Annotated in this window: 51 protein-coding genes and 1 pseudogene (2 of these 52 cut by a window edge); 29 read left to right on the forward strand and 23 right to left on the reverse strand. The window is 69.5% G+C overall.

The genetic code is table 11. The features are described from left to right. From ABGB08_RS00740 to ABGB08_RS00775, 8 genes and pseudogenes are all read left to right on the forward strand, one after another. Positions 1-622, forward strand: partial view of a serine/threonine-protein kinase gene (locus ABGB08_RS00740; protein ID WP_347584475.1) — the final stretch only. Its footprint begins 1,616 nt before the window's first position; the window shows 622 of its 2,238 coding nt (coding positions 1,617-2,238); its start codon lies off the left edge, out of view; its stop codon occupies positions 620-622. Positions 623-810: 188 nt separating this feature from the next. Then, complete coding sequence (locus ABGB08_RS00745; protein ID WP_347584477.1) at positions 811-2,019, forward strand: CHAP domain-containing protein; 1,209 nt, start codon at positions 811-813, stop codon at positions 2,017-2,019. A gap of 122 nt (positions 2,020-2,141) precedes the next feature. Continuing rightward, positions 2,142-3,872, forward strand: coding sequence for an LPXTG cell wall anchor domain-containing protein (locus ABGB08_RS00750; RefSeq protein WP_347584479.1), 1,731 nt, complete (start codon positions 2,142-2,144; stop codon positions 3,870-3,872). Positions 3,873-4,071: 199 nt separating this feature from the next. Beyond that, positions 4,072-4,491 (forward strand): annotated as a pseudogene (locus ABGB08_RS00755) (ATP-binding protein); the annotation flags it as partial. A 1,983-nt stretch (positions 4,492-6,474) separates the two neighbouring features. After that, complete coding sequence (locus ABGB08_RS00760; protein ID WP_281356342.1) at positions 6,475-6,690, forward strand: helix-turn-helix transcriptional regulator; 216 nt, start codon at positions 6,475-6,477, stop codon at positions 6,688-6,690. 282 nt (positions 6,691-6,972) lie between these two features. After that, complete coding sequence (locus tag ABGB08_RS00765; protein WP_347584481.1) at positions 6,973-8,298, forward strand: alkyl sulfatase dimerization domain-containing protein; 1,326 nt, start codon at positions 6,973-6,975, stop codon at positions 8,296-8,298. A 39-nt stretch (positions 8,299-8,337) separates the two neighbouring features. Next, complete coding sequence (locus ABGB08_RS00770) at positions 8,338-8,595, forward strand: type II toxin-antitoxin system prevent-host-death family antitoxin (RefSeq protein ID WP_155356988.1); 258 nt, start codon at positions 8,338-8,340, stop codon at positions 8,593-8,595. Then, entirely contained in the window at positions 8,580-8,978 is a 399-nt protein-coding gene (locus ABGB08_RS00775) for a PIN domain-containing protein (protein WP_347584484.1), read from the forward strand. Before ABGB08_RS00770 ends, ABGB08_RS00775 begins: the two co-directional genes overlap by 16 nt. Here the strand turns inward: ABGB08_RS00775 and ABGB08_RS00780 are convergent. From ABGB08_RS00780 to ABGB08_RS00795, 4 genes are all read right to left on the reverse strand, one after another. After that, on the reverse strand, positions 8,975-9,280 hold the full coding sequence (locus ABGB08_RS00780) for a transcriptional regulator (protein WP_347584486.1): 306 nt from the start codon (positions 9,278-9,280) through the stop codon (positions 8,975-8,977). The two genes, ABGB08_RS00775 and ABGB08_RS00780, sit on opposite strands and share 4 nt — an antisense overlap. Continuing rightward, a complete protein-coding gene (locus ABGB08_RS00785) occupies positions 9,277-9,927 on the reverse strand; it encodes a hypothetical protein (protein WP_347584488.1) in 651 nt (216 codons plus the stop codon). Before ABGB08_RS00785 ends, ABGB08_RS00780 begins: the two co-directional genes overlap by 4 nt. Before the next feature lie 240 nt (positions 9,928-10,167). Next, the gene (locus ABGB08_RS00790; RefSeq protein WP_155357055.1) at positions 10,168-11,010 is read right to left on the reverse strand and encodes a GNAT family N-acetyltransferase; all 843 of its coding nucleotides are present in this window, start codon (positions 11,008-11,010) and stop codon (positions 10,168-10,170) included. Positions 11,011-11,049: 39 nt separating this feature from the next. Beyond that, positions 11,050-12,639: an alpha/beta hydrolase gene (locus ABGB08_RS00795; RefSeq protein ID WP_347584490.1), complete on the reverse strand. Its 1,590-nt coding sequence runs from the start codon at positions 12,637-12,639 to the stop codon at positions 11,050-11,052. 437 nt (positions 12,640-13,076) lie between these two features. On the opposite strand from ABGB08_RS00795, the gene ABGB08_RS00800 reads away from it, so the two are divergent. Together ABGB08_RS00800 and ABGB08_RS00805 are read left to right on the forward strand one after the other, a co-directional pair. Next, the gene (locus tag ABGB08_RS00800) at positions 13,077-14,234 is read left to right on the forward strand and encodes a lytic polysaccharide monooxygenase (protein WP_347584492.1); all 1,158 of its coding nucleotides are present in this window, start codon (positions 13,077-13,079) and stop codon (positions 14,232-14,234) included. A 79-nt stretch (positions 14,235-14,313) separates the two neighbouring features. Further along, entirely contained in the window at positions 14,314-15,003 is a 690-nt protein-coding gene (locus ABGB08_RS00805) for a hypothetical protein (RefSeq protein WP_347584494.1), read from the forward strand. On the opposite strand, the gene ispG is transcribed toward ABGB08_RS00805, so the two are convergent. Then, positions 14,996-16,162, reverse strand: coding sequence for a flavodoxin-dependent (E)-4-hydroxy-3-methylbut-2-enyl-diphosphate synthase (gene ispG, locus ABGB08_RS00810; protein ID WP_347584496.1), 1,167 nt, complete (start codon positions 16,160-16,162; stop codon positions 14,996-14,998). The genes ABGB08_RS00805 and ispG overlap by 8 nt on opposite strands. 106 nt (positions 16,163-16,268) lie before the next feature. Next, positions 16,269-17,441 carry a 1-deoxy-D-xylulose-5-phosphate reductoisomerase gene (gene dxr, locus ABGB08_RS00815; protein ID WP_347584498.1) on the reverse strand — a complete coding sequence of 391 codons (1,173 nt, stop codon included), beginning with the start codon at positions 17,439-17,441 and terminating at the stop codon, positions 16,269-16,271. A gap of 219 nt (positions 17,442-17,660) precedes the next feature. Here dxr and ABGB08_RS00820 point away from each other — a divergent pair, with 219 nt between their 5' ends. Continuing rightward, entirely contained in the window at positions 17,661-18,710 is a 1,050-nt protein-coding gene (locus ABGB08_RS00820; protein WP_218041281.1) for a peptidase, read from the forward strand. Between the two features lie 51 nt (positions 18,711-18,761). Continuing rightward, positions 18,762-19,655 carry a hypothetical protein gene (locus ABGB08_RS00825; protein ID WP_347584504.1) on the forward strand — a complete coding sequence of 298 codons (894 nt, stop codon included), beginning with the start codon at positions 18,762-18,764 and terminating at the stop codon, positions 19,653-19,655. 42 nt (positions 19,656-19,697) lie between these two features. On the opposite strand, the gene ppk2 is transcribed toward ABGB08_RS00825, so the two are convergent. Beyond that, a complete protein-coding gene (ppk2, locus tag ABGB08_RS00830; protein WP_155356981.1) occupies positions 19,698-20,618 on the reverse strand; it encodes a polyphosphate kinase 2 in 921 nt (306 codons plus the stop codon). Between the two features lie 36 nt (positions 20,619-20,654). Continuing rightward, complete coding sequence (locus ABGB08_RS00835; RefSeq protein ID WP_347584517.1) at positions 20,655-22,118, reverse strand: aldehyde dehydrogenase family protein; 1,464 nt, start codon at positions 22,116-22,118, stop codon at positions 20,655-20,657. 228 nt (positions 22,119-22,346) lie between these two features. Between ABGB08_RS00835 and ABGB08_RS00840 the strand changes: the two genes are divergently transcribed. Further along, complete coding sequence (locus ABGB08_RS00840; RefSeq protein ID WP_155356980.1) at positions 22,347-22,973, forward strand: TetR/AcrR family transcriptional regulator; 627 nt, start codon at positions 22,347-22,349, stop codon at positions 22,971-22,973. On the opposite strand, the gene ABGB08_RS00845 is transcribed toward ABGB08_RS00840, so the two are convergent. Next, positions 22,957-24,426 (reverse strand): PucR family transcriptional regulator, encoded by a 1,470-nt coding sequence (locus ABGB08_RS00845; RefSeq protein WP_347584531.1) that lies wholly within the window; start codon positions 24,424-24,426, stop codon positions 22,957-22,959. The two genes, ABGB08_RS00840 and ABGB08_RS00845, sit on opposite strands and share 17 nt — an antisense overlap. A 220-nt stretch (positions 24,427-24,646) precedes the next feature. On the opposite strand from ABGB08_RS00845, the gene gabT reads away from it, so the two are divergent. Beyond that, entirely contained in the window at positions 24,647-25,999 is a 1,353-nt protein-coding gene (gene gabT / locus ABGB08_RS00850) for a 4-aminobutyrate--2-oxoglutarate transaminase (protein WP_347584551.1), read from the forward strand. A 177-nt stretch (positions 26,000-26,176) separates the two neighbouring features. Then, entirely contained in the window at positions 26,177-26,389 is a 213-nt protein-coding gene (locus tag ABGB08_RS00855) for a hypothetical protein (protein ID WP_155347677.1), read from the forward strand. A gap of 4 nt (positions 26,390-26,393) precedes the next feature. Here the strand turns inward: ABGB08_RS00855 and ABGB08_RS00860 are convergent, their stop codons facing one another. Further along, complete coding sequence (locus tag ABGB08_RS00860) at positions 26,394-27,596, reverse strand: saccharopine dehydrogenase C-terminal domain-containing protein (protein ID WP_347584563.1); 1,203 nt, start codon at positions 27,594-27,596, stop codon at positions 26,394-26,396. A gap of 291 nt (positions 27,597-27,887) precedes the next feature. Continuing rightward, positions 27,888-28,886 (reverse strand): extracellular solute-binding protein, encoded by a 999-nt coding sequence (locus ABGB08_RS00865; RefSeq protein ID WP_347584570.1) that lies wholly within the window; start codon positions 28,884-28,886, stop codon positions 27,888-27,890. Between the two features lie 439 nt (positions 28,887-29,325). Between ABGB08_RS00865 and ABGB08_RS00870 the strand changes: the two genes are divergently transcribed. Further along, positions 29,326-30,753 carry a DHA2 family efflux MFS transporter permease subunit gene (locus ABGB08_RS00870; protein ID WP_347584587.1) on the forward strand — a complete coding sequence of 476 codons (1,428 nt, stop codon included), beginning with the start codon at positions 29,326-29,328 and terminating at the stop codon, positions 30,751-30,753. 91 nt (positions 30,754-30,844) lie between these two features. Next, a complete protein-coding gene (locus ABGB08_RS00875; RefSeq protein ID WP_347584594.1) occupies positions 30,845-31,015 on the forward strand; it encodes a hypothetical protein in 171 nt (56 codons plus the stop codon). Here the strand turns inward: ABGB08_RS00875 and ABGB08_RS00880 are convergent. From ABGB08_RS00880 to ABGB08_RS00890, 3 genes are read right to left on the reverse strand one after another with little or no spacing between them, the layout of a single operon-like run. Further along, a complete protein-coding gene (locus tag ABGB08_RS00880; RefSeq protein WP_347584601.1) occupies positions 30,987-32,462 on the reverse strand; it encodes a CoA-acylating methylmalonate-semialdehyde dehydrogenase in 1,476 nt (491 codons plus the stop codon). The genes ABGB08_RS00875 and ABGB08_RS00880 overlap by 29 nt on opposite strands. Then, positions 32,459-33,742: an aspartate aminotransferase family protein gene (locus ABGB08_RS00885; protein WP_347584607.1), complete on the reverse strand. Its 1,284-nt coding sequence runs from the start codon at positions 33,740-33,742 to the stop codon at positions 32,459-32,461. The genes ABGB08_RS00880 and ABGB08_RS00885 overlap by 4 nt, the downstream gene beginning before the upstream one ends. Positions 33,743-33,781: 39 nt before the next feature. Beyond that, positions 33,782-35,257, reverse strand: coding sequence for an MFS transporter (locus tag ABGB08_RS00890; protein ID WP_347584614.1), 1,476 nt, complete (start codon positions 35,255-35,257; stop codon positions 33,782-33,784). Between the two features lie 53 nt (positions 35,258-35,310). Here ABGB08_RS00890 and ABGB08_RS00895 point away from each other — a divergent pair, with 53 nt between their 5' ends. Further along, a complete protein-coding gene (locus ABGB08_RS00895) occupies positions 35,311-36,090 on the forward strand; it encodes a TetR family transcriptional regulator (protein ID WP_347584621.1) in 780 nt (259 codons plus the stop codon). On the opposite strand, the gene ABGB08_RS00900 is transcribed toward ABGB08_RS00895, so the two are convergent. The 5 genes from ABGB08_RS00900 to ABGB08_RS00920 are packed head-to-tail and all read right to left on the reverse strand — an operon-like array spanning position 35,973 to position 39,589. Further along, complete coding sequence (locus tag ABGB08_RS00900) at positions 35,973-36,599, reverse strand: hypothetical protein (protein WP_347584628.1); 627 nt, start codon at positions 36,597-36,599, stop codon at positions 35,973-35,975. The two genes, ABGB08_RS00895 and ABGB08_RS00900, sit on opposite strands and share 118 nt — an antisense overlap. Before the next feature lie 11 nt (positions 36,600-36,610). Continuing rightward, a complete protein-coding gene (locus tag ABGB08_RS00905; RefSeq protein ID WP_347584635.1) occupies positions 36,611-37,408 on the reverse strand; it encodes a hypothetical protein in 798 nt (265 codons plus the stop codon). Further along, positions 37,405-38,250 (reverse strand): ABC transporter ATP-binding protein, encoded by an 846-nt coding sequence (locus ABGB08_RS00910; protein WP_347584643.1) that lies wholly within the window; start codon positions 38,248-38,250, stop codon positions 37,405-37,407. Before ABGB08_RS00910 ends, ABGB08_RS00905 begins: the two co-directional genes overlap by 4 nt. Then, positions 38,247-39,065 carry a zf-HC2 domain-containing protein gene (locus tag ABGB08_RS00915; protein ID WP_347584651.1) on the reverse strand — a complete coding sequence of 273 codons (819 nt, stop codon included), beginning with the start codon at positions 39,063-39,065 and terminating at the stop codon, positions 38,247-38,249. Before ABGB08_RS00915 ends, ABGB08_RS00910 begins: the two co-directional genes overlap by 4 nt. Next, the gene (locus ABGB08_RS00920) at positions 39,062-39,589 is read right to left on the reverse strand and encodes an RNA polymerase sigma factor (RefSeq protein WP_347584658.1); all 528 of its coding nucleotides are present in this window, start codon (positions 39,587-39,589) and stop codon (positions 39,062-39,064) included. Before ABGB08_RS00920 ends, ABGB08_RS00915 begins: the two co-directional genes overlap by 4 nt. Positions 39,590-39,648: 59 nt before the next feature. Between ABGB08_RS00920 and ABGB08_RS00925 the strand changes: the two genes are divergently transcribed. The 5 genes from ABGB08_RS00925 to ABGB08_RS00945 all read left to right on the forward strand — a co-directional run bounded on the left by ABGB08_RS00925 (position 39,649) and on the right by ABGB08_RS00945 (position 45,183). Beyond that, a complete protein-coding gene (locus ABGB08_RS00925; protein WP_347584665.1) occupies positions 39,649-40,497 on the forward strand; it encodes a nucleoside hydrolase in 849 nt (282 codons plus the stop codon). Positions 40,498-40,535: 38 nt separating this feature from the next. After that, the gene (locus tag ABGB08_RS00930; protein WP_347584673.1) at positions 40,536-42,146 is read left to right on the forward strand and encodes a PucR family transcriptional regulator; all 1,611 of its coding nucleotides are present in this window, start codon (positions 40,536-40,538) and stop codon (positions 42,144-42,146) included. Next, positions 42,143-43,207 (forward strand): P1 family peptidase, encoded by a 1,065-nt coding sequence (locus ABGB08_RS00935; RefSeq protein WP_347584680.1) that lies wholly within the window; start codon positions 42,143-42,145, stop codon positions 43,205-43,207. The genes ABGB08_RS00930 and ABGB08_RS00935 overlap by 4 nt, the downstream gene beginning before the upstream one ends. A gap of 138 nt (positions 43,208-43,345) precedes the next feature. Continuing rightward, on the forward strand, positions 43,346-43,591 hold the full coding sequence (locus ABGB08_RS00940) for a hypothetical protein (protein WP_155356962.1): 246 nt from the start codon (positions 43,346-43,348) through the stop codon (positions 43,589-43,591). Between the two features lie 107 nt (positions 43,592-43,698). Further along, positions 43,699-45,183 carry a phosphodiester glycosidase family protein gene (locus tag ABGB08_RS00945; protein WP_347584691.1) on the forward strand — a complete coding sequence of 495 codons (1,485 nt, stop codon included), beginning with the start codon at positions 43,699-43,701 and terminating at the stop codon, positions 45,181-45,183. Here ABGB08_RS00945 and ABGB08_RS00950 read toward each other — a convergent pair. Continuing rightward, positions 45,173-46,051 carry a phenylalanine 4-monooxygenase gene (locus tag ABGB08_RS00950; RefSeq protein ID WP_347584699.1) on the reverse strand — a complete coding sequence of 293 codons (879 nt, stop codon included), beginning with the start codon at positions 46,049-46,051 and terminating at the stop codon, positions 45,173-45,175. The genes ABGB08_RS00945 and ABGB08_RS00950 overlap by 11 nt on opposite strands. Before the next feature lie 256 nt (positions 46,052-46,307). Here ABGB08_RS00950 and ABGB08_RS00955 point away from each other — a divergent pair, with 256 nt between their 5' ends. Beyond that, positions 46,308-46,661: a VOC family protein gene (locus ABGB08_RS00955; protein ID WP_347584706.1), complete on the forward strand. Its 354-nt coding sequence runs from the start codon at positions 46,308-46,310 to the stop codon at positions 46,659-46,661. Positions 46,662-46,743: 82 nt separating this feature from the next. Beyond that, entirely contained in the window at positions 46,744-49,140 is a 2,397-nt protein-coding gene (locus tag ABGB08_RS00960; RefSeq protein ID WP_347584713.1) for an excinuclease ABC subunit UvrA, read from the forward strand. A 269-nt stretch (positions 49,141-49,409) separates the two neighbouring features. Here the strand turns inward: ABGB08_RS00960 and serB are convergent, their stop codons facing one another. After that, a complete protein-coding gene (gene serB, locus ABGB08_RS00965) occupies positions 49,410-50,627 on the reverse strand; it encodes a phosphoserine phosphatase SerB (RefSeq protein WP_347584720.1) in 1,218 nt (405 codons plus the stop codon). A gap of 378 nt (positions 50,628-51,005) precedes the next feature. Between serB and ABGB08_RS00970 the strand changes: the two genes are divergently transcribed. From ABGB08_RS00970 to ABGB08_RS00985, 4 genes are read left to right on the forward strand one after another with little or no spacing between them, the layout of a single operon-like run. Next, positions 51,006-51,785 carry a GNAT family N-acyltransferase gene (locus tag ABGB08_RS00970; protein ID WP_347584727.1) on the forward strand — a complete coding sequence of 260 codons (780 nt, stop codon included), beginning with the start codon at positions 51,006-51,008 and terminating at the stop codon, positions 51,783-51,785. Then, complete coding sequence (locus tag ABGB08_RS00975; RefSeq protein WP_347584734.1) at positions 51,782-52,696, forward strand: lysophospholipid acyltransferase family protein; 915 nt, start codon at positions 51,782-51,784, stop codon at positions 52,694-52,696. The genes ABGB08_RS00970 and ABGB08_RS00975 overlap by 4 nt, the downstream gene beginning before the upstream one ends. 10 nt (positions 52,697-52,706) lie before the next feature. After that, positions 52,707-53,612, forward strand: coding sequence for an ABC transporter ATP-binding protein (locus tag ABGB08_RS00980; protein WP_347584741.1), 906 nt, complete (start codon positions 52,707-52,709; stop codon positions 53,610-53,612). Continuing rightward, complete coding sequence (locus ABGB08_RS00985; RefSeq protein ID WP_347584760.1) at positions 53,609-54,652, forward strand: ABC transporter permease; 1,044 nt, start codon at positions 53,609-53,611, stop codon at positions 54,650-54,652. Before ABGB08_RS00980 ends, ABGB08_RS00985 begins: the two co-directional genes overlap by 4 nt. 53 nt (positions 54,653-54,705) lie before the next feature. On the opposite strand, the gene ABGB08_RS00990 is transcribed toward ABGB08_RS00985, so the two are convergent. Then, entirely contained in the window at positions 54,706-55,242 is a 537-nt protein-coding gene (locus ABGB08_RS00990) for a hypothetical protein (protein ID WP_347584767.1), read from the reverse strand. Positions 55,243-55,392: 150 nt separating this feature from the next. Further along, positions 55,393-56,047, reverse strand: partial view of an S-adenosylmethionine:tRNA ribosyltransferase-isomerase gene (locus tag ABGB08_RS00995; RefSeq protein WP_347584774.1) — the 3' portion only. The gene runs 344 nt beyond the window's last position; only the last 655 of its 999 coding nucleotides appear in the window; its start codon lies beyond the right edge, outside the window — the gene reads right to left on this strand; it ends in the stop codon at positions 55,393-55,395.

The following is a 56,047-nucleotide window of genomic DNA, read 5'->3' on the forward strand; positions in this document are numbered from 1 at the left end:
GACCGCGGGCGTCGAGGTCAAGACCGACGGCCCGGGCCCGGCGAAGGTGACGGCCGTGTTCGCCCGGGACGGCAAACCGGCGCAGACGAAGTCGACGAACATCTCCGGCAAGACCACCTACCCGCTGAGCGTCAAGGGGGACCTGGGCGAGGTGGCCTGCGAGAAGGTGGCCGTCTTCAGCATCACGGTCACCACAGAACCGGCCGCCGCGAACGGCCCGCAGACCAAGCAGGTGCGGGTGCCGGGGCCGCAGTGCGCGCCGCCGACGGTGCGGATCGCCTCGTGGAACGGCCGGACGGCCAGCGTGCTGGTGACGTCCGGCTCGACCGCCCCGGTCAAGCTGACCGTGTCCATCGTGCAGCACCTCCGGTACGGCGAGCGGGACCTGGAGTTCAAGGACGCGCAAAGCGCCACGCTGGAAGGCGACACGCAGTACGCCAAGGAGTTCTCGGCCTCCTTCAAGCAGCCGCAGTGTGGTTTCACCGACGAGCGAGTGATCACGGTCAGCGCCTCCCCCGGCGGCGCCACCGCGACGTCCACGTCCAGGATCGTGGGCCCGGCCTGCCCGGATCCGGAAACCGAGGAATCGCCCAGCCAGGGCACCGACGGACCCATCCTCTGAGGACCCCCGTTCGGCACTGAGGGAGGCACGCAACGCCGTGCCTCCTATTCCTGTTTGTTCATGTTTGGGTAAAGTGCGTTGACTCTATGCATAGATGTCACTGAATATCCCTTTTGCGAGGGATTGCCTCCTTCGTGACTCATGTCCCCGAAGGGAACGGGAGGCCCCCCACTCTCATGAGCCCCGAGATGGCGAAGTTGATCGCCCTGCTGCGGCAGGAGATCGGTTACACCGAACGACCGAACGGACACACGAAGTTCGGCAAGTGGTACAACAACGTCGAACAGGATGCCGACTACTCCACGCAGGCATGGTGCGACATGTTCCTGTCGTGGGGCGCGCACAAACTCGGATACCAGGAGTGGTTCGGGCAGTTCGCCTGGACCGTCGGGCACGCCCGCTGGTTCCGCGAGCAGGGCGCCTGGGGTGACAAGCCGGTGCCGGGCGCGGTCGTCTTCTACGACTGGGACGGCTCGGGCAGCCTCGACGGCATCGACCACATCGGCCTGGTCACCGGGGTGGACGGCAGAGAGATCACCACGATCGAAGGCAACGTCGACGGCAGCCGCGTCCGCGAGAAGTCGCGGGACCAGAGCGCCGTCGTCGGGTACGGCTACCCGGACAAGATCAAAGAACGACTGCAACCGGCCCAGGTCAAAACAGACCCCGAGCCCGAAGCGGTCAAACCGCCCGATGTCATCTCCGGGGACGCGCCCGAGGACACCTCCGAAGATCCAGCCGCCAAGGTGGCCACGCGGGAGGCGCGCCCGAATTCCCACGCCCACCGCGACCAGCAGAACCGGCAGGACCACCAAGGCCAGCAGGACCACCAAGGCCAGCAAGGCCAGCGGGACCAGCAGGACCAGCAAGGTCAGCGGGACCAGCAAGGCCGGCAGGACCGCACCGCCCAACGGCCCGAACCCGAGAAGCACGCGAACAAGAGGACGCCCGAGAAACCGTCCGCCAAGACCGCGCACCCGAAATCCCAGCAGAACAACGAGGGGATCGCAGGGCACCTGACCGCGTTCCCCGTCTCGGCCGTGCAGCACGTCCCCGCAGGCGGCATCGAGGCCCTCAACGCCCAAGCCCTGATCGCGCCCCTCCTGCTCGCGGTCATCGCCCTCGGCTACGCCAGAACCCGCAGAACCCGCGTCAACGCCGTCGCCGCCACCGAACCCCCCAGCTGGTTCGACCCCGCCGAATCAACAGCGGAGTTGCCCAGATACCCCCACCACCCCACCCCACCTCAACCGCAATATCGCGGTAAACGCCGCAAACCTGAAACGTCCGACATCTACCGGAGCGGCGCCCTCCCCGACGCCCTCAAGGCCGCCTGGGCCGAGCACTCCGACGAACCGGCCCGCGGACGCCACCGGAAGAGCGGAGATCCGGGCTAACGAAGATCGACCCCGGCAATAACTTCTCCTGATCGCCACGGTACGGCTCTTCGACTTGACACCTGAGCCGTTGTTACGCTCCGTAGTCGTGCGAGTGTGCACCGAGATCGGGAGATTTCTAGATGATCAATACTCGGAGGGGTCGGCGTTCATTTTTGCCGGTATTGCTGGGGTGCCTGCTCGTAGGGCTGGCCGTCGGCCTGGTGCTACCGGCGTCAGCGTCCCGCGAGGCGCAGTTGACGGTACGAGTCACTGACAACCGGACATACGTGGCGCCATCCGCCACCGTGAGCTACACGGTTACCGTGATCAACGAAGGAGGCGAGAAAGCCAATGCGATCGACACCCGGCTTGACCTGGGCGCTGGACTGATTGTCTCGTCGGCCTCGGACGGCGGCTCCGCCGGCGGCGGCTCCGCGAGCTGGCCCAAGTACTCGCTCGCCGGTGGGGCGGAGCGGGTCTTCCAGGTGGTCGCCCGGGTGCCGGACCAGGCCGTCGCGGGCTTCCGCTACGAGTCCAGGGCCATGGCCACCGCCCAGGGCACCATCGCCGACGCGACCGACGAGAGCTTCGTGGGCGCGGCCCAGCTGGCGGTGAGCCAGACCGACCGCGCGCAGGAGGCGGTGCGCGGCGAAACCCTGACCTACACGATCACGGTGAGCAACCCGGGAACGCTGCCGCTCGGCCAGGTCAACCTGGTGGAATCGGCCGGCAGCGGGCTCCAGTTCGAGTCCGCCACCCGGGGCGGCGCCTGGAACGAGACCCACCGCCAGGTGACCTGGCCGGGCTTCGAGCTCGCGGCGGGCGCCGAGGAGAAGTTCATCATGACCGCCAAGGTGCCGGCCGACGCGAAATCCGGCCAGGTGCTGCGCACCACGGCCAGCGCGACCGCGGTCGGCCTGAGCGATCAGGCCGTGGACGAGACGCTGGTGACCGTGGCCACCGGTCTGGCGCTGAGTAAGAGCGACGACCGCGCCGACGCCAAGCCCGGCGAGGAGCTCACCTACACCATCACGGTGCGCAACACCGGCGAGGTGAACGAGCCTTCGGTCGCGCTGGTGGACCGGTTCGGCGATCGGCTGGAGTTCGTCTCCCTGTCCGGCGACGGCACGTACGCCGATGGAGAGGTGCGCTGGCCCGAATTCCCGCTCAAGGCCGGGGAGCGCCGGGTGTTCTCGGTGGTGGCCCGGGTGCTCAAGAAGGGCGAGCGCGATCTGGTACGGAACGAGGTGATCGCCACCACGCCCAACGGCCGGCGGAGCATGGCCGAGGACACCACGGTGATCATCACGCCGCCGCCCCCGCCGCCGCCGAAGCCCACCCCCACTCCGAAGCCCGGACCCCCGGCGCTGAAGATCGCCATCGACGATGACATCGACGAGGCACCGGAGCGGGTGCGGGTGCATGTGAAGGAGGACACGCCCACCGAGATCAACTGGTGTGACGACGAGGGGAGGCCCGTAGCTCAGGCAGACCACGGGACACATGAGGGACGGTTCAATGAAGCACCGTTCAACCGTGACACCTGCGTGCCCCGCGAGCATCCCGTCCACATTCCAGATCAAATCGACAACGCCATCCCGGTGGATGTCGACCGCTTCGACCATCCCGGCCGTGGCGATCACTTCGACCACCCGGACCATGGCGACCACCCGGACCATGGCGACGACTTCGACCGTCCCGACCACGGTCCCACCTGCTGCGATACCGGCCCCACCTGCTGCGATACCCCCGGGCCCCTGCTGCCGCAGACCGGCACGATCATGATTCCCGTCCTCGGCGCGGGCGTGATCCTGCTCACCCTGGGCGGCGTCATCCTGCTGATCACCCGCCGCCGCCGGCGCAACATCTAACGGCCGCGACGGCACGACCGCGACGAGCTCCCGGAGACCCCGGGAGCTCTTCGTTTGAGACCCTGGTCACCGCCGCTCCGGCCATTTACGATTCCTACGCCCGCTGGGTGAACGTTCAACCGGATCACGGCGTCACTTCTGTGACACACGTGAAAGGGGGTGACGTCAGGTCGACAGGGTCACCAGTCGTGCCCGGCTCGTCGGCGAGCTGGAGTCCGCCCTCCGCGACACGCCGAAGACCGTCCTCATCGTCGGTGCTGCCGGCCTCGGCAAGACCCATCTGCTCGGCGAGCTGACCGCCAGGGCGACGGGTTTCCGCGTGCTGCGCGGCCGCGCCCGTGAGCTGGACGAAGGTCTCGCGTACGCGCCGCTGGTGGACGCGATCGAGTCGCTGGGCCGCGACAAACGTTCCCAGCCCGGCCTGTGGGAGCTCTACGACGCGATCGACCGCGCCGCGCTCGGCCACCCCGCCAACCAGACCCCCGGCCACCCGGTGGCCGCCCCCGCCGTCCTGGCCGCCCAGCTGCTGGAGTCGCTGCCGGGCCGCACCCTGCTGGCCATCGACGACATCCACCACGCCGACGCCGACACCCTGCGCCTGCTCGCGGCCCTGCCCCGCAGCGCCCCCAGCCTGGCCATCCTGTGTACGGCCCGGCACGTCCCGGCCCTCGACGTGGACCAGACCGTACGGCTGGAGCCGCTCACCCGCCAGGAGGTCAGCGCGCTGATCACCAGCCTCCTGGACCGCACGCCCAGCGACAACATGATCGACCGGGTGCACAACGAGAGCGGCGGCAACCCCTGGTTCGTCCGGGAGTCGGTGCTGGCCCTGGTGCAGGGCGGCGCGGTCCGCTCCCCCGACCCGGACGCCCGGCGCGGCGCGATCCTGTCCCGGGTCTTCCAGCGCGACCGGCCTGGCCGCGACCTGGCCCGGGTGCTGGCCACGCTGGGCCGTACCCGCGACACCACCGCGATCGACACGCCCGGCACCCTCGAAGCCGTGGCCGAGCTGGCCGGTCTGGACGCCCGGGCGGGGGAACGCGCCCTGGTCGGCCTGGTCCGCGACGGCGTGCTCGTCTACACCGGCGACGGGTACGGCTTCGCCCACCCGCTGGTCGCCGAGGCGCTCTACGACGACCTGAACGCGGGCGAGCGCCGCCGCCTGCACGCGCGCATCGCCGAACTGCTGCACCGCCAGGGCCTGACCGGCGCCCGCCGGGTGCTGGAGTGGGCCACCCACCTGGCCGAGGGCGGCCCGCCCGCCGCCGCGCTGGCCGCGATGCTGCGCGCCGCCGACCTGACCCGCTGGACCGCGCCGCTGTCGGCCGCGCACTGGTACGGCCGGGCCGCCGAAGTCGCCGACGACGCGGGCCAGCGCGGCGACCTGCTGGCCCGCCAGTCGATGTCCTACTGGAAGGGCTCCCGCCCGGCGCTGGCGCTCAACTCCGGGCAGCGGGCGCTGGCGCTGCTGCCCGCGGGGCGGCGGCGCACCAGGACCTCCTACACGGTCGTGGGGGCGGCGCACGCGATGGGCTGGTACGACGTGGCCCTGACCATCGCGGCCCAGCAGGTCCCGCGCGCCGACGACCCGACCGCGCTGCTCGCCCAGCGCGCCCTGCTGCTGGCCGAACTCGGCCGCCCGCTCGGCGACCACGTCAAGCAGGCCTGGGACGGCCTGGCGAGCTGCCCGCCGGAGGACCGGATCATCACCGCGGGCTGCCTGGCCCTGCGCGCCCTGCTGGACGGCGACTGGCCCGAAGCGCAGCGCGCCGTCGACGAGTTGCTCGGTTTCGCCGCCGCGCTCCCGCCGGGGGCCCGGCTGGCGGCGCTGGAATCGGCCGCCCACGTGACGAGCACCGCCGGGCTGCGGGCCCGCTCGACCGCCCTGCTGGAGCAGGCCGAGCAGATCCACCGCGGCCTGGGCTGGCACGACATCGCCGGGCAGAACGTCCGGGTGCAGGCGTTGATCCGGCGGCTGGCCGGGGAGTGGGACCGCGCGCTCACCGACATCCAGGCCGGCGCGGGCCCGCTCGCGGAGACCGGGCTGCTGGAGAACCACGGCCTGCTGCGCAACATCGAGCTGGACATCCTGCTCGACCAGGGGCGATACGAGGAGGCCGCGATCGTCCTGGACGATCCGCCGCCGGTGTGCGCGACCCATGCCGGGCTGCGGCACACCATGCGCGCCCGGCTGGCGCTCGGCCTGGGGGACCTGGTCGCGGCCCGCGACTGGGCGGACCGGGCGCTGGCGGAGGGGATCGCCGACGTGGCCCACCGCGCGCTGGCGGTGCGGGTGCTGATCCACGCCGCCGCCGGGGATCGTGAGGGCGGGCGGCGGGCCGCGGCCCGGCTGGACGAGGAGAGCGCCAACGGCACGCCCCGGGCCAGGATGGCCGCCGACCTGGCCATGGGCTGGGCCTTCGAGGACACCGACAGGGCCGGAGTCGCGCTGGAGCGGGCCAGAGCCGACGGGCTGCCGTTCGAGGAGGCCAGAGCCCGGCTCGTGCTGGGCACGATCGGCGACCACGCCCAGCTGACCCGCGCGCACACCGCCTTCAACGCGCTCGGCGCGATCCCGTGGCGGGACCGCGCCGCCCGCCTGATGCGCGGCGCGGGCCTGGCTCCCGCCGGAGCGCTGACTCCGACCGAACGGCGGGTGATCGAGCTGGTGGCGGGCGGCCTGAGCAACCCCCAGATCGCCGACGAGCTGCACTACAGCCGCAAAACCGTCGAGGTCTACCTGACCCGGGTCTACGCCAAAACCGGCTTCAAATCCCGGGTAGAACTGGCCTTAGCGGTGGAGCGAGGCGAGCTGTGACATGGCCGCGCCTCCGGCACGGCGAGCTCGGCCGCCCTCAGCCTGCGTCTTCCCTCGTCACTCCGGCCGCTCCGCGACCTGCGTTCCTCAGTCCAGACACAGGCGCGACTGTCTTCATTGCCGCGCCTCCGGCACGGCGGGCTCGGCCGCCCTCAGCCTGCGTCTTCCCTCGTCACTCCGGCCGCTCCGCGACCTGCGTTCCTCAGTCCAGACACAGGCGCGGCCGAGCTTTAGGGATCTCCCTACTGGGCCTGGCGGGCAGCCGGGCGACAGGATTCTCGCATGGGGATCCTGGAATATGCGGACAAGGTGTGGCGGGGCTCGGTGCAGGCCTACGAAGTGCCGCTCGCCGAGTTACGCGCCAGTGGCGCCCAGGAGGTCGCCGAAGGTGTGGCCATGTGGCCCGCGTTCGGCAACGTGTACGCCATCCGGGGGGAAGCCGGTCTAGCACTTTTCGACACAGGTAACGCGATGGACGCCCCGGCCATGCACCGGGCCGTGCGTTCCTGGTCGGCCGAGCCGGTCCGGTACGCGATTTTCTCGCACGGACACTTCGACCACGTGGGGGGAATGGAGTGTTTCGACGAGGAGGAGGGCTCCCGGCCAGTCGTCGTCGCACACGAGGGGGTGGCGAACAGGTTCGCCCGATATGCCAGGACCGCCGGGTACAACTCGGTGATCAATCAGCGGCAGTTCGGGTTCGCCCAGATGCACTGGCCGGCCACTCATCGCGTACCGGACCTGACCTACCAGGAGCGGCTGACCCTCTCGCTCGGCGACGTCACCTTCGAGCTGCGCCACGCGCGCGGCGAGACCGATGACGCCACCTGGGCGTTCGTTCCCGAGCACGGCATCCTGCTGACCGGCGACCTGTTCGTCTGGGTGACGCCCAGCGCCGGTAACCCGCAGCGGGTGCAGCGGTACCCCGACGAGTGGGCGGTGGCGCTGCGCACGATGGCGACCCTGGACGCGGAGCTGCTGCTGCCCGGCCACGGGCTGCCCATCTCCGGCTCCATCCGGGTCCGCCGCGCCCTGGTCGACACGGCCGACTACCTGGACAGCCTGGTCGAGCAGACCCTCGACCTGATGAACGCGGGCGCTCGCCTCGACGAGATCCTGCACACCGTCAAACCACCCCTGGAGCTGTCGCAGCGGCCGTACCTGCAGCCGTACTACGACGAGCCCGAGTTCATCGTGCGTAACATCTGGCGGCTTCACGGGGGCTGGCACGATGGCAACCCGGCCAACCTGAAACCCGCGCCAGACGCGGTTTTCGCCCGCGCCATCGCCGAACTGTCGGCGGGCGCGGGCACGGTGGCCGGGCGGGCGGTGGTCGCGGCGGCGGAGGGTGATCTCCGGCTCGCCTGCCAGCTCGCCGAACTGGCGGTCCAGGCCGAGCCGGACGACCACAAGATCCACGAAATCCGGGCCCGCGTCTACGCCCTCCGCGTCCAGGAGGAGCCCGGCGCGATGGCCCGCGGCGTCTACGCCTGGGCCGCCGCCGAATCCCGCAGCAAGGTCACCGGCAGCGACCTCCTCGACGTCTACCACGAGGTGACCGACGGCCGCATGTGGTGGATCCCCGCCGGCACCGCCGACCGAAACTGATCTCACCAGGGGAATCTGATTATCAGATAGACTTGGGTCATGCGTACGATGACCGCCACCGAGGCATCCCGCAACTTCTCCGACTTGCTGGACGCGATCGAGCGCGGGGAGACCGTCACGATCACCCGGGGCCATCACCCGGTCGCGGAGATCCGCCCGGCCAGCCGGCGCACAGGCGCGGATCTGCGTGCGGCCCTGGCCGACATTCCGCCGCCTGACGAGCGTTTCACCGAGGACATCGCGGCGGCGCTGGAGCTGGTCGTCACCGAGGAGGCGGACCCGTGGGCCGGCGCCTGATCCTGGACACCAATGTCCTGATCGCGTACGAACGCGGCACGATCGACCGAGCCGCGCTGGATTCCGACGAGCTCGCGGTGGCCGCAGTGTCGATCGCCGAATACCGGGTCGGGATCGAACTCGCTGACACGCCTCAGCGAACCGCCGACCGGTCCCGGGCCCTGGCGGCGATCACCTCGGTGGTGGACGTCCTCGACTACACCGAGACGACCGCGGCCATGCACGCGAGCTTGCTCGCGCACGTGCGCCGGTCGGGCACGCCGCGAGGCGCCCGTGACCTGATCATCGCGGCGCATGCTCTGCAATCCGGGCGCATGGTGATGAGTCGTGATTCAAAGGCCCGATTCGGAGATCTGCCGGGTGTTATCGCCGTGGAGCCCTAGTCGCCCCGATGGCGGCGAATCAGCTGCTCAAGCGCGTCGATCTCGGCCGCCAGCGCGGTACGCCCCGGCTTGGTGATCACGATCCACGTCTTCGGCCGGGTGCCGTCGTACCCCTTCTCCAGGGTGACCAGCCCGGCCTCCGCCAGCACGGCGAGATGCCGGTTGAGGTTCCCCCTGGTCAGTTCGAGCGCTTCACACAGGTAGGTGAACTCGACCCGGGACGCCTCGCTGGCGATGGTGAGGATGCCGAGCCGGTGGCGCTGGTGGACGGTGTCGTTCAGCTGTCCCGTTGGGTGGGTCATGCGGTCCTACGGGTCGTCAGTCCGCCGATGAGGAGAATCAGGGCGGGGAGCAGGACGGGGCTGCCCTGGATGAGACTGTAGGGCATGTCCTCGGCGGAGACGCCGAACAGGTGGAACAGGCGGTAGTACTGGTTCTCCATGTTGTAGACGACGGCGGGGATCGCCGCCGCCGTGTACAGCCCTGTGGTGATCCACAACCGGCGGCTGCGTTCGGCGCGGGCCAGCGCGATCAGGCCGAGGGCTATGGCCAGCAGGCCGAAGTTGCCGCGCACGAAGAACGGCCAGAGGAAGAAGAACACCGGGACCACGAGAATCCACAAGAGCGGGGCCGCTCCCGCGCCGGTCCAGACGAGTACGGATTTCCTGGCCGACGTCTGGATTCCGGAGCGGTCGCCGTGGCGGCGATACCACCAGATGGTCAGCACCGCGCCGATGATCAGTCCGGCCAGCCAGACCAGGTCGATCCATCCGCCCGGGAGGAACCGGGCGTAGTCGAGGAAGACGTAGAGCGGAGCGGTGGCCAGGGTGAAGGTCCCGAAGTACAGGAGCGGGAACCGGAAGGCGTGCCGGTCCGCGCGGGCGCGGTTTCGCAGGGCGTGCGCGTCACCGAGTAGCTGGCTGGCCTCACCAGCCGGGTCGTTGGCCATGTCCGGACCTCCTTCAATGTTTGTGATGCAAACATGTTTGCATCACAAACATCATTGAGGCAAGAACGTGGTCGAAATGAGATGTGGATCTCGATTTAACCATGCAAAGAGTCCGTTACGTCGTCCGTGTTTGGTCCTTGATCGGGCCTCACCTGCTCCTGGGCGAGCGACGGCGAGTTCCCGGGCGGCGGGTCCGGGGACGGCCGGGACGCCCTGAACTCCGCACAGGCCCTAGAACGGTCAGAACAGGACCGAGGTGAAGGTGTCCACCTCGCGGAAGCCGACCTTCTTGTAGGCGGCGCGGGCCGGGAGGTTGTAGTCGTTGACGTAGAGGGTGACGATCGGGGCGAAGTATTTGAGTGCCTGTTCGACGACGGTGGCCATGCCGGTGGCGGCGTGGCCGCGGCCCCGGTAGAGGGGGTCGACCCAGACGCCCTGGATCTGGCAGGCCTGGGGGGTCACGGCGCCGATCTCGGCTTTGAAGATGACCTGGCCGTCCTCGATGTGGGCGTAGGAGCGGCCGATTCTGATGAGTTCGGCGACGCGGGAGCGGTAGAGGGCGCCGCCGTCGCCGTTGTCGGGGGAGACGCCGACCTCCTCGGTGAACATAGCGACGCAGGCGGGGAGCAGGGTGCCGAACTCCTCGGGGCGGACGCGGCGGACCTCGGGGTCGGCGGTGACCAGGGGGGCCGAGGAGGTGGCCATCACGGGCTGGGCCCAGCGGATGGCTCTGGCCCGGCCCCAGTGGGGTTCCAGGCGCTCCCAGAGCAGCTCCACCGCGGCCGACGGGCCGACGATGGAGGAGCAGCGGCGGCCCTGCTTGCGGGCGCGGTCAGCGAAGGCGTGCACGGCCTCGCGGCCGGCGTTGACCGGGACCAGGTTGGCCCCGGCGTAACACAGGGAGGTCAGCCCGCCACGCGGGCCGAATCCCCACATCTGACCGCCGAGCCGGGCGGGGTTGAGACCGACGGCTCTGACCCGTGAGGCGACGAAGACGTTGGCGACCGGATCGGAATCGAGGAGCCCCAGCACCTCATCTCGATCGTTGTCGTCCAGCACGCGCGACGCCGAAGTGCGCAGCATCACGGGCCCAAGCCTACGCGACGACCTCGATTTTGGTAGTCACCCCGGAATCTGGGAGATATCCCCCAAGAGGATGCTCGCCAGTGACCCCCTCCCGCTCGACGCCGCCGCCATCATCGGGGTCAGCGGCCGGGGCGCCGGCAGCGTCGGGCAGGTCAGATCGGCCGCTCGACCGGCCTTCCGCTGCGGCGCCAGCACCCCTTCCCGGAGATAGGTGAGGACCTGCCGGTCGACACAGGCGTTGCCGCTGAGCGCGACCCCGTGGTTGCCCCCGGGTTCGGTCACCAGCCGCGCGGTCGGGAACGCCGCCCGCATGCTCAGCGCCCCCTCGTACGGCGTGGCCGCGTCCCGCTCCGCCTGGACGAGCAGCACCGGCGGCAGATCCTTCGTCCCGACCTTGACCGGTTTCACGCCCCGCTCGGGCCAGAACACGCAGGGCGCGTTGTAGACGGTGTTGGGCCAGGCCATGAAGGGCGCCTTGGCGTGCACCCGGGCGGCGTCGGCATGCCATTGGGCCCAGGTTTTGGGCCAGACCGCGTCCCGGCACTGCACGCCCAGATACACCGCGTAGCCGTTCTCGTCGGCGGCGTCGTTCTCCGCGTGCTTGTGGTAGGCCTCGACCAGGCCGGTCGTGTCACCGGAGCGGACGTATTCGGAGAAGAGCCGGCCCAGCTGCGGCCAGACGAGGTTGGTGTAGCCGCCCACCATGAAGATGTCGTCGAGCTCGCTGGGACCGACGATCCCCCCGGCCGGGCGGCTCCGCAGCCGCTGGCGCATCGCATACCAGGCGAACTCGGCGGCCTTGAGGGTGTTGCCGATCCGGTAGACGGAATCGTTGGCGGCCACCCAGGACAGGAAGTCGCGGTGCCGCCGGTCGAAGGCATAGTTCTGGGCGACGTTCGCCTGATACCAGACCTCCTCCGGGTCCACCACGCTGTCCAGCACCATGCGCCGCACGCGCTGCGGGAACAGGGTGGCGTAGACCGCGCCGAGATAGGTGCCATACGAGTAGCCCAGGTAGCTGATCTTCTCCTCGCCCAGGGCCTGGCGGATCACGTCCAGGTCGCGAGCGGTGTTCTCGGTGTTGAGATACGGCAGGAACCAGGACCACCGGTTGGCGCAGCCCGTGGCGAACTCCTCGGCGCGCCCGAGCAGCACGCTCTCCTCCGCGTGGCTCTGCGGCACGCTGTCGGCGCGCGGCGCCGCGTAGTAACGCTTGATGTCCACGCAGCTGAGCGCGGGCTTGCTGGCCCCGACCCCGCGCGGGTCGAAGCCGATCACGTCGTAGCGGGCGGCCAGGTCCTTCGGCAGCTTGGTGGCGACATACGCCGCCAGGGCGGTTCCGGACGCGCCGGGCCCGCCCGGGTTCACCAGCAGGACCCCCAGATGGTTGCCGTCCCTGGGCGCCGACCCCTTGATCCGGTTCACCGCGATCGTGATCTGCTGCCCGTACGGCTCCGCGGGGTCGAGCGGCACGCGGACCGAACCGCATTCAGCCCGGCTGGCGCCCCCGCAGGCCACCCAGGCGATCGACTGCGGGCGGGCCGACGCGCCCCCGGGCCCAAGGCCCCCGACCAGTCCGGTGCAGAGCACCGCAACCCCCGATACCGCCCCGACGACTCGCCTCACGCCAACTACTCCTCTGCTCAGACGGTACAGACCAGCTTCCCCTCCGTAACGGCTCGGCTACCATACGCACCCACTGATCGCTATCACTGTGTAGTCACAATGTTGCTCTGTGTAATCACATTCACCGTGTCCGAGATTCCCTAAGTGATGAATGTTTCAACGGGTTCACCAGCCAATATTCCCGTTGGGGGCGATCTTCGCGGGGGTGTCTGCGCACGTGATCCGGGGGCCGCGCCACGCCCCCGCCGGTCCTCGCGTGTCCGGTTTAGGCGGCCCGCAGAGCGCCGTCCTGTACGCCCCAGAAAATCACCCGCACCATCAAGGCACTGCAGGGGAGTCGGCGTCGCGGCCGGGGCCCGCAGCGAAGCCAGACGCCCGCTTTCTCAGGCTGGACTACGGCCATCCCCGCTATTCCCGGGCTGGCCGGAAGGGAACTCATGGTGAACTCGACAGGCAACGTGGCTCTGCGAGCCACGCTGGATCAAGGAAAGAGAATCAGGAGACGTCTGACCGTTTGGGCCGCCGCACTGCTCCTGGCGCTCGGGACTGGCCTCGTGGTCACCCCCACCCAGGCGACAGCGCACGGCGTCAGCATGTTCCCCGGCGCTCGTACGTTCCTGTGCTGGCAGGACGGGCTCCGTGAGAACGGGCAGATCCAGGCGTACAACCCGGCATGCGCCTCCGCCATCGCCGCCAACGGCACCACGCCGCTGTACAACTGGTTCGCCGTGCTCCGCTCCGACGCGGCCGGCCGGACCACCGGCTTCATTCCGGACGGTCAGATCTGCAGCGGCGGCACCGGTGGCCCGTACAACTTCTCCGGCTACAACGCCGCCAGGACCGACTGGCCGACGACGCACCTGACCTCGGGCGCCAGCTACCAGTTCCGGTACAGCAACTGGGCGGCCCACCCGGGCACCTTCCACCTGTACATCACCCGGAACGGCTGGAACGCGAACGGGCCGCTGGCCTGGTCCGACCTGGAGTCGTTCGGCAGCGTCACCAACCCGCCGCAGAACGGCGGCCCCGGCGCCCTGAACTACTACTTCTGGAACCAGCAGCTGCCCTCGGGCAAGAGCGGCCGGCACATCATCTACATCCAGTGGGTGCGCTCGGACAGCGCGGAGAACTTCTTCAGCTGCTCTGACGTCGTCTTCGACGGCGGCACCGGCCAGGTCACCGGCGTCGGCCCGAACCAGAGCTCGCCGTCCAACCCGGGCAGCCCCTCGCCAGGCAGCCCGTCCCCCGGTAGCCCCTCGCCGGGCAGCCCGTCCCCGGGCAACGGCGCGTGCACCGCGACCTACGCCAACAACGCGATCAACTGGCCGGGCCACTTCCAGGGCACGGTGACCGTCCGCAACAACAGCGCGACGACCCCGCTCAACGGGTGGACCGTGCGCTGGACCTTCAGCGGCGGCCAGACGTTCGAGGGCGCGCCATGGAACGGCACGGTGATCTCGAACCCGCCCAATGTCGGGGTCCGCAACGCCAGCTACAACGGCAATGTGGGGCCCAACTCGACGACCTCGTTCGGCTTCAACGGCGCGGGTAACGCGCCCAGCCCGGTTCCGACGCTGACCTGCACCAGCCCGTAACCGGATACGTCCTGGGGCCCGGCGCGCCGCGCCGGGCCCCTTCCGGCTGACATCCCGCCGCCCAGGTCAGGAGAACCCGATGCTCGACACCCCGGCATCCGAGCAGGTCAGCGAAGACCGCTCAGAAGAGGACCGCGCGCCGAGCGCGTCCCGCGAGCGCGTGCTGTGGACGATCGGAGCCACGCTCCTGGTCCTGGTGATGGTCGCCCTGTTCCTCCGCGGCGTGAGCTCCTCCTCCGGCCCGGGCGGCCGCTCGGCCGACGGCCTGCCGCAACAGCGGCCCTCCCCCGTGTACACCCTCTCGGACGCGTTGCGAGCGCAGCTCGCCATCGAGGTGACCACGATCCTGGAGAAGTCCTCCCCCGCCCAGCACCATGCCCACGGCCACGACTTCGGCGACGAATACGAGAAGCAGGAGCTCCGCGTCGTCTGCGCGGTCGATCCCTTCGGCGTCGAACCGGTCACCGCCACCACGCGCGAGGAAGTGAAGACCGTCTACGCCCAGCACATGTGCGCGGTCGACGAATTCGGCGACCCCTGGGCCAAGTCGATCCGGGTCGCCGGACCGCTCGCGGTCACCCTCGACAAGAAGGAGCCCGTCATCGAGGTCCCCCTGTCCGGCGAGGGCTACCCCGAGCACGTCCGCGAGCTGATCCCGCCCTATTTCCTGGAATCCGCCTTCAGCAACTACTTCGACCCGGACACCCTGGAAAAGGCCCGCGAACGCTTCGAGAACGGGCAGAACCCGCCGCCGGTCGCGATCAGCTGACCACGACCTGGGGACCGGGATCGTCGTCATCGTCCAGGTCCACGTCAACGCCCATCTCCTCGGCGAGGCGGAGCGCCTCTTCGATCAGGGTTTCGACGATCTGGGATTCCGGGACGGTCTTGATGACCTGGCCCTTGACGAAGATCTGGCCCTTGCCGTTGCCGGAGGCCACGCCCAGGTCGGCCTCGCGGGCTTCGCCGGGGCCGTTCACCACGCAGCCCATGACGGCGACCCGGAGGGGGACCTTGAGGCCGTCGAGACCGGCGTGCACCTGCTCGGCCAGCGTGTAGACGTCCACCTGGGCGCGCCCGCAGGACGGGCAGGAGACGATCTCCAGGCCGCGTTTACGCAGGTTGAGCGACTCCAGGATCTGGATGCCGACCTTGATCTCCTCGACCGGCGGCGCGGACAGCGAGACCCGGATGGTGTCCCCGATGCCGTCGGCGAGCAGCGAGCCGAAGGCCACCGCGGACTTGATCGTCCCCTGGAAGGCCGGACCCGCCTCGGTCACGCCCAGGTGCAGCGGGTAGTCGCACTGCTCGGCCAGCAGCCGGTACGCCTTGATCATGACCACCGGGTCGTTGTGCTTGACCGAGATCTTGATATCCCGGAAATCGTGCTCCTCGAACAGGGAGCACTCCCACAGCGCCGACTCGACCAGCGCCTCCGGGGTGGCCTTGCCGTACTTCTGCAGCAGCCGGGGGTCGAGCGAACCCGCGTTGACACCGATCCGGATCGGCACGCCGTGATCCTTGGCCGCCCGCGCGATCTCGCCCACCTTGTCATCGAATTTCTTGATATTTCCAGGATTGACCCGGACGGCCGCGCACCCCGCCTCGATGGCGGCGAAGACGTACTTGGGCTGGAAGTGGATGTCCGCGATCACCGGGATCTGCGACTTCCTGGCGATCATGGGCAGCGCGTCCGCGTCGTCCTGGGACGGCACCGCGACCCGGACGATCTGGCAACCGGACGCCGTGAGCTCCGCGATCTGCTGCAGGGTCGCGTTCACGTCCGAGGTCAGCGTGGTGGTCATGGACTGCACGGAAACCGGGGCGTCCCCACCCACCGGCACCGAGCCGACGTGGATCTTCCGCGACACCCGCCGCGTGGCGATCGGCTTCATCGGTATTGACGGAATCCCGAGATCAACAGACATTTCTGCACCTTGCGCTCATGGCCACGTTCCCCGACAGCCCAAGTCTAGGCAGTGCCAGGAACACGCCAACCCATGCGCCCACCAGTCACTCCAGCTTCATGTGACGTTACGCGGTGAGTTCCCTGGCCCGGGCGCGCGCCCACTCGTCCGCGCCGAGCACCTCCTCCAGCGATTCCGCCTGACCGGGGATGTGCTCGCCGACCACCCGGGCGACCGTGTCCACGATGCCGAGGAACGGCAGGGCGCCCTTGAGGAAGGCGTCCACGCAGACCTCGTTGGCGGCGTTGTAGACGGCGGGGGCCGTGCCGCCCTGCTCGCCGACGTAGCGGGCCAGCGCCACGGAGGGGAAGGCCCGGTCGTCGAGGGGTTCGAAGGTCCAGGTGTGCGCCCGGGTCCAGTCGACCGGCGCGGACACCTCAGGGAGCCGGTCGGGATGGCCCAGAGCCAGGGCGATCGGCAGGCGCATGTCGGGTGGGCTGGCCTGGGCGACGGTGGAGCCGTCCACGAACTCGACCATGGAGTGGATCATCGACTGCGGGTGCACGACCACCTCGATGCGGTCGAACGGGATGTCGAACAGCAGGTGCGACTCGATCACCTCCAGGCCCTTGTTGACCAAGGTGGCCGAATTGATGGTGATCACCGGCCCCATCGACCAGGTGGGGTGGTTCAGCGCCATCTCCGGGGTGACGCCCTCCAGGTCCGCCCGGGTCCGCCCGCGGAACGGGCCGCCGCTGGCGGTCACCACCAGCCGCCGCACCACCCGGAGATCGGTTCCGGACGGACCGGACGCCCACAGGCACTGGGCCAGCGCGGAGTGCTCGGAGTCCACCGGGAGCAGCTGGCCGGGCTTGGCCAGCCGCTTGACCAGCGGGCCTCCGATGATCAGCGATTCCTTGTTGGCCAGCGCCAGCACCCGCCCGGCCTCCAGCGCCGCCAGCGTGGAGGTCAGCCCGAGCGCCCCGGTGATCCCGTTGAGCACGATGTCGCACGGCCACGCGGCCACCTCGGCGACCCCTTCTGGCCCGGCCAGCACGACCGGATCTGCCCCGCGCGCGGCCAGCGCCCGTTTCAGTGCCGGTACGGCACGCGGATCGGCCACCGCCACCGCCGCGACCCTGAACTCGGCCGCCTGCCGGGCCAGCAGATCCACCCGCCCGCCCCCGGCGGCCAGCGCGGCCACCTCGAACCGGTTGCGGGCGATGACATCGAGCGCCTGAGTGCCGATCGAGCCGGTCGAGCCGAGCAGGACGACCGACCGCGGCGTTTCGGAATCCATCCGCCCATTCTCGTGCACGCACCCGGAGCCCCAACACGGCTGGGCTCCCAGAGCGGCCAAGCCCGCCGATCCGGAGGATCGGCCATAAGCACTGAGGTCTATGAGAAATCAGTACTTCTGTGTCCGAGTCCCGCCATATCCGTATCTGCATACGAAGAGAAATAGCGGTACAGCCCTCGCTAATTTCGCGCGTCAGGACATCCATCACGGAGGTACGCAATGCACCGCTCGGCGCGTCGCCACTTCGCCCGCCTGGCTCCTCTTCTCACCCTGCCCGCCCTCTTTTCGCCCGCCCTCGCCGTTGCACTGCTGCCCGCCGCCCCCGCCCACAGCGCGACGGCCGCGCCCAAGCCGATCACCTACGACGCCGCCGACACCAAGACGGAGCAGCGCTCGGTGGCCTCCTACTGGACCGCGGCGCGGATGGCGGCGGCCAAGCCGCTGGACGCGCCCGCCGAATCCGCCCGCCGGTTCGTCAGCTCCGCCCAGTTAGACGTGCCCGACGGCAAGCCCCTCAGCGTCAAGCCCACGATGACCCTCACGGCGGAGGCCGCCGCGGCCTCGCCGCGCAGCACCGGCGAGCCGTGGACCTCGGAGGGCGCGATCACCGACACGGTCGGCCGGATCTTCTTCACCGTCACCTCGGGATCCAGCGCCGGCCGCAACGCCTCCTGCTCCGGCAACGCCGTGACCAGCGCCAACCGGAGCGTGGTGATCACCGCCGGGCACTGCGTGAAGATCGGCGGCTCATTCCACAGCAACTGGGTCTTCGTGCCCGGCTACGACCAGGGCAACCGCCCGCACGGCACCTGGGTGGCCACCAGCCTGCTCACCACCCCGCAGTGGAACTCCCGCGAGGACATGAACTTCGACCTGGGCGCCGCCGTGGTCGCCCCCCTCGACGGGCGGCTGCTCACCGAGGCGGTCGGCGGGCAGGGCATCGCGTTCAACCAGAGCCGGGGCCGGCAGATGTACGCCTTCGGGTATCCGGCGGCTTCGCCGTACAACGGGTCGAGGCTGATCTACTGCAGCGGGCGGGCCTTCGACGACTTCCTGATGTCGGAAGATGTCGGGCTCAACTGTGACATGACCGGCGGGTCCAGCGGCGGGCCCTGGCTCATCAACTTCAATGAGAGCACCGGGCTCGGGCTGCTCAACTCGGTGAACAGCTTCAAGTACAACTTCGCGAACTACTGGATGTTCGGGCCCTACTTCGGGGGCGAGGCGCAGGCTCTCTACAACGCCGCGCAGCGCACCTCTCTCACATGATTTACCTAAAGTAGCCACTGGAACACGTTTCGTGGTCCAAACTCGGATGCCATGACCCCGAGCATCCCCCTGCTTGCCGTTACGCTCGCCCTGTTCGGGCCGTCCGGACCGGCCAAGCTGCCCGACGTGATCGAGCACACGGCGGCCGTGGCTCCCGTCCGCTACTGGACCGCGGAGCGCATGGCCGCCGCGCTGCCGATCGACCTGCTGCCGGTGCTCAGCCAGGTGGCCCCTGCCGCGCGACACCAGCGGGGCGGGGCGGCCACCAGCGGGGCGCGGTGGAGCGCCGGGGGCGCGGTGGCCAGGACCACGGGACGGGTGTTCCTGACCATGGACGGCGTGGACTTCGTCTGCTCGGCCGGGTCGGTGCGGGGGGCGAACAAGGACCTGGTGGTCACCGCCGGACATTGCGTCAAGGACGGCACCGGGTCGTGGGCGGCGAACTGGATGTTCGTCCCGGGGTACGACGCCGGGCGGGAGCCCTACGGGTCGTTTCCGGCGCGGCGGATGTTCGTGGCCGGGCCCTGGTCGCGCAGCGCCGACGACAGCTACGACGTCGGCATGGTGGCGGTGGCGCCCCGGGGCGGAAAGCACCTGGCGGACGTGGTGGGCGCCCAGGAGATCGGGTTCAACGCGCCGCGCGGCAGGCACGCCTACGGCTTCGGGTTCCCGGCCGATCCGCCGTACAACGGGGAGAGCCTGATGTACTGCGCGGGCGGCACCAAACCCGACCCGAACGAGCAGACCTACGACCAAGGGCTGCGCTGCGACCTCACGGCGGGGGCCAGCGGCGGCCCGTGGCTGTCCGGTTTCGACCAGGCCACCGGGAAGGGCACGGTGACCTCGGTGAGCAGCTTCAAGTACAGCAACGACCGGGGCACCATGTACGGCCCGTATTTCGGCAGCGCCATCAAGACCCTGCACCAGACGGCGGAACGCGCATAGGGCTCGGGACCCGCCGTGCCGGAGGCGCGGCCATAAACACAGCTACAGCTCGTAGGCGTGGCCGCTGTGGTCCTCTTCCATGCTCTCGGCGGCGGTGCGGACGATCTGCGGATCCGGCGTGCCGACGACCTGCTTGTCCTTGTCGTCATAGTCGAACAGCGACAGCACGTGGCGCATCGCCTCAAGCCTGGCGCGCTTCTTGTCGTTGCTCTTGATCACCGTCCACGGCGCGATGTCCGTGCTGGTGTTGAGGAAGACGTCCTCCTTGGCCGCGGTGTAGTCGTCCCAGCGGTCCAGGGAGGCGATGTCCATCGGGGAGAGTTTCCAGCGGCGGACCGGATCGACCTGCCGGATGATGAAGCGGGTGCGCTGCTCGGAGCGGGACACCGAGAACCAGAACTTGATCAGTGAGACGCCGTCCCTGACCAGCATGCGCTCGAACAGCGGCGCCTGGAACATGAACTCCTCGTACTCGGCCTGGGTGCAGAAGCCCATCACCCGCTCGACTCCGGCCCGGTTGTACCAGGAGCGGTCGAAGAGCACGATCTCCCCGGCGGCCGGGAGGTGGGCGGTGTAGCGCTGGAAGTACCACTGGGTGCTCTCGCGCTCGCTGGGCTTCTCCAGCGCGACCACGGTGGCGCCACGCGGGTTGAGGTGCTCCATGAACCGTTTGATGGTGCCGCCTTTGCCGGCCGCGTCCCGCCCCTCGAAGAGGATCACGACCCGCGCCCCGGAGCGCTTGATCCAGTACTGGAGCTTCAGCAGCTCGATCTGGAGCAGGCGTTTGTCGCGCTCGTACCGGGGGCGGTCCATGCGCTCGTCGTACGGGTAATGCTCGCGCCAGGTGTCGACCGGTCGCCCGTCCGCCCGGACCAGAACCGGGTCGTCGTCATCGTCGTCGTCGACCCAGAGCCCAGGCGTGTGGACGAGCAGATCTACCACATCGTCCTGTTTCGGGGTCATGTGACCAGGATTGCACATCCCGGTAAACATCTCGGATCAGAGGGATAGTCCTGTGATGACCATGACCTTTTCATAAGTCAAATCAGCCATGGCCGAGCGCAGACCCTCGCGCCCGACGCCGGATTCCTTCACCCCGCCGTACGGCATCTGGTCGGCCCGGTACGACGGCACGTCGCCGATGATCACCCCGCCCACCTCCAGCTCCCGGTTGGCCCGGAAGGCGGTGTCGAGGCTGCGGGTGAACACCCCGGCCTGCAGGCCGTAGCGGGAGTCGTTGACGGTGGCGAAGGCCTCGTCCACGCCGGACACCCGTTGGATCACCAGGACCGGGCCGAAGACCTCCTCGGCGATGACCTTGGCGCCGGCCGGCACGTCGGCCAGCACGGTGGGGGCGACGGTGGCGCCGTCCCTGGTGCCGCCCGCGAGCACCTTGGCGCCGGCGTCCACGGCCTCGGCCACCCAGGCTTCCACCCGCTCGGCGGCCTGCACCGAGACCAGCGGCCCCACCTGGGTCTTCTCGTCCTCGGGGTCGCCGGTGACCAGCCCGCCGACGGCGGCGACCAGCTTGTCGGTGAACGCGTCGGCGACCGCGTCCTCGACGATCACGCGCTGCACGGCGATGCAGCTCTGCCCGGCCTGGTAGTTGGAGAACAGCGCGACCCGCCCGGCCGCCCAGTTCAGGTCGGCGTCGGCCAGCACGACCGCGGCCGCGTTGCCGCCGAGTTCGAGCGTGACGTGCTTGCGCGGCACCCGGTCGATGATCGCGTAGCCGACCGGCCCGGAGCCGGTGAACGAGACGACGGGCAGGCGCGGGTCCTCCACCAGCGACCCGGCGCGGTCGTTGGGCACCGGCAGGATCGAGAACATGCCCTCCGGCAGGTCGGTCTCGGCCAGGATCTCGCCCAGCAGCAGGGCCGAGAGCGGGGTCGCGGGCGCGGGCTTCACGATGACCGGCGCGCCGACCGCGATGGCCGGGGCGACCTTGTGCGCGACCAGGTTGAGCGGGAAGTTGAACGGCGTGATCGCCAGCACCGGGCCGTATGGCACGCGCGTGACATAGGCCAGGCGCCCCTGCGCGGCCGGTTCGGTGTCGAGCCGCTGCACGTCCCCGCTGAACCTGCGGGTCTCCTCGGCGGCGAACCGGAACGTGGCCACGGCCCGGCCGACCTCGCCGCGCGCCCAGAAGATCGGCTTGCCGTTCTCGCCGCTGATCACGCGGGCGATCTCGTCGGCCCGCTCCGCGATCCGCCGCGACACGTGCGCCAGCGCCTCGGCCCGCACGTGCAGCGGCAGCGCCGCCGCCTGCTTGCGCACCGCATGCGCCGCGGCCACTGCCTCCTCCACCTGATCCGGCGTGGGTACGGCATGCACCCCCACCACCCGCCCGTCATGCGAGTTGGTGACGATCAGTTCGGTCTCGCCGGTCGCGGGACGGCCGGCCAGCCAGAAGGGGCGAAGGGGATTTCCCGGGGTTCCCGAAGCTCCCGTCGAGATAGTCATACATTCACGCTATGCCCATCCGCCCGGACGCTCCTTACTCCGGGCCGCACAATCTCCTGTCCAAGACGCGCCACGCTGGACAACTTCCGATGTTTCAGATTGATGTCACGGATGCGCAGCAATTTCAGGATGTTTTCCGTTGCGAGGCGGTTTGAAGGGTTCGTGGCGTGGTTAAGTCAAGACGCGGGTCCATGCGAGGGCCCACTCGACGAGAAGGGCTCGTGGCTCATGGGTACCCCGGCGCCGCTCGGTCTTCAAGGTGCCTACGCCCTCGGCCAGCGCAGCGGATACGACGAGCTTCGCACCCGGCTTCTCGACGTGGCCAGCGAGCTGCTGATGGCGTCGGGACCGGAAAGCCTCACCGTCCGGCGGATCGCCGCCGAGGCGGGCTGCGCGACGACCGTGATCTACACCATGTTCGGCAGCAAGGAAGGCCTCGCCGAGGCGCTCTACCTGGAGGGCTTCGAGCGGTTCCGGCGGCGGCTGGCGGCGGTCACGCCCCGGCCGGATCCGTACGAGTATCTGGTCGCGCTGCAGCCGATCTACCGGGAGGCGGCGCTGGCCGAGCCCGGCTACTACAGCCTCATGTTCGAGCGGGCGATCCCGGGCTTCGTCCCCAGCGAGCGGGCCAGGACGCTGGCCAGGGCGGCGCTGAACATCATCGACCGGGTGATCGCGGACTGCATCTCGGCCGGGTATATGACGCCGACGCAGCCCCGCAAGGTGGCGGACGCGCTGTGGGCGGCGGCGCAGGGCGCCATCAGTCTGGAACGTGCCGGGCACCTGTCCGACAGCAGCACCTACGACGCTGTCACGGCCGCGACGATCAGCCACTTCCTCATCCGCCGGGGTTGAACGTCAGGGCGATCCAGAGTTCGGCGCGGGTGGCCGGGTCGTCCAGGTCCCGGCCCAGCAGCTCGCCGACCCGGCGCATCCGGTAGCGCAGCGTGTGGCGGTGCACGCCGAGGCGTTGCGCCGCCGCGTCCCAGTGGCCGTTGCTGGCCAGGTACGCGTGGAGCGAGCTGACCAGGTCGGCGCGGGAGCCGTACGCGTGCAGGGGGGCGAGCAGGGCGGCGGCGAAGGCGCGGGCGGCCTCCGGGTCGACCAGGGACAGCAGCCCCTGCCCGGCCAGTTCCGCGAATCTGGCCACGGGATTGGCCGTGACGAGCGCTTGTTCTGCCTGGTCGATGGCCGTGCTCAGATCCTTGGGGTCGCTGACGGGGTTGCTCGCGCCGACCCGGCCGCGGGCGGCGGCGAGGGCGATCAGGTCCTCGGCTTCGGCGGCCGGGGCCAGGGCGATCGTGATCTCTCCGTAGGGCGCGGTGAAGCACGGCAGGCAGGCGACCACCGCGTCGGGGTCGGGGGTGTCGCAGGCGAGCATGACCAGCGGGCCGGACGGGAGTTCCGCGCCGAGTTCGGCGACTGTCTCGGTCGCGCCCTGGACTTCGCCCGCCAGCAGGAGGCGCAGGACGGCGGCGCGGACGCGACGGCCGCCCTCCTTTGGACCGCTCCCCTGTTCCAGGCCGAGTGTCAGCAGGGAGGCCGCGGCGTTGATGATGGTGTGCCCGATGGCGGAGAACGGCCGGGCCGAGCCGACGGCGAAGGAGCCGCGCCGGCCCAGGGGCTGGACGACCACGTGCTCGTCGGGGGCGGCGAGGGCGAGGCTCGACGGCGCTCCGGCGGCGCGCAGCCGGGCGACCTCGGGCGCCAGCGCGGCAGCCCTCTTGGCGGCCAGTTCCGCGGCCCCGTCCTTCTTCCCGCCGGGCTCCCCCGCCGCATGCCGGATATTTCCGGCTTCGTCGAGGAGGAGCACCCAGCCGCCGATCTCGCGGGCCAGGCGGTCGACGACCGCGTCCATGCCCTCCGGCTGGAGCGCCGCCCGGGTCAGCCGGCCTTGCGCGGCGAAAGCGCCTCGGATCTCCTCATATCGCTCGGCCGCGAGCAGGTCGCTGACCGCTTTGCCGACGGCGATGAACGGCGTGGCGCGGGGCACCTCCACCAGCGGCAGCCCGGCCTCCTCGGCCGCCCGCACGAACCCGGCGGGCACCTCGTCGTGCGTCAGCCCGACCCCGAACCCGAGCCCGGCCACCCCCCGCGTGACCAGCCGCGACACGTAAAGCTTCGCGTCGTCCGAGGTCAGCCGCATGCCCGTGGTCAGCACGAGCTCGTCGCCTTCGAGGAACGGCGTCGGGTCCTCCAGCTCGCTGACCGCGACCCAGCGCACCGGCCGATCCAGCGCGCCCCCACCCGCGAGCAGCCGCAAGCGCAGCGCCTCCAGCGCCGCCACCCTGCGCAAACTCGGCGCCATGCGGGATCAACCTCCGTGCTTATGGCCGATCCTCCGGATCGGCGGGCTTGGCCGCCTTCAGCCTGTGTCTTCCCTCGTCTCTCCGGCCGCTTCGCGACCTGCGTTCCTCAGTCCAGACACAGGCGCGGCCAAGCCTTGTGCATTCCGGCCAAGCCGGGTGTGCCAATTGTTCCATGGCGGAGCATCGGCAGGCGGGAGCGGGAGCCGTACCGTCGAAAGCATGAGCACCACAGCTGAAGGCGGCCCTGGACTCGCGCAGGAGCGCCGCCTCATCACCGAGATCCCCGGGCCGCGCTCGCGCGAGCTGTTCGCCCGCAAGCGGGCGGCCGTGCCGCCGGGCATCGGCACCACCCTGCCGATCTTCGTGACCCAGGCGGGCGGCGGTGTCGTGGTGGACGCGGACGGCAACTCGCTGATCGACTTCGGTTCCGGCATCGCGGTGACCAGCGTCGGCAACGCGGCGCCGCGGGTGGTGGATCGGGTCCGGAGGCAGGTGGGCGAGTTCACCCATACGTGCTTCATGGTCACGCCGTACGAGTCGTACGTGGACGTCTGCGAGAAGCTCAACGCGCTCACGCCCGGGGACCACGAGAAGCGCACGTTCCTGGTGAACAGCGGCGCGGAGGCCGTGGAGAACGCGGTCAAGGTGGCCAGGAGCGCCACCGGGCGGCAGGCGGTGGTCGGGTTCGATCACGGGTATCACGGGCGCACGCTGCTGACGATGACGCTGACCGCCAAGAACATGCCGTACAAGCAGGGGTTCGGGCCGTTCGCGCCGGAGGTGTACCGGGTGCCGCTGGCGTACCCGTTCCGGTGGCCGACCGGGCCGGAGAACTGCGCGGAGGAGGCGGCCGCGCAGGCCATCGACATGATCAGCAAGCAGGTGGGCGCGGAGAACGTGGCCGCCGTGGTGATCGAGCCGATCGCGGGCGAGGGCGGGTTCATCGTGCCGGCGCGCGGGTTCCTGCCCAGGATCCTGGAGTTCTGCAAGGCCAACGGGATCGTGTTCATCGCGGATGAGGTGCAGACCGGCTTCGCCCGTACGGGTGCGTTGTTCGCCTGTGAGGACGAGGGGATCGTTCCGGACATCATCACGACGGCGAAGGGCATCGCCGGGGGCCTGCCGCTGGCGGCGGTGACCGGGCGCGCCGAGCTGCTGGACGCGGTGCACGTGGGCGGGCTCGGCGGCACCTACGGCGGCAACCCGCTGGCCTGCGAGGCGGCGCTCGGCGTGCTGGAGACGATCGAGGCGGACGGGCTGGTCGCGAAGGCCGCCAGGATCGGCGAGATCATGCTGCCCCGGCTGCGCGGGCTCCAGGAGCGGTTCGCGATCATCGGCGATGTCCGGGGACGGGGGGCGATGACCGCGATCGAGCTGGTCGTGCCCGGCACCAAGGAGCCGCACCCGACCGCCGCGGGCGAGATCGCCAAGCGGTGCCACGCGGAAGGCCTGGTCGTGCTGACCGCGGGGACTTATGGGAATGTATTGCGCTTTCTCCCGCCGCTGGTGATGCCCGAGCACCTGCTTGAGGAAGGGCTCACCATCCTCGAAAAGGCGGTCTCCGAACTCTGAGAATCCGCACGAGGGCACCCGGCTTGCGGTCGGGTGCCCCTTTTGTTATTCCGCGTTCCCTTCATTTAACCGCCCCTTGACATCGCGCTAGTCGATCACGCGCGGTAACCGCGTTATAACGGTTCCGGTATGCGACCGAAGGGATGGCCGAATGGACCGGAAAGCGGGCGGATCATCATGTTGACCTTCGACCCCGTCGGCCTGACCGCGGTTCAACGTGACGGCGACGCCTGCGTGGTCTGCCACAAGAAGTGGCCCCGGCCGCGCGTGCTGGTGGGCCGGCTGCCCGACTCCGCGCCCGTGCACGCCTGCGACGACTGCGCCGAAGCGCTGCTGCCGCCGCACGAGGGCACGGTTCCCAACCCGCGCCACCTGCGCGCGTTCTCCTGACGCCCTACTGGTCCCGCATGCTCCACGGCGACCCGTACGCGGTGAGCAGCTCCAGGAACGGCACCGAATCGAACGCCTCAGGCCCCAGGACCCCGGTGCCGCGCCAGACGCCGGTCGCCACCAGCTCCAGCGCCACCACCGGATGCACAGCCGTCTGCCAGACGACGGCCTGGCAGCCGTACTCCCGCATCGACCAGGCGTTGTCGACCACGTGGTACAGGTACACCTCGCGCGGCGCGCCGTCCTTGCCGACGCCCTTCACCCAGGTGCCCGCGCAGGTCTTGCCTGTCATCCGGGAGCCCAGCGTGGACGGATCGGGCAGGCTGGCCGCCACCACGTCGCGCGGCGAGACCTGGACGCCCTTCACGGTGAGCGTGTCGGCCGAGTCCAGGCCGAGCTTGCGCAGCGTCTTGAGCACCTCGATGAACTCGTTGCCGAGGCCGTACTTGAAGGTGACGCGCTTGGCGTCCACCCAGCGCGGGACCAGCAGCACCTCCTCGTGCTCGACGTTCACGCACTCCACCGGGCCGATGCCGTCGGGGAAGTCGAAGACCTCGGGCTCGCTGAACGGCTCGGTGGTGTGCCAGTCGCCGTCCTCCCAGACGATGGGCGGGTTGAGGCACTCCTCGATGGTGGTCCAGATCGAGAACGTGGGGGCGAAGTCGTACCCGTCGACGGTGAGGTTCCCGCCGTCGCGGATGCCGATCTCGTCGATGCTCTGGAACAGGTGATCGGCCGCGTACCGGGCGAACACGTCGGCCAGGCCGGGCTCCACGCCCATCCCGACCAGCGCCAGCCGGTCCTTGGCCCGCCACTGGTCGGCCAGCGCGAACTGCTCGTCCCCGAGCTTCACCCCCGGCAGCTCGTACGGCCTGGCGGGGTGTTTCACCGAAAGCGACATGGCCATGTCCAGGTAGTGCGCCCCCGCGGTCAGGGCGGCCCGGAACAGCGGCATGTCGAAGCGCGGGTCGACGGCGTTGAAGAGCACATCGCACCGGTGATCGCGCAGCGCGGCCGCCACCGCGTCGGCGTCCGAGGCGTCGAGCGCGATCGCGCTGAACCGCGGGTCTCCCGCCCTGTCGACCACGGCGGCCGCCCGGTCCTTCTCGTAATCGGCGACGACGATGTGCTCGAAGAAGTCACGGCGAGCGGCGATGGGCACCACAGCGGAGCCCACACCACCTGCGCCGACAAGCAGGATACGCATGCGGGAGACGGTATCAGTTGACTGACTGACCATTCAACAAAGGAACCAGTTTCGACTGGTCGTTCAATCAACGAAATCCGTAGCCAGGGATGTGGCCAGACATGCCGCGGGGCGTTCCGAGGTCGGGGGGAGCACTCGAAACGCCCCTGTTGGCAAGCGCCTCCCCGCGGGGGACGGGCGCGCTCGCGGTCCTGAGAGAGCCTCGCTCTTCGGACAGCCGTATCTATGGCCATGCTTCCGGCACGGCGGGCTTAGTCGCTGAGGAGCCAAGCCGCGTTGAGGATCGCGCGGCTAGTCCACCAACTGCTTCCAGCGGTCGACCCACTGCGCGTAGTCAGTGCATTCCCCGTCCCGGCCCTGGCAATCCTTTGCCGGGTAATCGGCAAAGGAAACCCCCTTGAACGCCCGCGACGTGCCAACCCCATAGAGGCCGCAGATGCGCTCGGCCCGCTCCCGCACCGCGGGATCCACATCCTTGGGCGCCGCCTCGCACACCTCGGCGTTGGCCGGGGCCATGCCGGTCCAGGCGACCGCCTTACGCTGGACCTCCACCGAGGTCACCCAGTTCAGCCACAGGTAGGCGCATTCCGGATGCGCGGCTTCCGCCGACACCTGCCACGAATCCACCTGCCCGGTGACCCGCTGCTCCGCGACCGCCCTGACCGGCTTCCCGGCCCGCTCCAGCGCATCCAGCAGGTACGGCGTGCCCTGCCCGAACCGCGCCGACCCCACCGCGAACCCGGTGACCACCTCCAGCGGATCCCGCCAGTACACGCGCTCCGCCTCCTTCTCCAGCAGCCCCACCGCGTCATCGAGCTGCTCGGCGGTCAACGCGAACGGATCCTCGGCCCCCTGCCGGAGCGCCGCGTCCGCGATGCTCAACGGCGTATCCCTGACGAACACCGGACCTGCGTCCGCGTACATCGCCTCGGCGTCCCGCGGCTTCACCTTGTCGCTGTCGTAAAGCAGGACGTTCTTATCCCACAGATATGGCACACCGTGCCCGCCCGCCGCCTCACGCAGCCGTTTGGGGATGTCCTGGTACCCCTCCACCCGATCGGTATCGATCTCGACCACCCGCTTCTCGGCGACCAAACGCCCGGCCAGGTCGGGCGGGGCCGCGATCACGTCGAAGGCGTCAGGATCGAGGGTCTCGCTCTGGTCGACGGCCGGGTCGTAGGCGAACGGCAGGTAGTTGACCTTGCACCCGCTGGCCGCCTCGAACGCGCCAACCCAGTTGACCTGCGGATCGGTGCCACCCCACTCCACGTGCCCACGCGGCGCAAGCACGACGAGCGCACCTTCACCAGTGCCGGCGGGACTCGGACTGGGACTGGGGCTTGGGGTGGGCGATGGGGAGGAGGACGCGGGCGAGGGACTGGCGGCTTTGGGCGATTTGCTCAACATGGGCGATGCGCTCTCCCGCACGCCTCCCTCAACGCCCGCCACCGCTGAGCCCGGCAACGCTAAGCCCGGCAACGCTAAGCCCGGCAATGCTGACTTCACCGCCCCGGAGCCTGCCGCCGCGGAGCCCGGCAGCGCCGAGCCTGCCACAGCATGGCCGCAGCCCATGGTGAGCAGCACCGATGCGACGGCCAGCGCGACGACCATCGGGCGTGCGATCCGCACGTCTCCCCTCCCTGAGCTTGACGCCCCGAGCCTACTCGGCACACCTGGGGCCCAAGAACCGAGCGGCGGATTGTCGGAGGCCCTGCGTACAGTCATGGGCATGACCGCCCAGCTCCCCCCGCCTTCGCTCGCCCTCGGCCAGGAACCCGGCTCCTCCGACCGCAAGGCGATGGCCGTCCTCGTGCTGGCCTGCATGGGCCAGTTCGTGGGGGTTCTGGACGCGTCGATTGTGAATGTGGCGCTTCCCGCCATGGGCACCGAGCTGAACCTCACCCCGACCGGTCTGCAGTGGGTCATCAACGCCTACATGCTGGCGTTCGCCGGTCTGCTGCTGCTCGGCGGCCGGGCCTCCGACATCTACGGGGAGCGACGGGTCTTCGTCGTGGGCGCGTCCCTGTTCACGCTGGCCAGCCTGCTGGGCGGGATCGCCACCACGCCCACCCAGCTGATCGTCGCCAGAGCTGTCCAGGGTCTGGGCGCGGCCGTCCTCGCGCCGACCACGCTGACCATCCTGACGACCACGTTCCCCAAAGGCCCGCGCCAGACGAAGGCGATCGCCAGCTGGACCGCCGTCGGCGCGGCGGGCGGTGCGGCCGGAGGCACGCTGGGAGGAGTGCTCACCGAGTACCTGTCCTGGCGCTGGACCCTGCTGATCAACGTCCCGATCGGCATCGCGCTGGTGATCACCGCGCTGATCGTGATCAGCCGCTCGCACTACGGGCAGGGGCGGCGCCTGGACGTGCTCGGCACGATCCTGGTCACCGCCGGACTCACCGCACTCGCATACGGCACGGTGCAGACGCACGAGCACGGCTGGGTGTCGGCCGAGGTTCTGGTGCCGCTGGGAGCGGGCGTGCTGAGTTTGGCGGCCTTCCTGCTGGTGCAGTCGCGCGCGACCCAGCCCTTGGTACCGCTCGGCCTGCTGCGGAACCGCCTGGTAGCCGGAAGCAGCCTGGCCATGTTCCTGATGGGCACGATCTTCCTGTCCATGTGGTACTTCCTGTCCCTGCACATGCAGGACGACCTGGACTACACCCCCCTGCAGGCCGGCATCGGCTTCCTCCCCCACGCCCTGACGATGATCGTCGCCTCCCGCGCCGCTCCCTGGTTCTTACGCCGCATGGGAAACCGCACACTGATCGTCGCCGGGGCGCTGGTCGGCCTGGCAGGCATGGTCTGGCAGGCCCAGATGGCCGACGGCTACATCACCGGCATCCTGATCCCAGGCTTCCTGATGTGCGCGGGCGCAAGCGTCTCATATACCCCGATCGCTCTCATCGGCACAGCCGGAATCGACCGCTCCAACTCCGGCCTGGTCTCCGGCCTGCTCACCGCCTCCCGCACGGTCGGCGGCTCCCTCGGCCTCGCAGCCCTGGCCACAGTGGCCGCCACCCAGGCGACCCCGGCCCAGGGTTCAAGCGCCGCATTCCTGGTGGGCGCAGGCTTGATGGCAATCACCGTCGCCGTAGTACTCCTCATCCTCCCCCGCGGAGCCGGCCACTCCCCGGCCCCCGAACCAGGGCGGTGACCATCACACGGCGGTAGAGTGCGCCCGCGTTCCGGCCGTGGCTCCAGGTGATGCGCGAGCAGGTCGTGAGCCTGTTGACCGGGGCACCGGCATGACCTGCTGGGACCCCACCGATCAAGTGCTGGCCGAGGCCATCGGTGAGCGTGAGCGCGCCCTCGATCATGCCAGGCGCGCCCACGCCAGCCACGAACGCCTCGGCCTGGCCTGCTGGTCGGCCAGGAGTGCCGAGTTGGTCAGCGGTTTGTCGGGAAGCCCAGGTTGACTCCGCCGTGGGAGGGGTCCAGCCAGCGGGAGGTGATGACCTTGCCGCGGGTGTAGAAGTGCACGCCTTCGACGCCGTGGACGTGGGTGTCGCCGAACAGGGATGACTTCCAGCCGCCGAAGCTGTAGAAGGCCATCGGGACCGGGATCGGCACGTTGACGCCGACCATGCCGACCTCGACCTCGTTCTGGAAGCGCCGGGCGGCGCCGCCGTCGTTGGTGAAGATGGCGGTGCCGTTGCCGTACTCGCCGGTGTTGATGAGGTTCACGCCCTCCTCGTAGGAGGAGATCCGGACGATCGAGAGCACCGGCCCGAAGATCTCCTCGCGGTGCACCCGGGAGTTGGCCGGGACGTGGTCGAGCACGGTCGGGCCGAGCCAGAACCCGTCCCCGTCCGGCAGGTTCTCGCGCCCGTCCACGACGAGCTTGCCCTCGCCGAGGTCCAGGTAGGAGGCGACCTTGTCGCGGTGCTCGCGAGTGACCAGGGCGCCCATCTCGGAGGCGGGGTCGTCGCCGGGGCCGATCCTGATGGCCCGGGTGCGTTCGGCGATCTTCTCGACCAGCTGGTCCCCGATGGGGTCCACGGCGAGCACGACCGAGATGGCCATGCAGCGTTCGCCCGCGGAGCCGAATCCGGCGGAGACGGCCGAGTCGGCGACCAGGTCCAGGTCGGCGTCGGGCAGGACGAGCATGTGGTTCTTGGCGCCTCCAAGGGCTTGGACTCGCTTGCCGTGGGCGGTGCCGGTCTCGTAGACGTACCGGGCGATGGGGGTGGAGCCGACGAAGCTGACCGCCTTGACGTCCGGGTGGGACAGCAGCCGGTCGACGGCGACCTTGTCGCCCTGGACGACGTTGAAGACGCCGTCGGGCAGGCCCGCCCGCCGCCACAGGTCGGCGATCAGCAGGGACGCCGAAGGGTCCTTCTCCGACGGTTTGAGCACGAAGGTGTTGCCGCAGGCCAGCGCGACCGGGAACATCCACATCGGCACCATGGCGGGGAAGTTGAACGGGGTGATCCCGGCCACCACGCCGAGCGGCTGGCGGATGCTGAAGGAGTCCACGTTGGTGGAGACGTTCTCCGAGAAGCCGCCCTTGAGCAGGTGCGGGATGCCGCAGGCGAACTCCACCACCTCCTGGCCGCGGGAGACCTCGCCGAGCGCGTCGGAGTGCACCTTGCCGTGCTCGGCGCTGATCAGCGCGGCGATCTCGTCCTTGTGCGCCGCCAGGAGCTCGCGGAACCGGAACAGGACCTGGGCGCGCTTGACCAGGGAGGCGTCCCGCCAGGCGGGGAAGGCTCGGGCGGCGGCGGCGACGGCCTCGTCCACCTGGGCGACGTCGGCCAGGAACACCCGGCCGCTCTCCGCGCCGGTGGCCGGGTTGAAGATCGGCGCGGTGCGCTCGGGGGTGCCGGCGGGCGCGCCGTCGATCCAGTGCGTCACCTGCTTCACGAGATGTTCTCCAGGGCGGTCACCAGGATGGCCAGGCCTTCGCGGGCCTCGTCCTCGGTGAGGGTGAGCGGCGGGGCCATCCGCATGGCGTGGCCGTACAGGCCGCCCTTGCCGGCCAGCAGGCCGAGGCTTCTGGTCTCCTCCATGTAGCGGGCGGCCAGGGCGGGCGCGGGAGCGCCGGTCTCGGGGTCGACGAGTTCGATGGCGAACATCAGGCCCTTGCCGCGGACGTCGCCGACGATCGGGAAGCGGGGGGCCGCCGCGCGCAGGCCGTCCAGGATGATCGCGCCGGTCCTGGCCGCGTTGGCCTGCAGGTCGTGGCTGAGCACGAAGTCGAGGGTGGCGTTGGCGGCGGCCATCGCGATCGGGTTGCCGCCGAAGGTGGCCAGGCCGACCGCGTGCGGCGCGTCCATCAGATCGCCGCGCGCCACGACGCCGCCGACCGCGAAGCCGTTGCCGAGACCCTTGGCGAAGGTCATCATGTCCGGCGTGACCCCGTGATTCTGGATCCCGAAAAACGCCGATCCGGTGCGGCCCCAGCCGGTCTGCACCTCATCGGAGATGAACAGGATGCCCTCGGCGGCGAGCACCTCCTGGTAGGCGGCGAACAACCCGTCGGGGGCCATCGTGAACCCGCCCACGCCCTGGATCGGCTCGGCGATCAGCGCGGCCACGTCGCCCGCGACCGCGGTGGCGAGCACGTGCCGCAGGTCGTCCACGCAGGCGGCGATGTAGCCGGCGTCCGACAGCCCCTTGAACTGGGTCAGGTGCCGGTCCGCGCCGTGCAGGAAGTGCACGTTGAGCGGGGAGAGCGAGTTGTTCTTCCAGCTCCGGTTGGACGTCACGGAGATGGCGCCGAACGAGCGGCCGTGATAGCTCTGCCGCATCGCCAGGACCTGGTCGGACTTGCGCGCGTAGGTGGCCAGCAGCAGGGCGGTCTCGTTGGCCTCGGTGCCGGAGTTGGTGAAGAACACCTTGGCGTCCGGGATGCCGGACAGCCGGGCGATCTTCTCCGCGAGCTCGATCTGCCCGCGGAGAAGGTAGACCGTGGACGTGTGCACGACGCCGGTGGCCAGCTGCCGCTCCACCGCCTCCCTCACCTCGGCCACGTCGTACCCGATCATGTTCGTCAGGATGCCCGCGAAGAAGTCGAGATAGCTCTTCCCGGCGGCGTCGACGACACGGTTGCCCTTGCCGCTGACGATCTCGATGGGGTCCTGGTAGTACAGGGCGAGCCAGTTGGGCATTACCGCACGATGGCGGGCAAGAAGGTCCGACATACTTCGAGTATCCCGGCTGGCCGTGGCCCCTCCTACCAATCAATGTGTCGGCATAGGCGAAACTTCCGTTACACGTTGCCGGGGAAGGACGGCCAGCGCGACGATCGCGGCGGCGATCGCGAAGCCGAGGCCGACCAGCGATCCCACCGACATCGCCGACAGGAACGCCTCCCTGCCCGCCTCGGCCAGCACCGGGTCGCCGCTGTCCAGCGCCACGTTCACCGACGCGCGGGCGGCGGCCGGAGCCGACTCCGGCATTGAGGAGGTGTACGCGGAGGACAGCACGCTGCCAAGGATGGCGATCGACAGCGCCAGGCCGACCTGCTGCACGGTGTCGTTGAGCGCGGAACCGACGCCCGCGTGCTCCGGCGGCACCGCGCCCATCAGAGCCGTGTACGCCGCCGGACCGGCCAGGCCACCGCCCACACCCATCACGATCAGGCTGGACACCAGCAGCAGATACCCATCGGAGCTGTCCAGCGTGGCCAGCAGCCCGAACCCGCCCGCCATGACGGCCAGGCCCAGCGTGATGAGCGTCCGGTTGCTGACCTTCTTACCCAGCCCCGCGCCGACCCCGTTGAAGACCATCGCCGCCACCACGTACGGCAGCAGCGCGACCCCGGCCTGCAACGGCTCGTACCCGAGCACGAACTGCAGATACTGCGTGAGCGCCAGCATCAGCGCCCCCGAGCCGAAGGCCAGCAGCACGATCGACGCGCAGGCGCCGCTGAACGCCCGGTCCTTGAACAGCCCCAGCGGCAACATCGGGTGATCGGTCCTGCGCTCCCACAGCACGAAGCCGCCCAACCCGAGCACGGCCGCCGCGACCAGGCCGAGATTCCAGCCGTCCGCCGGGAACGTGATGACCGCCCAGACCAGCGAACTCATCCCGACGATCGAGAGCACCACGCCGACCGGGTCCAGGCCCCGGCTCGACCCGTACGTCTCCGGCATGAGCACCACGGCGGCGATGACGGCCACGATCGCGATCGGCACGTTCATCAGGAAGACCGAACCCCAGTAGTAGTGCTGGAGCAGCACCCCGCCCAGCGTGGGCCCGGCGATCACGCCGATCATGGCCACCGAACTCCACGCGGCGATGGCCTTGCGGCGTTCGTCCTCGTCGAAGACGGTGATCAGGATCGACAGCGTGGACGGCATCAGCACCGAACCGCCGACGCCCATCAGCGCGCGGGCGCCGATCAACTGCCAGGGCTCGGTCGCCAGCGTGGCAAGACCGGAGGCCAGGCCGAAGACGATCAGGCCGGCGATGAGGGCGCGGCGTCTGCCGTACCGGTCGGAGAGGGAGCCGACGGTGAGCAGCAGACCGGCGAAGACCAGGACGTAGGAGTCCAGGATCCACTGGATGTCGGCGGGGGTGGCGCCCAGGTCGCGCATGAGCGCCGGGATCGCCAGGTTGAGCACCGTACTGTCCACGACGAGCACGAGCACGGTGAGGCAGAGAACGAGAAGAATCCACCAGCGGCGGGGATCTCGTACAGTGTTCGAGGTCACTCGCACACTGTACGACAGTTCTCGTACGGCGTGCGAGAGAATATCGTGGAGAGGTGCCACCCAAAGAGTTCACCTCGGTCTGGATGCGGGAACCGCGTGGTCAGCGGGAGCGCGGGCTCACCCGGGACCAGATCGTCAAGGCCGCCATGGAACTCCTCGACGCCGAAGGGCTCGACGCGCTGAGCATGCGCAAGCTCGGCGCGAAGCTGGGCTCCGGGGCCACGAGCGTCTACTGGCACGTGGCGAACAAGGACGAGCTCCTCGAACTCGCCATGGACGGCGCGTATGCGGATGTGGTGCTGCGCCCGGGCCGGTCCTGGCGGGAGACGGCCAGCGACTTCTCCTACGGGCTGCGTGGGACGATCTTGCACCATCTCTGGCTGGCCTCGCTGATCGGCGTGGTGCCCAGCCTGGGGCCGCAGGCGCTGCGCTGTTCCGCCATGCTGGTGGACGCGTTCGAGCGGGGCGGGTTCCGCGGCATGGACATCGACTTCGCGGTGGCGGCCGTCCTGTCGTACACACTGGGGGCGACCCTGCCGGAAGCCTCGTGGCGTAGCGCGGCCGCCAGGTCGAACTGCACCGAGAAGGAGCAGGTAGAGGCGCTCGGACCAGTGATCGACAGGATCGCGGCCGAACATCCGGCGCTGCACGAGCGTTACCAGAGTTACCACGCCCGCGACTACGACCCGGCGCTCGCCAGGAAGATCGGTTTCGACTACGGCCTGGTGGCCATGCTCGACGGTCTCGCCGAACGCCTGCGCCAGACGGGATCGCGCGAGGCCCAGGCCAGCCCGGCCAGCGCCACGGAGAGCACCACCGACCAGCGCACGTGAGCGATCGTCCACTCGGTGGTCTGGAGGCCCAGCAGGGTCCAGTCGCCCGGCGTCGCGAGGGCGGCCAGCGTGAACACCACCATGGTCGGCACCGCCAGCACACCAGGCTCGGGAGCGCCCCGGCCGAGCAGGGCAGCGAACGCCAGCCCTTCGGCGAACAGCGCCGCGAACTCCACAGTGAGCCACAAGAGCCACACCTCAGGCAGATGCGACCGCTCCACCAGGAGCGCGACGATCCACACCGGCAGCGCGACCAGCAGCGCCAGCCCCGCCCGGACCCCGGTCCTGAGCCACAACGGAGCCGGAACCGGCGCGGTCACCTCCGCCGAGGCGTCGTCCAGGAAGAACAGCGCCCCCAGCGTGAGCACCAGCGCGACCGCGCGCAGCGACCAGACCCCGCCCTTCCAGCCGCCGTCCGGCCACACCAGCACGACCGCCACGATCAGGACGGCCCCCGCCAGCGGCTGCCAGCGCAGCAGTCGCGGGGCCATTCGCGCCAGCAACCCCATCTGACGCCACCTCACGGCAATTGCCCCAGCCCCGCAGCCGCGACCGCGATCACCGTCAGCGCCCCCGCGCCGAACCAGAACGTCCTGCGCGGCGAGTCGCGCAGCATCGCGAGCGCGCCCGCCCCCAGGCACAGCGCCAGCAGATAGACCGCATGCCAGCCGGTGTGCCCCGGATTGAACCCCATCGCCGCCCGGTACGGCCACGGCCCCCACACCGCGAGCTCGGCGTAGAAGCCGAACAGATGCCCCCCGGTCGCCTCGTTCCCGTTGACCACCACATTGAAGAAGATCAACGTCACCATCACCAGCACGGACGTCCCCGCCCACGGCAGCCAGCGCGCCGAGGCGGCCCCGAGCAGCCCCGCGCCCAGCACGCACAGCGGCCCCAACGCGAGCTCGAAGACCGTGGGGAACCGCTCCAGCGAAACGCCCTGAACCGCGTATCCGGCGCAGAGCACCCCCTGCACCGCACAGGCCGCCAGGAAAGGACCGAGCGCGGCCAGGCAGGAGGCGGCCGTCCGCTGCGTCCGGGAAGCCGGAAGCGCCCCCAGCAGTTCGTCACCGCCCGCCCGCCGGGACGCGCTCGCGACCAGCTCGGCCGCGAAGAACACCGGCACTCCCGGCCACATTGCCATCCCGTTGGTGAGCAGGCTGAACGCGGGCCTTGGCCCCCAGTAGTCGCGCAGCTCCACCACCGACGCCAGCACGAACAGCGCGAACCCCGCCAGCACCAGCGGATGCCGCAGCAGCCGCCGCGCTTCGGCCACCGCCAGCGCGGGCACCGAGGAGACCTTCATCTTGACCGTCATGACCCCACCCCCACGGCGGCGTCCCCGAGCAGCAGCAGATAGCCGTCCTCGATGGTCGGCTCGGCCAGCCGCGCGGCGTCCGGCGCCTGGCCGATGTTGCGGAACAGCCCCTCCCCCGTACGCCACGACAACACGCCCGACCGTTCCGCCGACAACCAGACCTGCCCCTCGGCCACCCGCCGCAGTTCCTCCGGCGTGCCCTCGAACATGCACCGCCCCCCGTCGAACACCACCACCCGCCCGCACAGGGCGGCCACGTCCTCGGTCTGATGGGTGGACAGCACCACCGTGCGGTTCTCCCCGATCCGGGAGATCAGCTCGCGGAACCGCAGCCGCTGCTCCGGATCGAGCCCGGCCGTCGGCTCGTCCAGCAGGACCAGCTCCGGCTCCCCCAGCAGCGCCTGGGCGATGCCCACCCGCCGCCGCATGCCGCCGGAGAGCGCGCGAATGCGCTTGCCGCTCACCTCCGCGAGCCCGACCTCGGCGATCACCCGGCGCACCTCGTCGTGCCGTTCCCGGCGATCCACGATCTCCTTGAGGATCGCCACGTAGTCCACGAACTCGAAGACGGTGAAGGCCCGATGGAAGCCGGGCTCCTGCGGCAGGTAGCCAAGCCGCCGCCGGATCTGCAGGCGCTCGGCCGACGGATCGCGCCCCAGCAGCCGCAGCGTGCCGGAGTCGGCGGCGAGCACGGTGGCCAGCATCCGGATCAGCGTGGTCTTCCCGGCCCCGTTCGGCCCGAGCAGCCCGGTCACCCCCGGCCCCGCGGTGAACGAGAGCCCGTCCAGGGCCCGATGCCGGCCATACGATTTCACGACATTGGTGACGACGACGGTGTTCATCGGGAGCCCTCGCTCTGGTAGCGGTCGCGGCGCAGGAACAGCAGGGCGGCCGAGACCAGCACGACGGCCAGCGCCGTGACCTGACCGGCCGTGCCGAACATGGCCAGCGGCTCGTCCCTGATCGCGAACGCGGAAACCCCCGCCAGCCAGAGCAGCGACAGCGCCGCACCGCTGGGGGCGGGCTCGAACCGGCTGGACAGCACCAGTGTGAGCGCGGTGAGGGCCAGCGCGGGCAGCAGCCACGCCACCACCGCCCAGTCGCGGCCGAGCAGCGCGAACCCGGCCGCGAACGCCAGCCCGGCCGAGGTGACCAGCACCGCCGCCGCCCGCGCCAGCATCAGCCGGAACGCCGAATACGGCGCGGCCAGCCCGATCTCGTACGCCGGATCGGCCCCCCGCCCGAACGCCAGCGCCACCCCCGCCACCGGCAGCACCGGCGCCACCGCGAGGAACCACAGCAGCCCCCACCGGTCGTCGATCCCGGCCGCGAGCACCGCGAACAGCAGCGCGACCCCGTTGGCCGCCAGCCACGGCAACCGCAGCGAGTAGGCCGCCCCGAGCAGCCGGGCCGTCGGCTCGTTGATCCCGACCAGGCGCAGCAGCCGCTCGAACGGCCCGGGCACCGGCGCGTCCACCGCCTCGGCGATCTCCCCCCACATCCTCCGCAGCCGCTCCTCGGGTACGGCTGTCGCCACCGAACCCCGGCAGCGCTCGCAGGCGAGCAGATGCGCCTCCACCGAGGCCGCCGCGGTCCCGCCCAGGGCGCCCCCGGAGTACCGGGTGGCCAGCTCGTCGTCGACATGCCAGTCCGTCATGCCAGTCCCTCCCGCAGCATGGCCTTGGCCCGCATCATCCGGGTCTTCACGGTTCCGGTGGGGATGCCGAGCAGTTTCCCGGCCTCCCTGGTCGTCAGGCCGTCCAGCACGGTGGCCTGCACGACCGCGCGCAGCTCCGGTGACAGCTTGCTGAGCGCGCCGCCCAGGTCGCCGTACTCGATGCCGAGCAGCACCTGCTCCTCGGCCGACACCACCACCTGCTCCTGCGCGAGGAGCACCACCAGCGGCCGTTTGCGCAGATGGTCGAGTAACCGGCGGATGCCGATGCCCCAGATCCAGGCGGCCACCTCGCCCTTGCCATTCCAGTTGGCGGCCTTCCGCCAGACCACCACGAAGGTGTCCTGGACGGCTTCGTCGACCAGGGTCGCGTCGGCGCAGCGCCGGGTCAGGCGGAGGACCAGCCAGGGCGCGTGCCTGGCGTAGATGATCTCCAGGGCGCGCCGGTCCCCCTCGGCGACCGCGCCCAGCAGGCGGGCGTCCGGCCACGCCTCGTGCTCGTTCATACCCCTCTGTCGGGGTCCTGGCCGGAACCGGTTCACGGGGTGCGCCCGACAGGGAGGGCATGAAGCGTCTCCTCGCCCTGCTGGCCGTCATGCTGATCAGCACGGGCTGTGCCTCGCCCGAGCAGCCACCCAAGGCACGAAAAATCATCATCGATACGGACATGGGGAATCTGAATGACGACGCGCTCGCCACCGTCCTGCTGGCCGCTTCCGGCGTGGAGATCCTGGGGGTGACCATCGTCGGCGGCAACACCTGGCCGGAGGACGGCCTGGAGTTCGCCCGCCGCCTCCTCATCGCCTATCCGGACATTCCGGTTATTTTGGGCGATACTGCGACACCGGAGCGGCGGAATGGCTATTCGGGCGCGGTTGAATATCGGCGTACGAACCCGCGCCGCGGCCCGGCGGCGGACTTCATCGCCGAACAGGTCACCAAATATCCCGGCGAGGTAACAATTCTCACCATCGGTCCGGCAACAAATCTGGCGAAAGCGGCACAAACCCACCCCGACATGGTCCCGCTGGTTGAACACGTCGTCTACCTGGGCGGCAGCACGAGCGGCGAGCAGGAGTTCAACTGGTGGTTCGACCCGGAAGCCGCTCAGATCGCCGTCAACACCCCATTCCCCCAAAAGACGGTACTTTCTATGGATGTCGGCTTTCCTCTACCCAATACGGACGTGAGCCCCGCGCTGGGGTACTTCTTCGCCCGCAGCCCCGAACTCCCCGCCTGGGACGCCATCGCCGCCGCGATCGTGCTCGATCCGGCCATCGCCACCGGCCGCGCGAACGTCGGCGTGACCGTCGGCAGCACCGGCACGATGGACCTCGGGCCCGGCACGACCTCACTCGTGCTGGCCGTAGACCAGGAACGATTCCGGCAAACACTGCATAGTGTCAGGGATTGATGTCTCATACTTACACCCTGATCCGGTAGCCTCGCTGCATGCTCCCCACGGTCGCGGACGTGCTCTCGCTTGATGCCGTCCGGCGCGGAAACCCGCGCGTCGTTGCGGGCGCCGATCGGCTCGACACCCGGGTTCGCTGGGTGCATGTAGGGGAAATCAGCGACATCGCCCACCTGCTCAGGGGGGGCGAACTGGTGCTGACCACCGGCGTGGCCTTGCCGTCGGAGCCCGACAAACTCGCAGAATACGTCGCCGACCTCGCCGCGGTCGGCGCGTCGGGCCTGGTCGTCGAACTCGGCCGCAGGTTCGTCAAGGAACTGCCCGGAGCCGTGGTCCGGGCCGCGGAAGACCACGGGCTGCCGCTGGTGACACTCGCCAGGGAAACCCCGTTCGTCCAGATCACCGAATCCGTGCACGCCCGCATCATCGACATCCAGCTCCAGGAACTGCGCGCCTCCGAGCAGCTGCACGAGGTCTTCACCGAACTCTCCGTCGAAGGCGCCTCCCCCGCCGACGTGCTCGGCCAGGTGACCCGCTTCTCCGGGCGGCCGGCGCTGCTGGAGAACCTGGCCCACCAGGTGCTCGCCTGCGAGTCCGCCGGGCAGGACACCGGCGCGCTCCTGGCCAGCTGGGAATCACGCTCCCGGGCCGTCGCCACCGAGGGCCGCACGGCGTACGACGGGACTTCCGGGTGGCTGGTCACCACCGTCGGGGCGCGCGGGCAGGACTGGGGGCGGCTGATCCTGCTCTGCGACGGGCCGCCCAGCCCGCGCGACATCGTGCTGGCCGAGCGCGCGGCCACCACGCTCGCCCTCGGCCGCCTGCTCGAACGCCACCAGGAGTCACTGGAACGCCAGGCCCACGGGACGATCATCACCGGCATCCTCACCCATGCGTACGCCGATCCCGACGAGGCCGCCGCCCGCGCCCGCGCGGTCGGCGTGCCGCTCACCGGCCGCAAGCTGATCAGCGTCGTGCTGCGGCCCATCGCCGAAGGCGACACGGCGCTCGACGAGCAGGTCCGCCTCGGCGACCTGGCCGAGGCCACCGCCTCCGCCTGCCGCGACGCCCGCCTCCCCGCCCTGGTCGGCGCCCTCGACCAGGCCCGCGTCGGGGTGCTGCTGCCACTCCCGCCCCGCACCGCCGCCGAAGCCGCGCTGGCGGCCCTCGCCGACCGCCTGCGCGCCTCCTTTCCCAACCCTTTCGTGCTGGCCGCCGGGTCGATCGTGGAATCCGTCCGGGACGTGCGGCGCAGCTTCCTGGAAGCCGAGCAGGTCGCCGACGTGGCCGTCAGGCAACCCGACGGGCGGCCCTACTACCGCCTGCCCGACCTGCGGCTGCGCGGACTGCTGCACCTGCTCAGGGACGACGCCCGGCTGCAGACCTTCGCCGAGCGAGAGCTGAGCCCGCTGCTCGCCCACGACGCGCAGCGCAACGGCGACCTCACCCGCATCCTCGGCATCTACCTCGACTCCGGCCGCAACAAGGCCGTCGCCGCCCAGCGCGCGCACCTGTCCAGGCCCGCCTTCTACGACCGGCTGCGCCGCTTGGAGCGCATCCTGGACACCGACCTCGACGACGTCGAATCCTGCCTCTCCCTGCACGTCGCGCTGCTCGCACTGGAGTCGTTCCGAAGGGAAACCCGGTGAGGGCACGCGACCACGGCATCATCGTCGGCTCCGGCACGCCTGGACCGCACAACGCGATCACCGACGTGCCCGGCGTGCGGGTCGGCCACACCACGCTGATCAGCGGCGACGGACCGCGCGTGGTCGGCTCGGGGCCGGTACGCACCGGCGTCACCGTGGTCCTCCCGCACGAGAGCTCGGCCTTCGATGAACCCGTGTACGCGGGGCTGCACTGGCTCAACGGCAACGGTGAGATCACCGGCATGGCGTTCCTGCGGGAGTACGGCATTCTTGGCTCGCCCATCGGGCTGACCAACACCGGCTCGGTCGGCGTGGTCCGGGACGCGCTCGTCGAGATCGAGGTCGGCGCGCTGCGCAAGGGGGCGGTGTCCTGGTCGCTGCCGGTTGTCGGGGAGACGTGGGACGGGTCGCTCAACGACATCGACGGGCAGCATGTGACCGCGGCGCATGTGCGGGAGGCGTACGCGCGCGCCTCCGGCGGGCCCGTCGAGGAGGGCTCGGTCGGCGGGGGCACCGGGATGATCTGCCACGGCTTCAAGGGCGGCATCGGCACCGCCTCAAGGATCGTGGACGGTTACACCGTCGGCGTGCTCGTCCAGGCCAACCACGGGAGGCGGGATCGGCTCACCGTGAACGGGGTCAACGTCGGGCGGTGGCTGCCGACGTCGCCCGCGCCGTACGAGGGGGCCGGATCCATCATCGGGATCGTGGCCACCGACGCGCCGCTGCTGCCGCACCAGTGCCGGCGGCTCGCCCAGCGGGCCGGGCTCGGCGTGGCCAGGACCGGCGGGGCCGGGGAGAACTCCAGCGGCGACGGCTTCCTCTGCTTCGCCACCGGCAACCGCAACCTGCCCGCCAACGCGCTGGACGCCGATCCGCCCAGGACCTACCAGGTGACCGTACTCGCCGACGAGCACATCGATCCGCTCTTCTACGCGGTGATCGAGGCCACCGAGGAGGCGATCGTCAACGTGCTGGTCGCCGCCGAGACGATGACCGGCGCCGACGGGCTGACCATCCCGGGCCTGGACGGCGCCGTCCTGGCAAACCTCCTCACCTGACAAGGCTTGATACCACCTGACAGCGCCGCAGGTCAGGGGCACGGGGGAGAAATCACACCCCACCGGGTGTAAGAGCTACTCCACTTGATTACCCTCCGTATGCTCGCCATCACAGACCGATCGTGCTTGGCTGCTGCGGTGACCCTAACCGAGCCAGCGATCACGAATGGGACGGTCCCGCCGCCCGATCCCGCGACCACGGTCCGCGCTCTCTCCCGCCGCTTCCCGGGCTGGACGATCTGGTGGGGGGAGTCCACCAACCACTACTGGGGGATGTCCCGCCGAGCGGGAGGCGCGTTCGTCTCCGTCGAAGCGCAATCCGCGGCCGAATTCGTACAAAAGGCGCGAGACATCGAATACCGCTCACCACAAAACAACCTGTAAAAGGCTGACAACGCCGAATTCTCATACTCTTTGGCGTGTTTCGCTCTCCCTGCACGATCAATGTCGCCACGATGGTCCCTTAGGCCATTAATCGGGAGAGAACCAACATGCGACGCCGCCTGACCGTCGGAACCGCCGCGTTGATCGCCACAGTCACCGCTGTGTCGGCACCAGCACTGTCCGCGACAGCCGCATCAACGGAATCCATACCGGCCGGACTGCCCTCCACCAAGTTCCCCCTCGGGGTCCCGGGCGTTCCCACCTCGGCCGGAAAGGCGCTCGGCGCCGGAATCGAATACTTCACCCTCAAGCACGGCACCGCCGAGGACGGCTACACCGTCAGCCTCCTGAACGCCGGCAAGGACGCCTTCACCGAGACCACCGCCCAGAACCTCGCCGTCTCCGCCCAGTCGGCCGGCTTCGAGCCGACCATCGTGCAGTTCACGCGTCCCGCCGTCGCCGACTTCCCCGCCCAGGACTACTGGATGGTACGGATCGGCAACTGGACCCTGAAGCAGAAGAAGCAGGCGGCCGAGGTCGTCCAGGAGCTCAAGGACGCGGGGATCAGCTCCAAGGTGGACTATCTCGGCGACGACGGGTTCGTGACCTCGGGGCCGTGGTCGATGCGGGTGGTCACCGTCGATCCGCGGACCTTCCGCGGCACGTTCGCCTCCTCACTGGGGACCAGCACCGCCAAGCGGGAGAAGGTGTCCGCGATGGCGAAAGGCGGGGGCGCGTCGATCGCGGTCAACGGAGGGTTCTTCGACATCCACACCTCCGCCGCCTACCGGGGGGATCCGACGGGGATCTCGGTGGTGGGGGGCAAGTTGCTCAGCGAAGCTGTTTCCGGGCGTACGGCGGTGGTGATGAAGGGGCGGACTGTGCGCATCACCGAGCTCGCCTCAAGGGTGACGGCGACGGCCGCGGATAAGGCCAGCTCGCCTGTTTCCGGGGTGAATCGCGTGCCCAAGCCCAACGAGCTCGTGCTGTACACCGAGGAGTTCGGCACGAAGACGCCGTCCACCGGGGGAACTGAGGTCGTGCTTGACGAGGCCGGTCAGGTGTTGGGAGTGCGGACGGCCGGGGGGAAGGTCACCAAGGGCCGGCGGGTGCTGCATGGGGTTGGCACCGCGGCCGAATGGCTGACGGCGCACGCTACGGAAGGGCAGATTGTCACCGTCAAGACGATCGTCAGTGATCTGCGGAAGAAGCGGACCATCCCGTTGACGCCTGACACCTATGTCGTCGGGGGTGGGGTGGGGCTCGTCCGCAATGGCAAGACCTGGATCACGGCGTCGGTGGATGGCATGGCCAGTACCAACATGATCTTGCGGCGGCATCCGCGGACGCTGGTGGGCGTGAGCAAGACCGGGAAGCTGATCCTCGCGGTCATCGACGGGCGGGCGCCCGGCGAAACCGTGGGGGCGTCCTTCCTGGAGGCGGCCCAGGTGATGCGGTGGCTTGGGGCGCGGGACGCGATCAACCTCGATGGCGGCGGGTCCAGTGCCATGGTCGTCCGCGGGAAGGTCGTCAACAAGCCGTCCGACGGCTCGGAGCGTGCGGTCGGAGACGCGTTGCTGGTCAAGCCCTGAGTTTGTCGATCATGTCGTCGTCGCAGGTGGCCCAGAAGGAGCCGACGACGTCCTCCAGGTGGTTCAGTGAGGCTGCGGCGAAGAGGACATCCTGATATTTCGTGATGTCGTATTCGGTGGCGCCCATGGCGGCCAGGTCGAGGGGGCGGATGTCCATGCCGCGGAACTCCTCGATCTCGCCGTACGAGCTCAGGATGCCCGCGCCGTACGCCTTGAGTTCGTTGTTCTCGTTCATGACGCCGAACTCCAGGGTGAACCAGAAGATCTTGGAGACGAACTCCAGGGCTTCTTCGGTTTCCACGTGCTGGGCGGCGCGGCCGGCTACCCGGTAGAGGTCGGCGAAGCGGCGGGAGGCCAGCGTGTTGCCGTGGCCGATCACCTCATGGATGATGTCGGGCTCTGGGGTGTAGAACGGCACCGAGTGGTGGCGGATGTACTGGGTCGAGTGAAAGTAGCCGTCGGCCAGGACACCGTAGAACTCGCGGAGGGGGACCAGTCCGGCGGCTGGGAGGTAACGGAATCCCGTCAGCGGGGTGAGCAGGTCGCTGACCTCTTCCAGCTGGGGGATGTGGTCGGTGGGGAGACCTAGCTCCTCGGCTGCGTTCACGAACTCGGTCACCGCGTACTTGTGGTGCTTGGCGGCCAGTTCTCTTGTGACCAGTGCCCAGACTTCGTGTTCCTCGTCGGTGTACTCCGCGTGGGGGATGGGGTCGCCCTTGGTGTGGCCCACTGCCAGGGCGGCGATCGCGTTTCTGCGGGCGCGGTACACCGGGTCGGCGAAGCCGGGGTGATTGGCCGCGAGCTGTACGGTGACGGAACCGTCCTCGTTCGCTGCGACCGGAGCGAAATACTGAGCTTCCTCGAACATCTATAAATGACATCAACTTGGGCCTGCCACTGGCAAGTGTGCTCAGCCAAACCTAGACAATCCGCCTAACGTGCCCGAATTCTTCTGGTCACGGCTGGACAATCTGTCCAGGTCCGTTCTAAGGCTGCGTCTCGAGACGGGCGACCACATCGGTCAGGATTCGAGAAGCGCGGACCCCCGAGCCGCAGCTAGCGTGACCTGCACGGACGTCACCGGACTTCCCGTTCGTCCGCTCCCCACGACTTCAGGAGTGACCGTGACCGGCTCATCCACCCAGGGAATCAAGACCGTGCTGCACCCCGTTTCCGACCTGGCGAAGGCCAAGGAGGTGTACGCCGCCCTGCTCGGTGTGCCGCCGATCGCCGACGCGCCCTACTACGTCGGCTTCGAGGCCGAGGGTCAGCACATCGGGCTGGTGCCGGGCGGCGGACCGCAGGGCATGACCACACCGGTGGCCTACTGGCACGTGCCGGACATCGAGGCGAAAATGGCCGAGGTGACCGCCGCGGGAGCCACCGTGAAGGAGCCCGCGCACGATGTCGGTGGCGGCAGACTGGTGGCCACCTTCACCGACCCCGATGGTAACGTCCTCGGGCTGCTTCAGGACTGATGAGTGCCGATCCCCGCTCCCCCGCTCAGCGTCGCCGCGACACCGAGCATCGGCGGCCTCGCCTAACAGATATGGAGACACGATGAGCATTGCCACGAGACCGGAGACGCAGTCGCCTGCGCCGCACGTTGCCGACAGCCACGACCTGATCCGCGTGCACGGCGCGCGCGTGAACAACCTCAAGGACGTCAGCGTCGAGCTCCCGAAGCGCCGGCTGACGGTGTTCACCGGCGTCTCCGGCTCGGGCAAGAGCTCGCTGGTCTTCGGCACGATCGCCGCGGAGTCGCAGCGGCTGATCAACGAGACCTACAGCGCCTTCGTGCAGGGCTTCATGCCCACACTGGCGCGGCCCGAGGTCGACGTGCTCGACGGGCTGACGACCGCGATCATCGTCGACCAGCAGCGCATGGGTGCCGACCCCCGCTCGACAGTCGGCACCGCCACCGACACCAACGCGATGCTGCGCATCCTGTTCAGCCGACTCGGGCAGCCGCACGTCGGTTCGCCCAACGCGTTCTCCTTCAACGTTCCCACGGTCCGAGCCAGCGGTGCGATCACGGTCGAGCGCGGCGCCAGTGCCGGCAAGGCCGTGAAACAGACCTTCACCCGCACCGGCGGCATGTGTACGCGCTGCGAAGGCCGGGGCAGGGTCACCGATATCGACCTCACCCAGCTCTACGACGACTCCAAGTCGATCGCCGAGGGCGCGATCACCGTGCCCGGCTACAAGGTGGACAGCTTCTGGACCGTAAAGATCTTCGCCGAGTCGGGCTTCATCGACCCGGACAAGCCGATCCACAAGTTCACCAAGCAGGAGCTCCACGACTTCCTCTACAAGGAGCCGACCAAGGTGAAGGTCGACGGCATCAACCTCACCTACGAGGGGCTGGTTCCCAAGGTGCAGAAGTCGTTCCTCTCCAAGGATCCCGACGCGCTGCAGCCGCACATCCGGGCGTTCGTGGACCGGGCGGTCACCTTCGCCTCCTGTCCCGAGTGCGGTGGCACCCGGCTCAGCGAGGCGGCCCGCTCCTCACGGATCGGCGGGATCAACATCGCCGACGCCTGCGCGATGCAGATCAGTGACCTCGCCGAATGGGTCCGTGGCCTCGACGAGCCGTCGGTCGCGCCGTTGCTCACCGCGCTGCTGCAGACCCTCGACTCGTTCGTGGAGATCGGGCTGGGCTACCTCTCGCTCGAGCGGCCGGCGGGCACGCTGTCGGGCGGCGAGGCGCAGCGCGTCAAGATGATCCGCCATCTCGGCTCCTCGCTCACCGACACGACCTACGTCTTCGACGAGCCCACCATCGGCCTGCACCCCCACGACATCCAGCGGATGAACGACCTGCTGCTGCGGCTGCGGGACAAGGGCAACACGGTGCTCGTCGTCGAGCACAAGCCGGAGGCGATCGCGATCGCCGACCACGTCGTCGACCTCGGCCCTGGTGCCGGCACGGCGGGCGGCACTGTCTGCTACGAGGGCACCGTCGAGGGGCTGCGGGCCAGCGGCACCATCACCGGCCGCCACCTCGACGACAGAGCCACCCTCAAGAAAACAGTGCGGACGTCCACCGGCACGCTGGAGATCCGCGGGGCCACCGCCAACAACCTGCAGGACGTCGACGTCGACATCCCGCTCGGGGTGCTCTGCGTGATCACCGGCGTGGCAGGCTCCGGCAAGAGTTCGCTCGTGCACGGGTCGATCCCCGCCGGCGCGGGTGTGGTCTCGATCGACCAGAGCGCGATCCGCGGCTCGCGACGGAGCAACCCGGCGACCTACACCGGACTGCTCGACCCGATCCGCAAGGCGTTCGCGAAGACCAACGGCGTGAAGCCGGCGCTGTTCAGCGCCAACTCCGAGGGCGCCTGCCCCAACTGCAACGGCGCCGGCGTCATCTACACCGACCTGGGGATCATGGCCAGCGTCGCCACCACCTGCGAGGAGTGCGAGGGGAAACGATTCGAGGCGTCGGTGCTCGAATACCACCTCGGCGGGCGGGACATCAGCGAGGTGCTCGCGATGTCGGTGACCGAGGCCGAGGAGTTCTTCGGCGCCGGCGAGGCGCGCACGCCGGCCGCGCACGCCATCCTCCACCGGCTCGCCGACGTCGGGCTCGGCTACCTCAGCCTCGGCCAGCCGCTCACCACGCTGTCCGGCGGCGAGCGGCAGCGGCTCAAGCTGGCCACCCACATGGCCGAGAAGGGCGGCGTCTACGTCCTCGACGAGCCGACCACCGGCCTGCACCTCGCCGACGTCGAACAGCTGCTCGGCCTGCTCGACCGGCTCGTCGACTCCGGCAAGTCGGTCATCGTCATCGAGCACCACCAGGCGGTCATGGCCCACGCCGACTGGATCATCGACCTCGGCCCCGGCGCCGGCCACGACGGCGGCCGTATCGTCTTCGAGGGCACACCCACCGACCTCGTCGCCACCCGCTCCACCCTCACCGGCGAACACCTCGCGGCCTACGTCGGTGCCTAGCCGTGAAGGCTGAGGTCCGTAGCGCGTGAAGGCTGAGGTCCGTAGCGGGTGGGCAGGGCGGACACTCCGGCCGACCGTGATAGTGGGCCTCTGGTGAGCCGCTGGTCAGCGGCCATCGCGGGCGCGGTGGTCTTGGGCACGGTCTTATGTCGGCCTACGTGTCCGCCCTGCCCACCCGCAAGCTGACCCGCCGTACTTCGCATCTGTCCTTAGAGGCGAGATGTGGTTGGTTCGCGCTAATTGTTTGGAGCGGGGCGGAGTTGGGTGGGTTAGGTGTCGGTTAGGCCGTCTTCGGCGTCGGCGGCTTCTACCTCGTCGCGGGAGATGCCGAGGAGGTAGAGGATTGAGTCCAGATAGGGGACGGTGACGGCGGTGTCGGCGGCTTTGCGTACGACGGGTTTGGCGTTGAAGGCGATGCCCAGGCCGGCGGTGGCGAGCATGTCGAGGTCGTTGGCGCCGTCGCCGATGGCCACGGTCTGGCTGAGGGGAATGCCGGATTGCAGGGCGAAACGTTCCAGGGCTCTGGCCTTGCCGGGGCGGTCGATGATTTCGCCGGTGACGCGGCCGGTGAGGCGGCCGTCGATGACTTCCAGGGTGTTGGCGGCGGAGTAGTCGATGCCGAGGTCGGTCACCAGGGCGTCGGTGATCTGGGTGAAGCCGCCGCTGACGATGGCGAAACGGTAGTCCAGGCGTTTGAGCGTGCGGACCAGGGTTCGCGCGCCGGGGGTGAGGACGACCTCCTTGGTGACCTTTTCGAACACCTCTTGCGGGAGGCCTTCGAGCAGGGCCACCCGGCGGGTCAGCGATTCGGTGAAGTCGAGTTCGCCGCGCATCGCCTCCTCGGTGACCCGGGCGACCTCCTCGAGGCTGCCGGCGTGGCGGGCCAGGAGTTCGATGACCTCACCTTGGATCAGGGTGGAGTCCACGTCCATGACGATCAGGCGCTTGCCTCGCCGGTGGATGCCCCAGCGCTGCACGGCCACGTCCACCTGCTGCACGTGCGCCTCGGCCGCGAGTTCGGCCCGGAGTGAGGCCGGGTCGGCGCCGGAGACGGCCATTTCGATGCAGGTGACCGGGTAGCTGGAGAGCCGGTCGATGCGGTCGATGTTGGCGCCGCTGGCCGCGATCCGGCCGGCGATTCCGGCCATCGCGGACGGCAGCAGCGGCGAGCCGAGCACGGTGATGTGCAGCCGTCCCCGGCGGCGCTTCTCCTTGGAGGCGGTGCCGGTGGTCAGCTCCAGGTCCATGTCAAGGTCGGCGGCGACTTGTTCGATCGCGGTCCACAGGCCGCCGATCGTGCCGCCGGTTCCGGTCGAGGGGCCACCCGCGTACGAGACCAGGACGCCGAGGGTGAGTCGTTTGCGGATAACGACCTGCTCGACGTCCGCGACGGTGACGGGAAATCCCGCGAGAACGGTGAAAAGTCTTGAGGTGACGCCTGGCCGGTCTGGGCCGGTGAGCGTGATCAGAAGGGTGCGCTGGTTCATCCGGATCTCTGTAAAGGAGCGGGGAACGTACGACATCTCAACGCTACTGGTCCTCCCTTCGAGCCCGCGCATCAGGTTCACCATCCGGACGCATCCTCAACGCCAATAGGAGAGCTGACCGTCATGTCCGCATGTCGTCATGTCTCCATGCAAAACAAATCACCACTGACCAGCGGGCCGGTGGATCAAACGATCACGATGCCCATGGCTGGACCGCCGGATGAGCAGGTTGAGGCGGTCGTGACTGGGCTGATGGCCACGCGGTTGGACGCGCAGGCGTCCATGGGTGGCTCGGCGCCAACGGCGATGGATGTGCGAGTGGATCAAGACGGCGTCCGGAGAGTGGAATCGCGGAGGAGCACGATGGTGGAGGTGCCCGTGAGTTCGTCGAAGAGTGGGCGGGTGGGACCGGCGGTGGTCATGGCGACGCGGGCGTCGAAGGAGATGACCATCGATCTCGCGGATGCGCGGGGGCGTTACTCCGTGAGCCTGGCGCGGACCGCGGCCGATGTGCAGGCGGCGCAGCGGCTGCGCTACCAGGTCTTCGCGGAGGAGATGGGGGCACGGCTGGACTCGCCGGTCTCGGGCCTGGATGTGGATAAGTTCGACGCCTATTGCGATCATCTGCTGGTTCGCAGCGGGACCGAGGTCGTGGGGACCTATCGCCTGCTTCCCCCGGGGCGGGTCGAGCGGCTCTACTCCGACAATTATTTCGATCTCGGAAAGCTGGCGGCCATCCGGAGCGGGCTGGTGGAGGTGGGGCGCACCTGCGTACACCAGGATCATCGGGCCGGTGCGGTGCTGGCGTTGATGTGGGCGGGGATCGCGCACTACATGGTCGGCGGCGGCTACTCCTGGCTGGCGGGATGCTGTTCGGTGCCGCTGAACGACGGGGGTGTCGCGGCGGCCGGGGTGGTGGAGCGGATCGACCTCGGGCCGGACGAATACCGCGTCGTGCCGCACATCCCCTGGTCGGGTGGGGGCGCTCCGGAGCGGTTCGTGATGCCGTCGCTGCTGCGCGGGTATCTGCGCCTGGGCGGCTGGGTGTGCGGGGCGCCCGCGCACGACGCCGACTTCGGCACGGCCGACTTCTTCGTGCTGCTCTCGCTCGCGAATGTGGACACCCGTTACCTTCGGCACTTCCTGGGCGAGCCATGACCGTCACCTTCATCCCCCCTTCGGTCACCTCGTGGCAACCGCTGGCCCCGTGCCAGCCGTCCACGTGCGTCAACCCGGCCCTGACGGTGGCCTCGCCGCTGCGCAGGGTGGGCAGGATCGCGGGTGCGGCGGCGGTGCTGCTCGGCGGCGTCCCGATCGCCGTGCTCACGCGCCGGTTCAGCCCGGACACCCGAGCGAAGATCACTCAACGCTGGGCGCGGCTGCTGCTGCGGGCGCTCGGGGTGCGGGTGCTGGCGAGCAAAGGGTTCGTGTTTCTCGGTGGGGCGCCGGTGCTGCGTGCCGTACCAGACGGAAACGGAAGCGGGACCTTGCTGGTCGCCAATCATATTTCGTGGCTGGATCCCCTGGTCATGGCGGCGACCCTCCCGTGCCGGCCGCTGGCCAAGAGCGAAGTCGGGGAATGGCCGCTGATCCGCACGCTGGCGCGTGGTGCGGGTGTGCTGTTCATCCATCGTGATCGGTTGCTGGAGCTGCCGAAGGCAGTTGCCGGGGTGGCGGGGGCGTTGCGCGCGGGCGACACCGTGGTCGCCTTTCCGGAGGGCACCACCTGGTGCGGCGGGGAGATGGGGCCGTTTCGTCCGGCCGTGTTCCAGGCCGCTCTGGACGCGGAGGCCGCTGTGCGCCCGGCCACCATCCACTATCGCGAGAAGAACGTCACCTCCGCCCGCCCGTGTTACGTCGGCGGCGACACGCTGATCGGCTCGATCCGGCGGGTGACCATGACCAAGAACCTCACCGTGACCGTGACCCTCTTTCCGCCCGTACGGCTGTCGCCCTCCGGCCGCCCGCACGAGGCCAGGAAGGCGCTGGCGTCGGTCGCGGAAGCACAGGTCCGTACCGGATTGAGTGGAACACCGCAGGGAGCGCACCAGCGACAGATGATCGCCTAGCCTGGGCAACATGGGGCAAACAATCATCGTTCAGGACCTCCAGAAACGGTATGGCGATGTTCATGCCGTCGACGGGGTGTCGTTCTCCGTCGAAGAGGGTGAGTTCTTCGGCATCCTCGGCCCGAACGGCGCGGGAAAGACCACCACCCTGGAGATCATCGAAGGGCTGCGCCAGGCCGACGCCGGCACCGTCGAGGTTCTGGGCATGTCGCCGTGGCCCCGCAACCCCCGCCTGCTGCCCAAGATCGGGGTGCAGCTCCAGGCGTCCTCGTTCTTCGAGCGCCTGACGGCGCGCGAGCAGATCCGCACGTTCGCCTCCCTGTACGGCATTCCCGCCAAGAAAGCCGACGACATGCTCACCGTTGTCGGCATGGAGGACAAAGCCGGAACGCCGGCCGAGAAGCTGTCCGGCGGGCAGGCACAGCGCCTGTCGATCGCCTGCGCCCTCGTGCACGACCCCGAGGTGCTGTTCCTGGACGAGCCGAGCGCCTCCCTTGACCCGCAGGCCCGCCGCAACCTGTGGGACCTGCTGCGCTCGATCAACGAGGCGGGCCGCACGGTCGTGCTGACCACGCACTACCTGGACGAGGCGGAGTCGCTCTGCGACCGGGTGGCCATCATGGACCATGGCAAGGTCCTTGAACTCGGGCCGCCGGCCACGCTGGTGCGCGGCCTCGACAGCGCCACCCACATCAGCCTCGCCACCGGCACGCTCAGCCTGCCCGCCGCCCGCGAGGTGGCCGGCCCCGACGCGAGCGTGACCGACGACGGCGTGACGGTGACCATCGCCACCCGCGCCCCCGCCCCGGTCCTGACGGCGCTGGCCGACCGCAACCTGCTGACCGGCATCCAGGTCAGAGGCGCCACCCTCGAAGACGTCTTCCTGCACCTCACCGGACGGGAGTACCGCGCGTGACCCCGTTCAGGTCGCTCTCCCGCGCCATGCTGCTCGGCTTCCTCCGCGACCGGTCCAGCCTGTTCTTCACGATCCTGTTCCCGCTCATGTTCCTGGTGCTGTTCGGGGCGATCTTCACCAACCAGGGCGTCGCCAAGTCGAAGATCATCCAGGTCGGTCCGGTCGCGATCCTGGACCAGGCGCCGGGGCTCGGCGAGATCCTGGAGATCACCAAGCAGAACGATCTCGCCGCCGCGCAGGAGCAGGTGCGCCAGGGCGACTTCGTCGCGGTGGTACGGCAGCAGGGTGACCGCTACCAGCTCTTCTACACCGCCGCCGACCAGGTCAGGGCGGGCACCGTCCGGGGCGTGTTCGGCCAGCTGGTCGGGCAGGCCAACGCCGCCGGGGTGCCGCAGCGGTTCACGCTGGCCGCCGAACAGGTCGAGGACAAGTCCCTCAAAGCCATCCAGTACGTCACGCCGGGACTGCTCAGCTGGGCCATCTCGATGGGCGCCACGTTCGGCGCGGCCATGACGCTGGTTACCTGGCGGCAGAAGAAGATCCTGCGCCGGTTGCGGCTGGCTCCGGTCAGCACCGCCACCGTGGTGTCGGCCCGGGTCGGGGCGAGCGTCGGGATCGCGCTGGTGCAAACGGCGATCTTCCTGGGGGTGGCCAGCCTGCCGATGTTCGGGCTACAGCTGTCGGACTATTGGTGGATGTGCGTGCCGGTGGTCGTCGCCGGGACGCTGGTGTTCATGGCGATCGGGATGGTGGCGGGCGGCCTGGCCAAGACGTCGGAGGCGGCGGCCGGGATCGCCAACCTGATCGTGTTGCCGATGGCGTTCCTGTCCGGCACGTTCTTCCCGCTGGACAGCGCGCCGGGCTGGCTGCAGTCGCTCTCCAACATCTTCCCGATGAAGCATCTGAACGAGGGCATGCTGGACGTCATGGTCCGCGGCCAGGGCCCGGCTAGCATCCTGCCGGAACTCGGCATCATCCTGGGGTTCGGCCTGGTCATCGGCCTGATCGCGGTGTTCCTGTTCCGCTGGGACGACGTATGAGGCGATAAAGCGGTAAGTCGCCCGCCCGGTGCCGGGGCGGGCGACTTGGGGACTTACTTGACGGCCAGGGTGCGGATCTTCTTGGTGTAGATCCAGCCCTTGAGGCCGAGCTCCTTCAGAGCCTGCCGGTCCAGGTCCCCGGCGCCGGTCGGCACGTCGTACGCGATGGCGCCGACCTCGCCGTACTGCCAGCCGCGGGCGTTCTTCTTCAGCTTGAACTGCACGGAGAGCCGGTCGCTCTCGTCCACCTCAAGGATGTGCGGCGTCCAGCACCAGAACTCGCGGCCGGCCCAGTCGCACTGGGTGCCCTTCGGACCGCTCCAGTACAGCTTCTTCTTGGTGTCGACGCTCTTGGGCAGGGTGCCGCCGATCCAGTAGTAGTCGGCGGCGTGCGGACCGGTGTTGGTGGCCGTGAACGAGTACTTGACCCAGCCGCCGCTCTTGACCTTCTTGGTGTACTTCACGTTCGAGATCTTGAAGACCGAGAACGGGTCGTCGGCTTTCGCGGCGGCCGGCGCGGTCGCGAACAGGGTCGCGCCCACGAGTGGAGCCAGCGCGAAACTGGCGATCTTGACGATCGGGTGAGGCATGAGGATGTCTCCAGGAGGACGAAGGGGCAGCTAGGAACGCCCCAAGAATGAACCGGAAAGATTTTTACCAGTTTTTGGCACAATGAGTAAAGAACTTTTGCTTTCTCCCGGTATCTTCCCGGAGAACACTTGGAGCGCTCTTGTCACCGGCTAGAGCAGCAGGTGGGTGTCCCCGAACTCGTGCCACAGGTACTCCTCGGCCAGCGCTTCGGCGTAGGAACGGGCGACCAGCTCGGCTCCCGCGACGGCGGAGAGCATCATCAGATGGCTGCTGCGCGGCTCGTGCAGGCCCGTGATCAGGCCATCCACCGCGCGTACGCCCTCGGTGGGCGTCACGATGTGGGACGTCCACCCGGAAACCGCCCTGACCGGCCCGTCCAGGGCCGCCGTCTCCAGGGCGCGGACCACCGTGGTGCCGACCGCGATCACCCGGCCGCCCGACGCGCGGGCCAGGTTGACCAGGCGAGCCGTGTGCTCGGGGACGGAGAATCGCTCGGCATACGGGGGTTCGTCCTTCTCCGGTGAGGCCACGCCGGTGTGCAGCGTGATCGGCGCCATCGCGACCCCCCGGGACACCAGCTCGGTGACCAGCGCCGTGGTGAACGGGCGGCCCGCGCTCGGCATCTCGGCGCTGCCCGGCTCGACCGCGAACACGGTCTGGTAGTTCTCCAGCGGCCACTCCCGCTCGACGTAGGAGTAGCGGATCGGGGTTCCGTACCGGCCCAGGTAGGCGGGCACGTCGCGGTCCAGGCGGGCGCGCCACAGGCGGGGTGTCTCGGGGGCGATCAGGCGCAGGGTGGCCCGG

It is taken from the genome of Acrocarpospora sp. B8E8, from assembly GCF_039871605.1.
Taxonomy (GTDB): Bacteria; Actinomycetota; Actinomycetes; order Streptosporangiales; family Streptosporangiaceae; genus Acrocarpospora; species Acrocarpospora macrocephala.

Excerpts from the sequence above, each read along its gene's own strand:
- ABGB08_RS00780 (WP_347584486.1), bottom strand. The coding sequence starts at position 9,280 with ATGACCCACCCAACGGGACAGCTGAACGACACCGTCCACCAGCGCCAC.
- ABGB08_RS00845 (WP_347584531.1), bottom strand. The coding sequence starts at position 24,426 with ATGGCGCCGAGTTTGCGCAGGGTGGCGGCGCTGGAGGCGCTGCGCTTG.
- ABGB08_RS00840 (WP_155356980.1), top strand. The coding sequence starts at position 22,347 with ATGGGTACCCCGGCGCCGCTCGGTCTTCAAGGTGCCTACGCCCTCGGC.
- ABGB08_RS00820 (WP_218041281.1), top strand. The coding sequence starts at position 17,661 with ATGCACCGCTCGGCGCGTCGCCACTTCGCCCGCCTGGCTCCTCTTCTC.
- ABGB08_RS00920 (WP_347584658.1), bottom strand. The coding sequence starts at position 39,589 with ATGAACGAGCACGAGGCGTGGCCGGACGCCCGCCTGCTGGGCGCGGTC.
- ABGB08_RS00825 (WP_347584504.1), top strand. The coding sequence starts at position 18,762 with ATGACCCCGAGCATCCCCCTGCTTGCCGTTACGCTCGCCCTGTTCGGG.
- ABGB08_RS00745 (WP_347584477.1), top strand. The coding sequence starts at position 811 with ATGGCGAAGTTGATCGCCCTGCTGCGGCAGGAGATCGGTTACACCGAA.
- ABGB08_RS00945 (WP_347584691.1), top strand. The coding sequence starts at position 43,699 with ATGCGACGCCGCCTGACCGTCGGAACCGCCGCGTTGATCGCCACAGTC.
- ABGB08_RS00800 (WP_347584492.1), top strand. The coding sequence starts at position 13,077 with ATGGTGAACTCGACAGGCAACGTGGCTCTGCGAGCCACGCTGGATCAA.
- ABGB08_RS00750 (WP_347584479.1), top strand. The coding sequence starts at position 2,142 with ATGATCAATACTCGGAGGGGTCGGCGTTCATTTTTGCCGGTATTGCTG.
- ABGB08_RS00910 (WP_347584643.1), bottom strand. The coding sequence starts at position 38,250 with ATGAACACCGTCGTCGTCACCAATGTCGTGAAATCGTATGGCCGGCAT.
- ABGB08_RS00770 (WP_155356988.1), top strand. The coding sequence starts at position 8,338 with ATGCGTACGATGACCGCCACCGAGGCATCCCGCAACTTCTCCGACTTG.
- ABGB08_RS00790 (WP_155357055.1), bottom strand. The coding sequence starts at position 11,010 with ATGCTGCGCACTTCGGCGTCGCGCGTGCTGGACGACAACGATCGAGAT.
- ABGB08_RS00885 (WP_347584607.1), bottom strand. The coding sequence starts at position 33,742 with ATGTCGGACCTTCTTGCCCGCCATCGTGCGGTAATGCCCAACTGGCTC.
- ABGB08_RS00835 (WP_347584517.1), bottom strand. The coding sequence starts at position 22,118 with ATGACTATCTCGACGGGAGCTTCGGGAACCCCGGGAAATCCCCTTCGC.
- ABGB08_RS00950 (WP_347584699.1), bottom strand. The coding sequence starts at position 46,051 with ATGTTCGAGGAAGCTCAGTATTTCGCTCCGGTCGCAGCGAACGAGGAC.
- ABGB08_RS00875 (WP_347584594.1), top strand. The coding sequence starts at position 30,845 with ATGACCTGCTGGGACCCCACCGATCAAGTGCTGGCCGAGGCCATCGGT.
- ABGB08_RS00915 (WP_347584651.1), bottom strand. The coding sequence starts at position 39,065 with ATGACGGACTGGCATGTCGACGACGAGCTGGCCACCCGGTACTCCGGG.
- ABGB08_RS00870 (WP_347584587.1), top strand. The coding sequence starts at position 29,326 with ATGACCGCCCAGCTCCCCCCGCCTTCGCTCGCCCTCGGCCAGGAACCC.
- ABGB08_RS00925 (WP_347584665.1), top strand. The coding sequence starts at position 39,649 with ATGAAGCGTCTCCTCGCCCTGCTGGCCGTCATGCTGATCAGCACGGGC.
- ABGB08_RS00900 (WP_347584628.1), bottom strand. The coding sequence starts at position 36,599 with ATGGGGTTGCTGGCGCGAATGGCCCCGCGACTGCTGCGCTGGCAGCCG.
- ABGB08_RS00960 (WP_347584713.1), top strand. The coding sequence starts at position 46,744 with ATGAGCATTGCCACGAGACCGGAGACGCAGTCGCCTGCGCCGCACGTT.
- ABGB08_RS00905 (WP_347584635.1), bottom strand. The coding sequence starts at position 37,408 with ATGACGGTCAAGATGAAGGTCTCCTCGGTGCCCGCGCTGGCGGTGGCC.
- ABGB08_RS00860 (WP_347584563.1), bottom strand. The coding sequence starts at position 27,596 with ATGCGTATCCTGCTTGTCGGCGCAGGTGGTGTGGGCTCCGCTGTGGTG.
- ABGB08_RS00975 (WP_347584734.1), top strand. The coding sequence starts at position 51,782 with ATGACCGTCACCTTCATCCCCCCTTCGGTCACCTCGTGGCAACCGCTG.
- ABGB08_RS00785 (WP_347584488.1), bottom strand. The coding sequence starts at position 9,927 with ATGGCCAACGACCCGGCTGGTGAGGCCAGCCAGCTACTCGGTGACGCG.
- ABGB08_RS00930 (WP_347584673.1), top strand. The coding sequence starts at position 40,536 with ATGCTCCCCACGGTCGCGGACGTGCTCTCGCTTGATGCCGTCCGGCGC.
- ispG (WP_347584496.1), bottom strand. The coding sequence starts at position 16,162 with ATGTCTGTTGATCTCGGGATTCCGTCAATACCGATGAAGCCGATCGCC.
- gabT (WP_347584551.1), top strand. The coding sequence starts at position 24,647 with ATGAGCACCACAGCTGAAGGCGGCCCTGGACTCGCGCAGGAGCGCCGC.
- dxr (WP_347584498.1), bottom strand. The coding sequence starts at position 17,441 with ATGGATTCCGAAACGCCGCGGTCGGTCGTCCTGCTCGGCTCGACCGGC.
- ABGB08_RS00765 (WP_347584481.1), top strand. The coding sequence starts at position 6,973 with ATGGGGATCCTGGAATATGCGGACAAGGTGTGGCGGGGCTCGGTGCAG.
- ABGB08_RS00990 (WP_347584767.1), bottom strand. The coding sequence starts at position 55,242 with ATGCCTCACCCGATCGTCAAGATCGCCAGTTTCGCGCTGGCTCCACTC.
- serB (WP_347584720.1), bottom strand. The coding sequence starts at position 50,627 with ATGAACCAGCGCACCCTTCTGATCACGCTCACCGGCCCAGACCGGCCA.
- ppk2 (WP_155356981.1), bottom strand. The coding sequence starts at position 20,618 with ATGACCCCGAAACAGGACGATGTGGTAGATCTGCTCGTCCACACGCCT.
- ABGB08_RS00760 (WP_281356342.1), top strand. The coding sequence starts at position 6,475 with ATGCGCGGCGCGGGCCTGGCTCCCGCCGGAGCGCTGACTCCGACCGAA.
- ABGB08_RS00980 (WP_347584741.1), top strand. The coding sequence starts at position 52,707 with ATGGGGCAAACAATCATCGTTCAGGACCTCCAGAAACGGTATGGCGAT.
- ABGB08_RS00805 (WP_347584494.1), top strand. The coding sequence starts at position 14,314 with ATGCTCGACACCCCGGCATCCGAGCAGGTCAGCGAAGACCGCTCAGAA.
- ABGB08_RS00855 (WP_155347677.1), top strand. The coding sequence starts at position 26,177 with ATGTTGACCTTCGACCCCGTCGGCCTGACCGCGGTTCAACGTGACGGC.